This is a genomic window from Streptomyces sp. NPDC026575 (assembly GCF_055567415.1).
Window position 1 is genome coordinate 1 of the sequence record NZ_JBVHQM010000044.1, and the last position, 44,437, is coordinate 44,437.

38 protein-coding genes and 2 pseudogenes are annotated in these 44,437 nt (G+C 71.5%); 22 read left to right on the forward strand and 18 right to left on the reverse strand.

What is annotated here, in order from left to right; all coding sequences use genetic code 11:
- Together ACZ4NB_RS36600 and ACZ4NB_RS36605 are read left to right on the forward strand one after the other, a co-directional pair.
- The coding region (locus ACZ4NB_RS36600; RefSeq protein ID WP_467667368.1) for a L,D-transpeptidase at positions 1-413 on the forward strand (413 nt) is incomplete at its 5' end.
- A 498-nt stretch (positions 414-911) separates the two neighbouring features.
- Positions 912-1,862, forward strand: a complete 951-nt coding sequence (locus ACZ4NB_RS36605; protein WP_467667369.1) for a hypothetical protein — start codon at positions 912-914, stop codon at positions 1,860-1,862.
- A gap of 119 nt (positions 1,863-1,981) precedes the next feature.
- Here ACZ4NB_RS36605 and ACZ4NB_RS36610 read toward each other — a convergent pair whose 3' ends face one another.
- Together ACZ4NB_RS36610 and ACZ4NB_RS36615 are read right to left on the reverse strand one after the other, a co-directional pair.
- Positions 1,982-2,269 carry a hypothetical protein gene (locus tag ACZ4NB_RS36610; protein WP_467667370.1) on the reverse strand — a complete coding sequence of 96 codons (288 nt, stop codon included), beginning with the start codon at positions 2,267-2,269 and terminating at the stop codon, positions 1,982-1,984.
- On the reverse strand, positions 2,269-2,922 hold the full coding sequence (locus tag ACZ4NB_RS36615) for an HNH endonuclease family protein (protein WP_467667371.1): 654 nt from the start codon (positions 2,920-2,922) through the stop codon (positions 2,269-2,271). Before ACZ4NB_RS36615 ends, ACZ4NB_RS36610 begins: the two co-directional genes overlap by 1 nt.
- 497 nt (positions 2,923-3,419) lie before the next feature.
- Between ACZ4NB_RS36615 and ACZ4NB_RS36620 the strand changes: the two genes are divergently transcribed.
- Together ACZ4NB_RS36620 and ACZ4NB_RS36625 are read left to right on the forward strand one after the other, a co-directional pair.
- On the forward strand, positions 3,420-4,232 hold the full coding sequence (locus ACZ4NB_RS36620; protein ID WP_467667372.1) for a hypothetical protein: 813 nt from the start codon (positions 3,420-3,422) through the stop codon (positions 4,230-4,232).
- Entirely contained in the window at positions 4,229-4,897 is a 669-nt protein-coding gene (locus ACZ4NB_RS36625; RefSeq protein ID WP_467667373.1) for a class F sortase, read from the forward strand. Before ACZ4NB_RS36620 ends, ACZ4NB_RS36625 begins: the two co-directional genes overlap by 4 nt.
- A 149-nt stretch (positions 4,898-5,046) precedes the next feature.
- Here ACZ4NB_RS36625 and ACZ4NB_RS36630 read toward each other — a convergent pair whose 3' ends face one another.
- On the reverse strand, positions 5,047-5,442 hold the full coding sequence (locus tag ACZ4NB_RS36630) for a hypothetical protein (RefSeq protein ID WP_467667374.1): 396 nt from the start codon (positions 5,440-5,442) through the stop codon (positions 5,047-5,049).
- Between the two features lie 135 nt (positions 5,443-5,577).
- Here ACZ4NB_RS36630 and ACZ4NB_RS36635 point away from each other — a divergent pair, with 135 nt between their 5' ends.
- The 3 genes from ACZ4NB_RS36635 to ACZ4NB_RS36645 all read left to right on the forward strand — a co-directional run bounded on the left by ACZ4NB_RS36635 (position 5,578) and on the right by ACZ4NB_RS36645 (position 9,353).
- Positions 5,578-6,465 carry a DUF2268 domain-containing putative Zn-dependent protease gene (locus ACZ4NB_RS36635; RefSeq protein WP_467667375.1) on the forward strand — a complete coding sequence of 296 codons (888 nt, stop codon included), beginning with the start codon at positions 5,578-5,580 and terminating at the stop codon, positions 6,463-6,465.
- Positions 6,466-6,951: 486 nt separating this feature from the next.
- Positions 6,952-7,524 carry an RNA polymerase sigma factor gene (locus ACZ4NB_RS36640; RefSeq protein ID WP_467667376.1) on the forward strand — a complete coding sequence of 191 codons (573 nt, stop codon included), beginning with the start codon at positions 6,952-6,954 and terminating at the stop codon, positions 7,522-7,524.
- Positions 7,525-7,529: 5 nt separating this feature from the next.
- On the forward strand, positions 7,530-9,353 hold the full coding sequence (locus ACZ4NB_RS36645; RefSeq protein ID WP_467667377.1) for an IclR family transcriptional regulator domain-containing protein: 1,824 nt from the start codon (positions 7,530-7,532) through the stop codon (positions 9,351-9,353).
- 691 nt (positions 9,354-10,044) lie between these two features.
- Here ACZ4NB_RS36645 and ACZ4NB_RS36650 read toward each other — a convergent pair.
- Positions 10,045-10,695 (reverse strand): PhzF family phenazine biosynthesis protein, encoded by a 651-nt coding sequence (locus ACZ4NB_RS36650; RefSeq protein ID WP_467667378.1) that lies wholly within the window; start codon positions 10,693-10,695, stop codon positions 10,045-10,047.
- A gap of 117 nt (positions 10,696-10,812) precedes the next feature.
- Entirely contained in the window at positions 10,813-11,871 is a 1,059-nt protein-coding gene (locus ACZ4NB_RS36655) for a class I SAM-dependent methyltransferase (RefSeq protein WP_467667379.1), read from the reverse strand.
- Positions 11,872-12,345: 474 nt separating this feature from the next.
- Between ACZ4NB_RS36655 and ACZ4NB_RS36660 the strand changes: the two genes are divergently transcribed.
- Positions 12,346-12,648, forward strand: a complete 303-nt coding sequence (locus ACZ4NB_RS36660; RefSeq protein WP_467667380.1) for a hypothetical protein — start codon at positions 12,346-12,348, stop codon at positions 12,646-12,648.
- A gap of 95 nt (positions 12,649-12,743) precedes the next feature.
- Positions 12,744-13,019, forward strand: a complete 276-nt coding sequence (locus tag ACZ4NB_RS36665) for a hypothetical protein (protein WP_467667381.1) — start codon at positions 12,744-12,746, stop codon at positions 13,017-13,019.
- A 288-nt stretch (positions 13,020-13,307) separates the two neighbouring features.
- On the opposite strand, the gene ACZ4NB_RS36670 is transcribed toward ACZ4NB_RS36665, so the two are convergent.
- The 3 genes and pseudogenes from ACZ4NB_RS36670 to putP form a co-directional block, all read right to left on the reverse strand.
- Positions 13,308-14,681 carry a cryptochrome/photolyase family protein gene (locus ACZ4NB_RS36670; protein WP_467667402.1) on the reverse strand — a complete coding sequence of 458 codons (1,374 nt, stop codon included), beginning with the start codon at positions 14,679-14,681 and terminating at the stop codon, positions 13,308-13,310.
- A gap of 6 nt (positions 14,682-14,687) precedes the next feature.
- A pseudogene (locus ACZ4NB_RS36675) lies at positions 14,688-16,279 on the reverse strand (SDR family oxidoreductase); the annotation flags it as partial.
- 229 nt (positions 16,280-16,508) lie between these two features.
- Positions 16,509-18,011 (reverse strand): sodium/proline symporter PutP, encoded by a 1,503-nt coding sequence (putP, locus tag ACZ4NB_RS36680; RefSeq protein ID WP_467667382.1) that lies wholly within the window; start codon positions 18,009-18,011, stop codon positions 16,509-16,511.
- A 680-nt stretch (positions 18,012-18,691) separates the two neighbouring features.
- Here putP and ACZ4NB_RS36685 point away from each other — a divergent pair.
- Both ACZ4NB_RS36685 and ACZ4NB_RS36690 read left to right on the forward strand, forming a co-directional pair.
- Positions 18,692-20,074, forward strand: coding sequence for a family 2B encapsulin nanocompartment shell protein (locus tag ACZ4NB_RS36685; RefSeq protein WP_467667383.1), 1,383 nt, complete (start codon positions 18,692-18,694; stop codon positions 20,072-20,074).
- Between the two features lie 334 nt (positions 20,075-20,408).
- Entirely contained in the window at positions 20,409-21,572 is a 1,164-nt protein-coding gene (locus ACZ4NB_RS36690; protein ID WP_467667384.1) for a SufS family cysteine desulfurase, read from the forward strand.
- Between the two features lie 154 nt (positions 21,573-21,726).
- Here the strand turns inward: ACZ4NB_RS36690 and ACZ4NB_RS36695 are convergent, their stop codons facing one another.
- Positions 21,727-21,957 carry a hypothetical protein gene (locus tag ACZ4NB_RS36695; protein ID WP_467667385.1) on the reverse strand — a complete coding sequence of 77 codons (231 nt, stop codon included), beginning with the start codon at positions 21,955-21,957 and terminating at the stop codon, positions 21,727-21,729.
- Positions 21,958-22,478: 521 nt separating this feature from the next.
- Between ACZ4NB_RS36695 and ACZ4NB_RS36700 the strand changes: the two are divergent.
- Both ACZ4NB_RS36700 and ACZ4NB_RS36705 read left to right on the forward strand, forming a co-directional pair.
- Positions 22,479-23,039, forward strand: a pseudogene (locus ACZ4NB_RS36700) (DUF6817 domain-containing protein); the annotation flags it as partial.
- 21 nt (positions 23,040-23,060) lie between these two features.
- On the forward strand, positions 23,061-24,014 hold the full coding sequence (locus ACZ4NB_RS36705; RefSeq protein ID WP_467667403.1) for a ketopantoate reductase family protein: 954 nt from the start codon (positions 23,061-23,063) through the stop codon (positions 24,012-24,014).
- Here the strand turns inward: ACZ4NB_RS36705 and ACZ4NB_RS36710 are convergent.
- A complete protein-coding gene (locus tag ACZ4NB_RS36710) occupies positions 23,941-24,825 on the reverse strand; it encodes an SDR family oxidoreductase (protein WP_467667386.1) in 885 nt (294 codons plus the stop codon). The two genes, ACZ4NB_RS36705 and ACZ4NB_RS36710, sit on opposite strands and share 74 nt — an antisense overlap.
- Before the next feature lie 148 nt (positions 24,826-24,973).
- Here ACZ4NB_RS36710 and ACZ4NB_RS36715 point away from each other — a divergent pair, with 148 nt between their 5' ends.
- On the forward strand, positions 24,974-25,996 hold the full coding sequence (locus ACZ4NB_RS36715) for an Lrp/AsnC family transcriptional regulator (RefSeq protein ID WP_467667387.1): 1,023 nt from the start codon (positions 24,974-24,976) through the stop codon (positions 25,994-25,996).
- A gap of 230 nt (positions 25,997-26,226) precedes the next feature.
- Positions 26,227-26,886: a guanitoxin biosynthesis heme-dependent pre-guanitoxin N-hydroxylase GntA gene (gene gntA, locus ACZ4NB_RS36720; RefSeq protein ID WP_467667388.1), complete on the forward strand. Its 660-nt coding sequence runs from the start codon at positions 26,227-26,229 to the stop codon at positions 26,884-26,886.
- Between the two features lie 97 nt (positions 26,887-26,983).
- Here gntA and ACZ4NB_RS36725 read toward each other — a convergent pair whose 3' ends face one another.
- The 3 genes from ACZ4NB_RS36725 to ACZ4NB_RS36735 all read right to left on the reverse strand — a co-directional run bounded on the left by ACZ4NB_RS36725 (position 26,984) and on the right by ACZ4NB_RS36735 (position 30,931).
- Complete coding sequence (locus ACZ4NB_RS36725; protein ID WP_467667389.1) at positions 26,984-28,735, reverse strand: M28 family peptidase; 1,752 nt, start codon at positions 28,733-28,735, stop codon at positions 26,984-26,986.
- A gap of 325 nt (positions 28,736-29,060) precedes the next feature.
- On the reverse strand, positions 29,061-29,849 hold the full coding sequence (locus ACZ4NB_RS36730) for a DeoR/GlpR family DNA-binding transcription regulator (protein WP_467667390.1): 789 nt from the start codon (positions 29,847-29,849) through the stop codon (positions 29,061-29,063).
- Between the two features lie 41 nt (positions 29,850-29,890).
- Positions 29,891-30,931 carry an NAD(P)-dependent alcohol dehydrogenase gene (locus tag ACZ4NB_RS36735; protein WP_467667391.1) on the reverse strand — a complete coding sequence of 347 codons (1,041 nt, stop codon included), beginning with the start codon at positions 30,929-30,931 and terminating at the stop codon, positions 29,891-29,893.
- Between the two features lie 270 nt (positions 30,932-31,201).
- On the opposite strand from ACZ4NB_RS36735, the gene ACZ4NB_RS36740 reads away from it, so the two are divergent.
- On the forward strand, positions 31,202-31,936 hold the full coding sequence (locus ACZ4NB_RS36740) for a hypothetical protein (RefSeq protein ID WP_467667392.1): 735 nt from the start codon (positions 31,202-31,204) through the stop codon (positions 31,934-31,936).
- Positions 31,937-31,944: 8 nt separating this feature from the next.
- On the opposite strand, the gene ACZ4NB_RS36745 is transcribed toward ACZ4NB_RS36740, so the two are convergent.
- The 4 genes from ACZ4NB_RS36745 to ACZ4NB_RS36760 all read right to left on the reverse strand — a co-directional run bounded on the left by ACZ4NB_RS36745 (position 31,945) and on the right by ACZ4NB_RS36760 (position 36,471).
- Positions 31,945-32,553 (reverse strand): CAP domain-containing protein, encoded by a 609-nt coding sequence (locus ACZ4NB_RS36745; RefSeq protein ID WP_467667393.1) that lies wholly within the window; start codon positions 32,551-32,553, stop codon positions 31,945-31,947.
- 254 nt (positions 32,554-32,807) lie between these two features.
- The gene (locus ACZ4NB_RS36750) at positions 32,808-35,057 is read right to left on the reverse strand and encodes a HelD family protein (RefSeq protein WP_467667404.1); all 2,250 of its coding nucleotides are present in this window, start codon (positions 35,055-35,057) and stop codon (positions 32,808-32,810) included.
- Between the two features lie 205 nt (positions 35,058-35,262).
- The gene (gene cynS / locus ACZ4NB_RS36755) at positions 35,263-35,733 is read right to left on the reverse strand and encodes a cyanase (RefSeq protein ID WP_467667394.1); all 471 of its coding nucleotides are present in this window, start codon (positions 35,731-35,733) and stop codon (positions 35,263-35,265) included.
- A gap of 135 nt (positions 35,734-35,868) precedes the next feature.
- On the reverse strand, positions 35,869-36,471 hold the full coding sequence (locus tag ACZ4NB_RS36760) for a carbonic anhydrase (RefSeq protein ID WP_467667395.1): 603 nt from the start codon (positions 36,469-36,471) through the stop codon (positions 35,869-35,871).
- 136 nt (positions 36,472-36,607) lie between these two features.
- Here ACZ4NB_RS36760 and cynR point away from each other — a divergent pair, with 136 nt between their 5' ends.
- A complete protein-coding gene (gene cynR / locus ACZ4NB_RS36765) occupies positions 36,608-37,516 on the forward strand; it encodes a transcriptional regulator CynR (protein ID WP_467667396.1) in 909 nt (302 codons plus the stop codon).
- Between the two features lie 85 nt (positions 37,517-37,601).
- Here cynR and ACZ4NB_RS36770 read toward each other — a convergent pair whose 3' ends face one another.
- Positions 37,602-37,904, reverse strand: coding sequence for a hypothetical protein (locus ACZ4NB_RS36770; RefSeq protein ID WP_467667397.1), 303 nt, complete (start codon positions 37,902-37,904; stop codon positions 37,602-37,604).
- 222 nt (positions 37,905-38,126) lie between these two features.
- Here ACZ4NB_RS36770 and ACZ4NB_RS36775 point away from each other — a divergent pair, with 222 nt between their 5' ends.
- The 5 genes from ACZ4NB_RS36775 to ACZ4NB_RS36795 all read left to right on the forward strand — a co-directional run bounded on the left by ACZ4NB_RS36775 (position 38,127) and on the right by ACZ4NB_RS36795 (position 44,284).
- Positions 38,127-39,950, forward strand: a complete 1,824-nt coding sequence (locus ACZ4NB_RS36775) for a TIGR03767 family metallophosphoesterase (protein WP_467667398.1) — start codon at positions 38,127-38,129, stop codon at positions 39,948-39,950.
- A 145-nt stretch (positions 39,951-40,095) separates the two neighbouring features.
- The gene (locus ACZ4NB_RS36780) at positions 40,096-41,067 is read left to right on the forward strand and encodes an alpha/beta hydrolase (RefSeq protein ID WP_467667399.1); all 972 of its coding nucleotides are present in this window, start codon (positions 40,096-40,098) and stop codon (positions 41,065-41,067) included.
- Entirely contained in the window at positions 41,060-42,226 is a 1,167-nt protein-coding gene (locus ACZ4NB_RS36785; protein ID WP_467667405.1) for an acyltransferase family protein, read from the forward strand. The genes ACZ4NB_RS36780 and ACZ4NB_RS36785 overlap by 8 nt, the downstream gene beginning before the upstream one ends.
- Before the next feature lie 10 nt (positions 42,227-42,236).
- Positions 42,237-43,616 (forward strand): sensor histidine kinase, encoded by a 1,380-nt coding sequence (locus ACZ4NB_RS36790; protein ID WP_467667400.1) that lies wholly within the window; start codon positions 42,237-42,239, stop codon positions 43,614-43,616.
- Entirely contained in the window at positions 43,613-44,284 is a 672-nt protein-coding gene (locus tag ACZ4NB_RS36795) for a response regulator (RefSeq protein ID WP_467667401.1), read from the forward strand. The genes ACZ4NB_RS36790 and ACZ4NB_RS36795 overlap by 4 nt, the downstream gene beginning before the upstream one ends.
- The last annotated feature ends 153 nt before the right edge of the window (positions 44,285-44,437 follow it).

The following is a 44,437-nucleotide window of genomic DNA, read 5'->3' on the forward strand; positions in this document are numbered from 1 at the left end:
CCGGCGGCAGCCCCGACAACCCGACCTACAACGGCCAGATGGTCATCTCGGAGAAGTTCGTGCAGACCCGCATGGACGGCTCGACCGTCGGCTTCAGCAATCCCCACGACACCTACATCATCCCTGATGTGCCGCACGCGATGCGGCTGTCGACCTCCGGCACGTTCCTCCACGGCAATTACTGGAGCGACGCTTCGAAATTCGGCCGCTCGGGCGCCAGCCACGGCTGTATCGGCCTGCGTGACGTACAGGGCGGCGGGCGCGACACACCGGGCAAGTGGTTCTTCGACCAGTCGCTGGTCGGCGATGTCATCGTCGTGAAGAACTCGCCCGAGCAGACCGTCAAGCCGGACAACGGCCTCAATGGGTGGAACCTGTCGTGGAAGGAATGGCAGGCGGGCAGCGCGGTCTGACCGCGCCCACGGCGCACGGGCAGCTACCCGGATACGTGGATACCCGGACACCTGGATACCTGGAACCGGAAATCTAAGAAATGGTCTGAGAAGAGTTCACTGCCTTTCCCTAGCGGTAGGCCGGCGTGGTCTGCCGTTTCCCCGGCCACCGTCCGGCGGCCCTCAAGCAAGCGTGCGCGCCCCCGATGCTTGTCTTTCGAAGCCCCGCCGAAGATCGTCGAGCCCTCGTTCCACCCTTCCGAGAATTCCTCTGCACCCCCACGATCCCGGCAAAAGTTACCGGATAGTCGGCGGAACCCCCGCGGATCCACTGCCCTCTCAACATGTGACGAAGGGAGGGAAATCTTTGTAGTGCAACATCGGGCGGAGTCTTCAATACGGCGAAGCGGTGGGCCTCTTTCGGCGTTTCCACGCTTCGATGCTCAGGCACTTCCGTATTTCCGTCTTCCCGCCCGGCGCAGTGGTTCTGCAGGTCCAGATATCGAGGAGTTATACGCGATGAACCTTCCGAAGACTGGCAACCACCCGAGTGCTCCCGCCAGATGGATGCGGCGTTCCGCCGTCGTGGCCGGGGCGACCCTGATCGCCGGATCGCTGGTCGGCGGCCAGCTGCCGGCAGCGGCCGCCGACGGTGACGGCGGCTTCTACAAGTCCGAAGAGGACGTCATCAACCTGCTGTCGCAGACGGCGCCGCTGAACGCGAAGGAGGCCGTCAAGGGCTACCCGCAGGGACAGGACACCAAAGAGGTCAAGCTCGACGAGGTCCAGAAGGTCTACTCCCCCGAGGACGCGATCAAGGACGCCAAGGAGAAGCTGGGCAGCGGCTTCGACTTCACCCCCGGCGTGCAGGTCGTCGACAGCCCCGACGTCCGCAAGTCCAGCCAGGACAACGTGGAGCCGTGGACGGGCCTGACGGCCGAGCAGGGCTGCACCATGCCCAACGAGAAGAAGGGAGGCGACAGCCCGCCGTGCGGCTTCGTGGGCGTACTGGAGAAGAAGTACCCCACCATCCAGTCCACGGCGGAGGTGACCGGGAAGGCCAAGCTCACCTACAAGACCCAGGCCACCGTCGGGCAGGACAAGGCCGAGACCAAGGGCTGGTCCGTCGGCGGGAAGGTCAGCGCATCGCTGGTACCCCCCGGCGACAAGGGCGGTGTCTCGCCCGGCGGCGAAGTCAACTTCACCTACAGCGAGTCCACCACCACGACCAACAAGTGGACGAGCATGGCGGAGCAGGGGGTGGAGATCGACGTACCGGAAGGGTCGGTCGGCTGGCTCGACGGACGCGCCAACGGCGGTACGTACATCGGCTACATCATCGCCAAGGAACACCTGGCCTCCGGCGGCACGGAGAAGCAGAAGCTCGTCGCCATACCGGCCCGCGTCACGGTCCAGGCACCCGGCAAATCCACCCCGATGACCTGGGTCAAGCGCGACTCCAAGAAGTGACTCGCCCCCGAACAGGCCGTCCGGCCGGCTCGGACGTCATACCCACTTGCCGGCCGGGGGCCGCCCGCGCTGACGGTCCAGGGGCGGGATCGCCGCAGCCCGTCCGGTAGCCCGTCCCGTCACTGCCTGTCGGGTGCGGGGACGACGGCCCCGCCGCCATGGCGTACGGCCTGCACGACGGCGGTGTGCAGGGCCACCAGTCCGCCCGGCGCCACGGCGACCGGGCTGCCGGTGAGCGTGTACCACTCCTCGGCACCCGTGTACTGGATGTGCACCGCCACCCGGCCGCCGGGCTGGAGCACGGTGGCGATGGTGAGGTCACCGGTGATGACACCCACCTCGTCGGTCATCGCGCCACCGGGGCCGGCGGTCACCTCGTCGATATGCCGTTGCGGTCCGGTGGGCATCAGGCGCAGGTGTCGAGCATCGAGGCGAGCTTGTCGGCCTCCGGCGGTGTCACCGACAGCTGGTAGATGTGTTTGACGTCCGTCCAGGCGCGCGCGTAGGTGCACCAGTAGCCGCGGCTGGGCGGGGTCCACTGGTCGGGCGACTGGTCGCCCTTGCTCCTGTTGGAGGCGGCGGAGACGGCGATCAGCTGCGAGTGCGCCAGGTCGTTGGCGAACTGCTTGCGCCGGTCGGTCGTCCAGCCGTCGGCGCCCGACCGCCAGGCGTTGGCCAGGGGCACCATGTGGTCGATGTCGACCTGCGACGCCGCCGTCAGGGTCCGGTCGTCATAGAGGCTGTGCCAGGAACCGGAGACGGCCCGGCACTGGGCGTCCTGAGTGACGTTCTCGCCGTCACGCTTCAGCACGACCTCACGGGTGTCGCAGTTGTTTCCCTGCTGGCTCCAGTGCGGGAACTTCGCGCGCGAGTAACCGTTCATCGAATGCGGTGCCTCGATGGTCAGGTCCGCGAGTTCCGTGCGGACGACTTCCACCGAAGGCGGCTCGGGCATCTGGACGGGTACCGCGGCGGCCGGCGTGACGGCGACCGGGCCGAGCACGGCGCCCAGCGCAAGAGTGAGAACGGCAACTAACCACCGGGCGCGTGTATTGATCATGCGTCACAAGTACCGGACGCTCTCCTTCACCAGAGCGCCATCACCCGGTCGGTGGCGTGTCCCCCCCGGGCGCCGGCTCCAGCCGTCCGGGGACGGACTGGGGCCCGAGAACCCTGTGACCAGTGACATGCCAAGCGGTCGGTCGCCTTGCCGTCTCCGGACGCGGTCGAGGGCCCGGCTCTCGTATGCCACCGCGCAGGGGAAGCCGACACCTGAGCGGTGGAGCCGACGGGCGGCGGCCGTCGGAGACGGAGTCGTGATCCTCCGCATTGCACACGAGGAGCCCGGAGGTCAAGGGAAGTCGTCGTTTTTTAGGCATGTTGCCTCATCGACCGGTGCGCTGAACGCGGCGTCGGTGGCGCCTCGTACTACGGGCTACTTGTGCCCGGGAAACGCGAGGCGGTCAACTCAGGCCGCCTGACGTCGCGTTGCACGGGCGCTACGGACGAGACCACGGCGATCCCGACCGGGAGACCGCCGGAAGGGAACGAACGACCGTGACAACCCAGCGCACCGCTCGCCTCGCCGCCCTCCTCGCTCTGCCCGTCGCCCTGGCTCTCTCAGGTCTGACCGCCGCTCCGGCTCTCGCCGGGGACAAGGCGTACCAGATCAATCTCAAGCCCCTGAACAACTCGGGGAGCGAGGGCACGGTGTTGCTCAGCCTCGACGGCAACCAGCTGAGCGTGAAGATCGAGTCGGACGGGCTCGTCCCGGGCCAGCCGCATGCCCAACACCTCCACGGCTCCACCGACGGTCACGACTTCCAGTGCCCGGATGCGAGCGCCGACACGGACGGCGACGGGATCATCAACAACACCGAAGCCACGGTGCATTACGGCGATATCAACATCTCGCTCACCACCGACGGCGGCACCGGCCCGGACAGCGGACTCGCCGTCGACCGCATGCCCAAGGCGGACGCCCAAGGCCACCTCTCCTACGAGCGCACCATCCCCGTGTCCCAGGACGTGGTCGAGCACATCAAGGACCTCCATGTGGTCGAGCACGGCATCGACCCCAACGGCAACAAGCAGTACGACTTCGGCGCGGGCAAGAGCGAACTCGATCCCAAACTGCCCCAGGAAGCCACCGCCCCCACGAACTGCGGTGTCGTCGAGGGCGCCGCGGTCGGCTCCATCCCGGTGGGTGGCGTGGAGACGGGTGGCGGAACGGCCGAGAGCCATGACATCCCCAGGGCCTTGGTGGGCGCCGGCGGACTCGCCTTCGTGGCGGCGGCCGGAGCGATCGTCGTGGGCCGCAGGAAGCGCTCGACCGCTGCCGCCGAGCCGGCCCGACGGAGCGCCGCGTGAGGGGCTGGGGACGGCGCGGAGCCGTATCCTGCGCCGCGGCTGCGGCGTTGCTGCTGCTCGGCGGCTGTGCGGGTGGGGACCCCGCCTCGCCGGCGCCTCCCGCCGGGCAGCAGCGGCCCGCACAGGGCGGCCAGGCGGCCTCCGGAACGGAGAAGGGGGCGGGGACGGGAGCTGAGAGCGATCAAGGGGGTGAGCGGGAGACGGGGGGTGCGCGGAAGGCCGCTCCGCAGCGGATCTCCGTGCCGTCGCTCGACATCTCCTCCACCCTTGAGGCGTTGGGGAAGAAGAAGGACGGGTCGATGGAGACGCCCGTCGACCCCGACAAGGCGGGCTGGTACACGCCCGGCCCGGCTCCCGGAGAGAAGGGCCCGGCCGTGATCGCGGGTCATGTCAGCTGGAACGGCAAGCCGTCGGTGTTCCACCGCCTGTCGTCCCTGAAGGCCGGTGCGGCGATCGAGGTCGAGCGGGCGGACGGGAAGTCCGCGAAGTTCACCGTCAGCCGTGTCGCGCAGTACCCGAAGAACAAGTTCCCCACCATCGAGGTCTACAAGAACATCGACCGTCCGGGGCTGCGACTGATCACCTGCGGCGGTGATTACGACGCGTCGCAGCACTACTACCCGGACAACGTGGTGGTGTTCGCCGAGCTGAGCGAGGCGGAGTAGGACCGGAGCGCCGGGGGCAGCAAGGCCGTCGCCCCGGTGGCGGAGCCGGAGTCCGCGTCCTGTCGGGGCGCCGGACTCCGGCCGTCCGGCGGCCTGGCCGCGTTCCGCTCCTGGGCCGCCGGCCGGAGGGGGAGGTCGGGCGGTGAGCGTCAGCCGCTGAGCGTCACGCAGGGAAGGCCGACGCTCTCGCCACCGAGGAAGCCCTCCGCGCACAGCCGGGTACCCACTGGGAAGTGGCGTTGCGGGGTGGCCTGGTGGCGGTAGGTCCGGAACTTGGCGACGTCCTCGGCCTTGGTCCGGGCGCTCCACAAGTCGGTGCTGTCGTTGGTGACCCACACGCGTGCGGAAATCCGGTGCGGCTGGTTGGTGTTGGCGACCGACACCTCCACCCTGCCCAGATACGTCCCCGTGTCGTAGGTCTCGATGCAGACGGAGTGGTCGCACCACTTGCCGTCGGCGGTCGCGGGCGGCCCCGCGCTGAAGACGATGCCGACGGCCGCAGCCGTCGTCGCCGTAGCTGTGACGATCTTCCGAAGGGTAGTCATGCCTGCTCAACGACCACCCCTGGCCCCTGTTACGCGCCGTCAGCCGCCCTTGGAGCCCAGCGCGTCGATCGGCTCGCTTCCCCGTAGCCGATCGACTTGCTCCTCACCTAACGGGAGGTCCTACGGTCCCGTGTCATGAAGATTGTTGTTCATGACACGGCGTCCGCGATGCTCGATCTCCTGCAGCGACCGTTGGAGGAGCGGCCGGACGCCCTGCGAGAAATACTCAGCCCGCTCGAAGGTCCGATGTCCGTGATGGGGGCGGTGGACCTGGTCCAGATGCACCAGCAGGGCAGTGGCTTCCGGCTCGACCGTGAGGACCCTCGGTATCTGTCCGCGCTGCGCCGGATGCAGGACGCGGGGGTGTGGAACCGGGTCGAGGACTCCCTCGCCTCCGCGTGGCAGCGGATCAGCGGTGCGGTGCCCGGAATCCAGCACGCCGAGACCGTGCACGTCGTCCTGGTGCTCGGAGATCCCGACGACGACCATCTGACGGTCCGCAGCGCCGGCTATCTCGGCATGGGCGGGATCCCGGGTGCGATCCACCTGATGATGTGGCCCACCGATACGAGTCTGCGCAAGATCGGCCATGCCGCCGCGCACGAGCTCCATCACAACGTGCGCTATGCGAACGTGGTCTGGAACCCGGCGGCCGTCACAGTCGGGGAACAGGTCGTCGCCGAAGGGCTGGCCGAGGCGTTCGTACGGGAGTTGGCCGGTGAGCAGGCCATGGGCCCGTGGTCGCAGGAGCTGACCGGCGCCGAACTGGACCGCGCCTACGAGAAGGTCACCGCCGGCATCGATGTGGCCGGGATGCCGAACCTGCCAGCATACGTCTTCGGCGACGCCATCGCGCAGCGCATGGGGCAACAGCCGGTGGGCCTGCCGGACTTCGCCGGTTACGCCGCCGGGCTGCGGATCGTGGACGCGCACCTGGCGGCGTCCGGTCTGAGCGCCGCCCAGAGCACCGCCCTGTCGGCGCGCGAGATCCTCGTCAACGGGGGTGTGGCGACGAACGCGTGAGGCCCGTCAGGTTGTGCACCCGCGCCGGAGTTCACTCCTCCGAGTGAAGAGCGCGGTGGTGGAGGGAGAAGTGGTACCCAGGGCTCGTCAGAGGGGCGAGGACGCGCACGGCGTCCCAGGCCAATAGATGGAGACCACATACATGACGCCGTTCTTGGAGTGGACCGGGTATGTCTCGGCCGCCGTGAGCGCGGTGAACGCGCTGGGCACCCTGGTGCGCCTGCGCCGGAAGCGCGGCCCTGACGACGGGGGGACGCCTCGGTCCAGAACGGCCGGGCGTCCGGGCACCATCGAGTGGCGCTGCCGGTGTGCCGCCGGTCTTCCGAGCGCGGAGGCGTACGCGATCGGGGAGCAGGGGGCGTATCCGGTCGGGGAGCACCGGATGACGGTGCGGATCACGATCTGCGCTGATCCGGTGGGCGGCAGTAGGGCAGGCAGGGGGCCGGGCCCGTGGTAGGCGACGGCCTGTCCGGGGATGCTGTGGCGTTGGGCTCGGACGTCGGCCAGCGGCTGCTGGAGTACTACCCGGACTTCATGGCGGCCGAGCCGCAGAGGCTGCGGCACACCTATCCGGCGCTGTCGCTGGCCGCCTGCGAGGACATCGCGCAGGAGGCATTCCTGCGCGTGGGGTCCAAGGCGGCCGCCGGAGGGCTCGCGGCGGAGACGAACGTCGTGGCGTATCTGCGGCGTGCGGCCCGCAATCTCGCTGTCGACCGATCCCGCGAGCAACGTACGGGTCGGCGGCTGGTGTTGATGGGCGGCGATTCGCTGGCCGCCGTGCCGGAGCAGCGGGCGTTCGCGGAGGAGGACCCCCGGGTGCTCCTCCAGGATCTGGTGCTCCCCGCGATCGAGGGCATGCCCGAGAGCCTCCGGCGGCAGGTGGTGGACCTGCAGAGCCGGGGGCTGAGCGATCCGGAGATCGTCGCCAGGCTCGGCATACCCGCGGTCCGTCTCCACAATCTGCGGAACAAGGCGGTTGCACATCTAAGACGCACTCTCGCCGGGCATATTCGCGAAGGGCACCGAAAGAAGCAGCAGCACGGAAAGAAGGACAGGTGAGGGATGTGAGCAGGTACGACGACCACCGCGACGGGGCGGGGCGCCCGGAGCCAGTGGTCCCGTCCGCGCTCGCGGAACTGCTGGGCCGGCTCACCGGAGCACCCGACTTCTGGGACCGGCCCTGTGGCGACTTCGGCCCCCTGACCTCCGAGTACGCGCTGTCCGCCGAGAAGCGGGCGCACGCCAACTCGCTGTACCGGCTGGGGTCGAAGGCCCTGGCCCGGGAGGAGCTGGAGTCCGCCGCCGACTGGTTGGGCGCGGCTGCCGAGGCCGGTCACCCGGGGGCGTTGTTCCGGCTGGCCGCCCTGAGCGCGCGGGTGCGCGGTCGGGGACATGAGAGCGTACGGTTCCTCGTCGCGGAGGCCGCGCGGCATGGACATGGTGATGCCCGCGAGCTGTTGGCGGCTTCGGCACGCCACGCGGGCGCCGAGTCCCCGGCGCATTCCGCGCTCGAAGACCCGCAGTTCGTCGACGAAGTGCGCGCCGGACTCCGCTGCGGCCCGCTGGCCGGGCCTGCGACGCGCCGGGAAGGCGTGGGAGCGGGCGAACGCCCCATAGCCGCAGCCGTGGAGGGGTCGGAGGCGGCCTGCGCCAAGCTGGTCTGGGTGCCGGCGACCGGGTTGGGCCGACAGCACGGTGCCGAGCGGGCGCGGCCGGCGCCGCCGTGGCCGGCCGACGAGCCCACGGTGGCCGGACGGCCGCGCCACGCACCGGCATGCGGCACCACGGGCTCCGCCCACGGCCTGCTGCTGCCGCTGCCGTCTGAGCAGTCCGTGTGCGCACCGGACACCACCCTGCACGAAGACAGCGGGGCCTGCGGAGATGTCGGAGGCGGCGGGAACTGCGGGGACGGCGAGGACGGTGTCGGCATGAACGACGGCAGCGGTTCCCGGAACGACGGTAGGGAGAACGAGCCTTGGTGGTCGGCCCATGCCTTGCGTCCCGCGGTGCTGACGGAGATGGCCCGCCGCACTCCCGTACACATCGACACCCCTCAGCAGTGGCGGGCGGCGGCCCAGGCCCTGGACATCCTCTACCTCGTCGACGCCGCGGGCGGGATCACCACCAGGGCGCTGGCCACCCGGACCCGGCTCTCCCCCGCCGCGGTCGCCTGGCTGCTGCACTGGCTACGTGGTCAGCATCTGATCTCCACCACCGCCGGCGCGCACTTCCCGGGCCCCCTCATGGCCATGACCCGCCACCCTGAGCAGCGCGCACAGCTCCTCCAACGGACGCTCACCAGCCTGCGGGACCGCCTCGGTGCCGCGGTCTATGTCAGCGGCTATATGTCCGGAGACGTCAGGGTCCTCCAGTCCGCCTACGGGCCGGATGCGCCGGCGGTGACGGAGTACGTCGCCTTCCGCGACACCGCGCACGCCAGCGCCGTCGGCAAGAGCCTGCTGGCCCAGCTCGACTTCGACGGCCGGATGGACCATCTCGCCCGCTACCGGCCGATCAAGCTCACCGACCGCACCATCACCAATCCCAAGGCCCTCTTCGAAGCCCTCGACGGACACGGCCCCCATGCCGCCCAGTTCGACCTCCTGGAGTACTCCCACCACGAAGTCTGTGTGGCGTTCCCGCTCGGCATCCCCGGACGTGCCACATGTGTGGCCCTGTCCCTGCCCGCCGGACAGCGCCACCGGCTCCTGCCCACCGCCCATGCCCTCAGCGAGCGCTCCGCAGCACTCCTGCTGGCGCTGTTGCTGACCGAGGACCCGGTGACCGGCAGGCAGCCACGGACCACACGCGCATCGCCGGAACCCGGCCCTGGCCCCGCGCACTCCGAGGCCCGCGCCCTGCCGTTATTGGCCACCCACCACCGATGACAAGCCCACGGCCCGTACCGCTCCTTCCTCGTCGAAGCCTGGTGGCCGTCCGCCGCGCGATCCTTGCGCGGCGGACGGCCCGCCGGTACACCGACTTCGCCGGGCGCGGGCCCCCTCAGCAGGCCAGCAGCTCCTGCACCCGGTCGGCCTGCCGTTCGACGGTGCCGGGAGGGTTCCTGGGGCCAGCCAGTCCAGCCCGGCGTCCATGGCCGGCCGCACCGGGCCGCCGGCCTGGAGGCGAGCCGTCACCCCCCACTCACCGAGACGGCCGACGAGTTCCGCTTGGTGCCCTGGCCTCAGCGGGAGCGTGCGTACGACGTCTGCGGGCACGGCCTCGTACAGACGGGTCACCGCTTCGGCCAGGGCTGCGATCTTCTGGCCCTCGACAGCAGCGTCGCGCAGGGGAACACCAGGCAGTCGCGACATCACCACAACCGGCGCCGGAGCTGCGAGGTCGGCCTTGCGGGGCTCCGGAGCCAGCCCCGGAGCATAGGTGGCCAGCAAGGACAGCGCCCGCCACTCCCGCTCCGCGCGACCACCGTCCTTCCTCGGGAACCGCTTGATCACACGGTCGGCGGTCATCTCGATCGCGTGAGTGCCCCATCGGCTCGCGCTCATGGGCAGGAATTCTGCCAGGCGCGCCGCCGACCTCCGGGTGGCCGCTCGGGACGGCGCAACGCCCGGACACCGGCTACACCGGCTTCTCCCTCCTGACCCGGCCGCCCACTTCGATCAGGCCGTCCGACCGCGGGGCCGTCAGGATCTGCGAGCCGCGTCCCTGCGAGACGCGCAGGGGCCGGCCGAGGCGCGCGGTCAGCAGCAGTGCCGCCGCGCCGGTGGCCTCGTCCTCGTCGATGCCGTCGCCGCGACCGGGGAAGCCGCGGGCCCTGACCTCGCCGGCCGCCTCGTCCTGCCATGCCCACGCGTAGATCCACTCTCCGGGCTCCGGTACGGCCAGCGCGTCCACCTCCGCCGCGCAGGGGTATTGCCGCAGCAGGCGCGGTGGTGCCCACTCGGCTCGTGCCTCGACCCAGGTGAACTCCCCTTCGGACCGGGTCCGTACGACCCCTGCCGGCGTGACCAGAGCGGGCACGCCGAGCAGCCAGGCCGAGCCCACGCACGGGTACCCCGCGAAGGGGAGTCTCGACGTGGGCGTGTAGATGTCGATCACGCCGCCCTCGGGCTCGTCGATGAATACGGTCTCGCTGAAACCCACTCTCCGGGCGAAGGCCAGCCGTTCGGCCTCCGTAGGGACGGTGGTTCCGTCACGGACGACTCCGAGCGCGTTGCCGTATCGGCCGTCGGCACCACAGAAGACGCGCAGCACGTCACAAGCAGTCACCCACGCAGTGAATCACGCCCGTTCCGGTCGGCAGGTCGGCAGGTCGACTCATCGCTCCCTCGACTCGTCGGCTGGTCGGCTGGTCGGCTCGGTCGAGGGCGCTTGCCGCGGTGGTCGTCAGTTGCGGCAGGCGACCACGCGGTAGGCGTTCGACAGACGGGTGCGGCGGGCGAACGGTGCCAGGAGCGTGTCGAGGGCGAAGAGGGCGAGGAGCAAGGGGGTGGCGGTCAGAAATGCCAGGGCGCGGGTGAGACGGCTGATCCGTCCAGGTGCCGCGGGCAGCCAGGGGAGGTCCTCTCCCGGGAGTGCGTAGTTGAGCAGGTTGAGGGCGGCGGCGAGCAGGTCGGTGGGGACGTGGGGTTCGCGGCGGTCGACGGCCTTGATGGTGAAGTCGTGCTGTTCCAAGGCGCCGCGAAGGTTGCGCAGCGGGATGAGGTGCAGGTGTTGCGGCTGGAGCCAGGGGACCCACCAGCGGCCCAGTAGCCGCGCCGAGAGGCACTGGGGGTCGGGGACTTCGATCAGCAGATGGCCGCCGGGGCGCAGAGCGGTGTGAGCGGCGGCCAGTTCCCGGTGGGGGTCGATGGTGTGTTCCAGGTAGTGGTGCATGCTCACCACGTCGTAACGGGCGGCGAGTTGACCGGACAGGTCGGTGAACGAGCCCTGGTAGGCGTGGGTGATGCGGCCGGTACGGGCGGCGATCTCGACGCCTTCGCCTCGATCGAGTCCGTCGAATTGGGTGGTGGGGTGGATCGAGAGTGCCTCGGCGCAGAAGTGGCCGTGGCCCGTGCCCACGTCCAGCCAGCGGGAGGGGCGCACGAAGGGCACCAGCGCCCGGGCTCGGGACCGGTAGAGCCTGCGGCAGATGTGCGAGGACGCCAGCCGGTCCATGACCTGTTCGTTGAGGCCGTCATAGCAGTCGCGGTAGTAGAACTCCAGGCCCTGCGTGCTCAGCCGGGGGTTTTGGAAGATATGGCCGCAGCCGTGGCACTGCTCCAGTGTGAAGGACCCCGGTTTGCGCTGGATGAGGTCGGTGGTGTGCAGGCGCCGGCTGAGGTCGCGGCCGGCGCACCAGGGGCAGTCCTCTCGGCGGGGCTCGAAGAACCGTTCCAGCCCCTGCGCCAGGTCGTGCAGGTAGGGAGGCCGTTGAGCGGCGATGCGGGTGCCTTTCGAGGGCATCGGGGTTCTCTCTCCACCCGGCGGTACGGGGACGGCGTTCGTCGTGGGGCCTGGGTCGGCGGGAATCGGTAGGAGCCAAGGGAGTCGATGGGGCTTGGTGCGATTCGGTGGGGGTCGGTGGCATTCGGTTTGGGGCTCAGGCCGGCCAGGAGCAGTAGATTAACACTACTTTTGTCCGCTTTTGCGTAGCTGAATTTGCGTACGGGCAGAGAAGGCCGAGTGCGGCGTGGCCCCATACGTGCACGCATCCGGCACCGCGCGGGCGACTCCGCGGTTCCGGGCGAACCGCCGATGACGTCCGGGAAGCGGCCCGGCTACGGTGAAGCGGCCGGCTTGGGGCAGCGACGGGCAACGGGTCCCGATACGATCAAGACCTCCCCGTGGCGCATCGCGCCACCGTGGGCCACGGAGCCCCGGCCCACCCGTGCCGGCCCGTCAGAACCGCATCCGGATCCGCATAAGGACAACCCGCCCGTGAAGAAGAGCGTGATAGCCGGCGTCGGCGCCCTCGGCCTGCTGATGGCCGCCGGCATCTACGAGGTCAGTGCCGCCACCAGCGACCCGCTGACCCTCGCGGAATACTGGAAAATCAAGGCCGGCAGCAGCCAGAAAACCCTCCTGAAGTATGCCAACACATGCCAGCAGGAAACCGATGCCGAGCCCGCCCAGAACTACCCCGTCACCTGGACCTGCTACGGCGTCGACGGAATCAGCAGCGCGGTGTTCTTCTACTCCGAGGGCGAATTGTTCAGTAAGACCCAGACCGGGCTTCAATAGGTCGCGCTCCCCCGGCGGCCGGACGGTCCTCGCCTCCCCCTCGTAGTGTTCGTGGCCGATTGCCAGCACCCCGCGCGGCAGGGCACCCTTGCGTCATGTCAAACGTAAGGCTCGAAGCCTGGATCGGCGGAGAGTGGCTTGAAGTGGACGCCGTGAGCGTCAGCCTGACGGAATCCGCTCTCACTCTTTCCTTTGAGCGCCAGCGGTCCGAGGCCGGATACCGGAGCCTCATCTGGGAACCGCTGGAGAACTTCCTCCGGGAATACCGCAACGAGCCGCTCGTCGTGGTCCCGCAAGGACGCAACCTCCCGGTGATGTTCGGCCCCGGCGCCGCGGGGCCCTTCCGGCTCGCGGAGATGCCGGACGGCTGACCGATACATGACCGGCCGATACATCGGTTCCGCGCACCGCCGGCCGTCCTGGAGGAGGGCGTTCTCTTACGACAAGACCGCCGCCGGCTACCGCCGGAGCCCACCTCGCAGCCCTCTTCATCGCCTCGATCGACCCGCGTGCCGCGCTGCCGCTGCTCGACGTACGGGTGCCCGAGGTCTACCGGCGCCACGACGGTGTCAGCGCGACCGACTTCCGCGCCGATGTCCGCTTCCCCGAGGCCGCGCACCCTCTCGCGTTCGACGGACCAGGCGCGTCCGCGCATTCGGTCAGCGCCGGCCCCGGGCGTGTTGGAAGCGGGCGAGGCCGTCCGCGAGGTCGATGAGCGGCTCGGGGTAGTCCAGGCGGGCGCGTTCGGGCGCGGGGAGCCGCCAGGGTTCGTGGACCGCCCTGCCGGGCACGTCCCGCAGCTCGGGCACCCAGCGGTGTACGTACGCCCCCTGGGCGTCGAAGCGTTTGCCCTGGACCACGGGGTTGAGCACGCGGTGCGGTCGGGTGTCGGTGCCGGTTCCGGCGACCCACTGCCAGTTGAGCTGGTTGTTGACGATGTCGCCGTCCACCAGCAGGTCCAGGAAGTGCCGGGCGCCGATCCGCCAGTCCACGTACAGCGTCTTGGTGAGGAAGCCGGCCGCCAGGAGGCGGGCCCGGTTGTGCATCCAGCCCTCGTGGCGCAGCTGCCGCATCGCCGCGTCGACGACCGGATAGCCGGTGCGGCCCTCCTGCCACGCGGTGATCTCCTCGGCCGCCTCGTCCTGCGTCCGCCAGCGGTCGCCGCGGGTGCGGTAGTCGCTCACGGACGAGCCGGGCCGGGCCGCCAGTACCTGGTGGTGGAAGTCGCGCCAGCACAGTTGGCGCACGAACGCCTCCGCCCCGGGGCCGCCGTGCGCGCGGGCCCGCTGGACGAGTTCGACGGGCGAGAGGGCCCCGAAGTGGAGGTAGGGCGAGAGGCGGGAGGTCGTGTCGCCGGCGAGGTCGTCGTGCCGCTCCTCGTAGGCGCCCAGGCCGGATCGCTTCCAGTCCGAGAACCGCCGTCTGCCGGCGCGTTCCCCGCCTGCGGGCAGGCCGGGTGAGGTTCCGGACACCGTGTCGCGGGACGGCAGCGGCTCGGAGCGCACCTCGGCGGGGACGCGCACGGTGCGGGGCGCCGGGTGGGTGTCCCGCAGCCGTTCTCCGGACCAGCGGCGGAAGTAGGGGGTGAAGACGGCGTAGTGGTCGGAGCCGGCCGGGGTGACCGCCCCGGGGGCGAGGGCCGTGTTCACGGCATCGTGCACGTGCAGGTCCACCCCGCCCTCCTGGAGCTCCTTGCGCACCAGTTCCTCGCGACGGTGGGCGTAGCGGGTGACGCCGGCCGCCATGTGCACCTCGCCGGCTCCGCATGCGGCGGTGATCCGGCCCACCTCGCGCGCCACCGGCCCCGAGCGCAGCACGAGCCGGCCGCCGCGCTCACGGAGCCCGGCGTCGAGGTCGGCCAGGCAGTCGGCGAGGAAGGCCCGCCGGTTGGGCGCGTCGAAGCCCGCCGCGTGGATGCCCGGGTCGAGCACGAACAGCGGCACCACCTCGTCCGCCGCGCGCAGTGCGGCCCGCAGCGGGGGATGGTCGTGCAGCCGCAGGTCCGCGGTGAACAGGACGACCGCGACGGTCATGGCGCCTCTCCTGGTGTCGTGTCGGGGTGTTATGGGGCGCCTCGTCCGCCGCGGGCGTCTGCGCCGTCGTCCGCCGGCGCGGGTGTCCGGTGGGCGCTCATGCCCTTCGCGGCGGCCTGGGCGATGTTGCGGGCCATCCCGCCGAACACGACGGTGTGGAACGGCGAGACGCTCCACCAGTAGGCGTGCCCGGACAGTCCGCGGGGGTGGAAGACGGCGCGCTGCCGGTAGCGGGTACGGCCCTCGGCGTCGTTCTCCGCGTACATCTCCAGCCAGGCCAGGCCCGGCAGCCGCATCTCGGCGCGCAGCCGCAGCAGCCGGCCCGGTTCGATCTCCTCGACCCGCCAGAAGTCCAGCGAGTCGCCCACCCGCAGCCGCTCGGCGTCCCGCCGGCCGCGCCGCAGGCCCACCCCGCCGACGAAGCGGTCCAGCCACCCCCGTACCGCCCAGGCCAGGGGGAAGGAGTACCAGCCGTGGTCCCCGCCGATGCCTTCGATCACCCGCCACAGGGACTCGCGCGAGGCGGGAACGGTCAGCCGGCGTTCGTCCTCGTACAGGCTGCCGCCGGCCCAGTCCGGGTCGGTGGGCAGCGGATCGCTCGGCGCGCCGGGCACCGCGGCCGACGACCAGCGGGTGGCCACCTGGGCGTCGCGCACCCGGCGCAGTGCGAGCCTCAGCGCCTCGTCGTACGGCAGCGGCCGCCCTGGGCCGTCGGGGACGTAGCGGACGATGTCGTGCTCGTGGCAGACGACCTCATGGCGCAGCGACTCGGTGAGCGGTCGCGCGATGGATGCCGGTACCGGTGTCACGAGCCCGACCCAGTGGCTGGACAGCCCCGGGGTGAGCACCGGTACGGGCACGATCAGCCGACGGCGCAGTCCGGCGACCGCGGAGTACCGGCGCATCATGTCGCGGTAGGTGAGGACGTCCGGGCCGCCGATGTCGAAGGTGCGGTTGACGTGGTCCGGCATGCCCGCCGAGCCGACGAGGTACCGGAGCACGTCGCGGACCCCGATGGGTTGAATGCGGGTACGCACCCAGCGCGGGGTGACCATCACCGGAAGGCGCTCGGTCAGGTAGCGCAGCATCTCGAAGGACGCCGAGCCCGACCCGATGATCACCGCGGCGCGCAGCACCGTGGCGGGCACCGGGCCGTCGAGGAGGATGCGCCCCACCTCGGCCCGCGAGCGCAGGTGCCGGGACAGCTCCCGCGGGGGGACACCTTCGGGCGTCAGACCGCCCAGGTAGACGATCCGCCGCACGCCCGCCGCGTGTGCCTGCTCGGCGAAGATCCGGGCGGCCTTGCGGTCCCTCTCCTCGAAGTCGCGTCCGGTGCCCAGCGCGTGCACCAGGTAGTAGGCGACGTCGATGCCCCTCATGGCGCGGCCGACCGACGCCGGGTCGGTGACATCGCCCTCGACCGCCTCGGCGTCCGGCGCCCAGGGGTGGTCGCGCAGCTTGCCCGGGGTCCGGGCGAGGCAGCGCACCCGGTGGCCCGCCCGCAGCAGCTCCGGCACCAACCGTCCGCCGATGTAGCCGGTGGCACCGGTCACCAGGCAGTGCCGCCCGTTGGTGTCCTGCTTCGTGCCCGTGTCCACGGTCGGCTCCCTCGCGGCTCGTCCGGCGCGCGTCGTCGCGCACCGCGGTCCGATCACGCCGCGTCAGGGGACCGTACCTGCTGCACCGGGTCGACTACCCGCCGTTACGGGTCCGCACGGCCCCTGGCGTCCGGCGCCACCTCCAGCACAGCATCACCGCGCGGTGCCCGCAGCTCCGCGCGTCGAGCGGCTGCGGTCGCGGACGTCAGGGGGGAGCCTCTCCTCGGCCTCAGCCGACCGGGACCGAGGACGCCGCGCGCTTGTCCATGGGGCCGGACCAGACCCGTCGCGCAGGGCGGCCGACGAACTTCCCGAACAGCAGCGCCGCCGCCGTGGCCGCCAGCACCCCCGGCACCATCTCGTACACGCCCGACCGCAGCGGCCCGAGGAGGGGATCGATGTGCTTCCACAGCACCACGGTGACCGCCCCGGTGACCATGCCGGCCATCGCCCCCGCCCGCGTCATCCGCGGCCAGTACAGCGACAGCAGGATCACCGGGCCGAAGGCGGAGCCGAAGCCCGCCCAGGCGTACGCGACGATGTCCAGCACGGCGCCCCCGCTGAGCGCGATGACGTACGCCACCACCGCGACGGCCACCACCGCCACACGGGACGCCAGGACCATCGACGCGTCCGAGGCCCGCCGTTTGACGAAGGCCCGGTAGAAGTCCTCGGTCAGGGCCATCGCCGAGACCAGCAGCTGACTGTCCGCGGTGGACTTGATCGCGGCCAGTACGGCCACCAGCAGAACGCCGGCGATCCACGGATTGACCAACTGGGCGCACAGCGCGATGAACACGGTCTCGGGGTTCTCCAGCGGGTGGTCCAGCGCGGCGACACCCACCAGCCCCACCACCGAAGCGCCCGCCAGCGAGACGACCACCCAGCCCACGCCGATGCGGCGGGCCAGCGGAATCTCCCGGGTGCTGCGGATGCTCATGAAGCGGGCCAGAATGTGCGGTTGACCGAAATACCCCAGCCCCCAGGCGAGCAGCGAAATCACCGCCACCGCGCCGAGCGGCTGCCCCTGTGCCCAGTGCACGCCGTCGAAACCGGCCTTGGCCCCCACGTCCAGCAGAGCCGGACTCTTGCGGGTGAGCGCCTCGTGCATCGCGCCGAAGCCCCCCAGCAGCCCGATGCCGATCGTCGGGAGCGCCACGGCGGCACAGAACATCAGCGTGGCCTGCACCGAGTGCGTCACACTGACCGCGCGGAAGCCGCCCAGGACGGTGTAGACGACGATCACCACGGCGAAGACGGTGAGCGCGAACTCGAAACCGCCTCCGAAGATGCCCTCGAACAACACGCCCCCGGCCAGCAGGCCACTGGCGACGTAGACGGTGAAGAACACGACGGTGACGGTCGCCGACACCACCCGCAGCATTCTGCTGCCGTCCTCGAACCGCTCCTCGAAATACGCCGAGAGCGTCTTCGCATCGCCGGCCAGCTCCGTATACGTACGCAGACGCGGTGCGACCAGGCGCCAGTTCAGATACGTGCCGACGGCGAGGCCGACGGCAATCCATGAGGCGCCGATTCCGGCCGCGTACACCGCTCCCGGCAACCCCAGGAACAGCCAGCCGGACATGTCACTGGCTCCCGCGGAGAGGGCCGCGAGGGGCGCACTCAACCGGCGCCCGCCCAATGCGAAATCGGAGAACGTCAACGTGTCCTGATAGGTCGCGATACCCACGGCCACCATGGCCAACAGGAAGATCCCGAATGTGATCATGACCGGTACGATCAGGGATGTCACCACTGCTCCCTCGGCGCAAGCACTGCCTCATGGTCCTGGAGCCAAGGGGGCGGATCCCACGGAGAATCCCCGGAACAGGCTCCGGCGCCAGCCGACACTACGGACCCTCCACCCGCCACGACACCCCTTTCACACAAGTCCCCGACAAACACAGGCCCGTTCCCCGTACAGGGGGCCGCTCTCCGACCCCGCTCGACGCCGTCTTGGGACCGCACCCGGCGTTTCCCCGGCGGATCATCCGCTCCCCCACTCCCCCGCTCCCCTCGGCCTCCGTGTGCCCCGGCTCTCCCCGCATACCTCACCAGAACCTGGCGGATCGTCATAGGCCAGCGCCATAAGTCACCCTTTAGGAAACGCAAAGTAGTGTTATGAGGGTGAATCTGGTCGTATGCGGGGCGCCTTGTGACGTCGAGTGACATGCCTCGACGTCGATGGAATGACCAATTCCGCTCTGCCGGGGCGTGGCACGGACGGCTCGACGCCCCGCAGTCGCTCATGCGTACGGAGCTGCGCATTCAGTTCAGCGGGCGTTTCAGGCCGCATCCCGGCGGACGGTCGGTTGCGGGCCGGCGGAGCCCGACAACACGATCGGAGCGTCCCTGCGTGCCGTCGGCCCCGCGCCGGCCGTTCGGCATGTCTGTCTGCGAGGAGGTCCTGTGAACGACCAGATGAGTCTCAGCCCGAATGCGGCACGGCAGCTCGCGACCACCACCAAGACCGCACCGCAGATGCGCGGCATCACGCCGCGCTATCTGCTGCGCGCCCTGCCCTGGGTCGACGTCGAAGCGGGTGTCTTCCGCGTCAACCGCCGCCGTACGTACGTCCTCGGAGACGACCGCATCAGCACCCACACCGACGGCGGCTCGCCCCGCGTCATCCCCGGGGACCTGCGGGAACTGCCCTACCTCCGGGAGGCCGACGACGCACTGCTGGCCGAACTGGCGGGCGCCTTCACGGAAGTCCCCTTCGAGGCCGGGCAGTTGCTGGCGCAGGACGGCGACGCGCACGACCGGCTGTGGGTGATCGCCCAGGGCCGCGCCGAGAAGCGGGTGAGCGGCCGCTACGGCGAGGATGCCCTGCTCGAAGTGGTCGGCGACGGCCAGTTCTTCGACCTCGATGCCTGGACCCGCTCCGAGCCCCTGCCGTACCGCGTCAAGGCGCTCACCCCCGGCGTGGCGCTGTGCGTCGAGCGCAGCGCGCTCGCCGGGCTGTGCGACCGCGATGCGACGGTGCGCGGCGCGCTGGACGCCTACCTCGCCGCGGACGGCGTACTGCCGGGCGCCGAGGTGCCGGTCGACCTCAAGGCCGGCCACGACGGCGAACCGGACCTCCCCGGGACGTTCGTCGACTACGAGGACACGCCCCGCGAGTACCACATGACCCTCGCCCAGACGGTGCTGCGGGTGCACACCAGGGTCTCCGACCTCTACAACGGGCCGATCGACCAGACCCGGGCCCAGTCCAACCTCACGGTCCACGCGCTGCGCGAGCGGCAGGAGGCCTCGCTGCTCAACCACCCGGAGTTCGGCCTGTTCAACAACGTGGCCCCGGGGCAGCGGGTGCAGGCGCGCACCGGCTCGCCGACCCCCGACGACCTCGACGAGCTGCTGACCCGCGTCTGGAAGCAGCCCGGCTACTTCCTCGCGCACCCCAGGGCCATCGCCGCGTTCGGCCGGGAGTGTACGCGCCGGGGCGTGCCCCCGATCATCGACAACCGCTTCGGCAGCCCGCTGCTGACGTGGCGCGGGGTCCCCCTGCTGCCCTCCGACAAGGTGCGGTTCTCCGGCGGTGCGGGCATCGGCACCACCGAGATCCTGCTGATGCGGGTGGGCGAGGCCGAGCAGGGCGTGGTGGGTCTGCGCCCGGCGAAGGTCGAGGACGAGGTGGAGCCCGGCCTGTCGATGCGGAACATGGGCGTCGACCAGAAGGGCATCACGTCGTACCTGATGACGGCGTACTTCAACACCGCGGTGCTGGTGGAGGATGCGCTCGCCGTGCTCCAGAACGTCGAGGTCTCCAACTACCATGACTACTCCTGACGTTACGCGGGGTCGGTGGCTCGACACGGTCCCGCAGGCGACCACGGATCCGGCTGCGGCGCTTCCTCCGGTCACGGCCCCCGCCACCGCACCGACGTCGACCGCGGCCGCGGCCGCCACGACGGCTCCGGCTTCCGCTCCGGCCGCGCAACCGGTCGGGCATCCGGTCACGCAACCGGTCGCCGGAGGATCTCCGTCCGCCGCCTCCCCACCCGGCCTCCCGCAACCCTCACAACCCGCCGGTCTCCCTGGTCAACCCGCCGGACTTCCCGGTCAACCCGTCCCGTTCTCCGCAGAGTCGGCGCGGCGGGACTTCCCGATCCTGCACCGGACCGTGAACGGGCACCCGCTGGTCTGGCTGGACAACGGAGCCACCACGCAGAAGCCGCGCCAGGTGATCGAGACGCTGGCCGGCTTCTACGGATCCGCCAACTCCAACATCCACCGCGGTGCCCACACCATGGCCCGGGAGGCCACCGAGGCGTACGAGGCGGGCCGGGCGGCGGTCGCCGACTTCCTCGGCGCACCGTCACCGGACGACATCGTCTTCGTACGCGGCACCACCGAGGCGATCAACCTCGTCGCCCAGAGCTGGGGGCGGGCCAACCTCGGCCCCGGGGACGACATCCTCGTCCCGGTGCTGGAGCATCACTCCAACATCGTCCCCTGGCAGTTGGTCGCCAAGGAGACCCGGGCCCGGGTGGTACCCGTACCACTGCAACCGGACGGGCAGATCGACCTCACCGCGTACGCCGATCTGCTGTCGATGCGCACCCAGCTCGTCGCGATCAGCCATGCGTCGAATGTGCTCGGCACCGTCCCGCCGGTCCGCGAGATGACCGCGCTCGCGCACCGCTACGGGGCCAAGGTGCTGGTGGACGGGGCGCAGGCGGTGGCGCACTTCCCCGTCGATGTGCAGGACCTGGACGCCGACTTCTATGTGTTCTCCGGGCACAAGTTGTTCGCGCCCACGGGGATCGGCGCCCTGTACGCCAAGCCCGAGATCCTGCGGAGCATGGCGCCGTGGCAGGGCGGCGGCAACATGATCGAGTCGGTCAGCTTCGCCCGTACGTCCTATGCGCCGGTGCCCCACCTCCTGGAGGCCGGTACCGGGCATATCTCCGGCGTGGTCGGTCTGCTGTCCGCGCTCAACTGGCTGACGTCCTTCGACCGGGACGCCATCGCCGCCTACGAGACCTCGCTCATGGCGCACGCGCAGCAGGCGTTGTCCACGGTTCCGGGGCTTGAGCTGCTGGGTTCCGCGCCCGAGCGGATCGCCGTACTCACCTTCACCCTCGCCGGCCACGATCCGTCACAGATCGCCGACTGGCTGGACCGCGACGGCATCGCCATCCGGGCCGGCCACCACTGCGCCCAGCCCGCGCTGGCCCACTACGGCGTGGAGAGCGCGGCCCGTGCCTCCCTCGCGCTGTACAACACACCCGAGGAGGTGGACAAGCTGGTGGCGTCCCTGCACCGGCTGCAGCAGGCCGCCTGACGCCGGGTCCGCCCGACGCCGCCGACCGGACCGCGGTCGGCGGCGTCGGCGTGGATCGCCCGCGGTCCGGCGCTCCGGCACACGGCAGGGGACCGGCCCGTGCGGGCAGGTCCCCTGCGATAGGAGGTGTTCGGGCGTCTCTCGGCCCGGATGGTCAGCGGATGATGATGACGCCGAATCCGTAGCCATAACCGTGGTCGTAGCAGTCCCAGCCGCCCCAGCCCCAGTCGTCGTCGCAGCCCCATCCGTGGGTGGCGGCGTGGGTGGGTGCGGCTGCCGGAGCGGCGGCGGGAGCCGCGCTGGCGGCGCCGGCCCCGGCAAGCACGAGGAAGGGCACTGCACACAGTGCCGCGGCTATGCGGTGGGTCCTGGTCTTCGCGCGCATGATCGTCCCCTCTCGGGGTTGGTGCGTTGCCGATACGTCGGCATGTCGATGTGGAGTTCTCCTGGCCTCACCACCGTGCGCCGGGAACGCGCGAGGCCCTGACGCACCGTACGGAGGCGACTTAGCAGGACTCCGAACCTGCTTCGCGGACATCGTTGCAACCTCAATCAGATGTCACTTTCGAGCGTAGGCACCGGGCCCTGAGAGGTCAAAACATGCGCTCTCCGCAGAGAGCCGGGTCCTTGAGAGCCATGCGAAATCCAAGCTATTACTTGGAAAGTGGCAAGAGAATCCGAGGATTGACTTGGATTTACGGCATCCTCGATGATCACCGCAGGGCCAAGGGCGGCAACCGCGCCCCCTTCCCGCGCCAGGCCGGACGGCAGGCGCGGGCCGGGGCGGGTGCCGACCCGTCAAGCACCGAAAGGAGCCCGCAGCCCATGTTCTCCGTACCTCCTGACGCCCATGGTTCAGGCGTCGATCCTGATCTCGGCTCAGACCTCGCTTCAGATGCTCCGGACATCGGTTCCGTGACCGCCCGCGTCACCGACCTGCTGCGCGAGTGGGGCGCCGACACGCTTGAGCATCCCGGTGGGACGCTGCTGGCTCACCTCCACCGGGTGCAGGAGCAGCTCGCCGAGTGGGGCGCCCGGCCGGCCCTGCGACTCGCCGGCCTGTGCCATGCCTGCTACGGCACCGATGGCTTCGCCACCCACCTGCTGCCGCTCGACCGCCGCGCGGAACTGGCCGCGGTCATCGGCGCCGAGGCCGAGGCACTGGTGTACTTCTACGCCGGCTGCGACCGCGGCGCCTCGTATCCCACCCTCGCGGAGCCCGACGCCACCTTCCGGGACCGTTTCACCGGTCGCACCCGCACACCGTCCCTCGCGCTGCGGCGGGACTTCGCCGAGCTCACGGCCGCCAACGAACTCGATATCGCCCGCGTCGATCCCGGGTTCCGGGAGACCTCGGGCGCCGGTCTGCTCACCCTGTTCGGCCGGCTTCGACCGCTGTTGAGCACCTCCGCGTGGCGGGACTGCCGGACGGTGCTCGCCGAGCCGTCGGGCCGTCCCGCGACCGAGCCCGCCGCCCGCCCCTGGAGCGTGGCGGTGCTCGGCCCGGGAGGAGTCGGCGGTCTCCTGGCGGGCGTGCTGTCCCGTGCCGGCCACCGGGTGATCTGTGTGGCCGGGGAGGCGACGGCGCGGGTGCTGCGGCGGGACGGCATCACGGTGCGCAGCGCGCAGTTCGGCGCCTTCACCGCGCGGGTCGAGGCGGACACCGAACTGCGCGAGCCGGTCGATCTGTGCCTGGTCGCCGTCAAGCACACCGCTCTCGCCGCGGCGCTGGAGCGGATCCCGCCCGACGTCGTCGGTGACGGCTGGGTGGTTCCGCTGCTCAACGGCATCGAGCACCCGGACGTGCTGCGCGGCCGCTACGGCGCGCGGCGTGTCGTGCCGGGCGTCATCCGCGTCGCCTCGACCCGTACCGCGCCGGGAATCATCGAGCACGGCAGCCCGTTCACCGAGATCGATCTGGCCGGAGCGCCCGAGCGCCTCGGACCGCTGACGGCGGTGCTGGAGGAGGCGGGAGTGCGTACGCGCGTAGTGGACGACGAGACCGCGGCGCTCTGGGCCAAGCTGGCGTTCCTGGCTCCTTTCGCGCTGCTCACCACCCATTACGGTCTGCCGATCGGTGAGGTGCGGACCGAGCGGCGCGAGGAGCTGACCGCCCTGGTCGCGGAGGCCGCCGCGGTGAGCGGGGCCTGTGGTGCGCCGACCGATCCCGCGAAGACCCTGGAGCTGTACGACGCGTTCCCGGGCGAGAGCCGGTCGTCGATGCAACGGGACGCGGAGGCGGGCCGTCCGCTGGAGCTCGATGCGATCGGGGGTGCGCTGCTGCGGGCGGCCGACCGGCACAGCGTGCCCGTGCCGGTCGCCTCCCGGTTGGTGGCCGCGTTGCGGGTCGGCACGGACACCGAGGTGCTCACCGGCGCGGACGGAACGCGGCGGCGTGGTCGAGGGTCCACTGGTGCAGGGTCCGCGCCGGTGCGCCGGTGATCTCCTCGACGGTGCCGGTGGTGACGGGGCGGGGCCGGTCGAGCATCTCGGCGTAGCCGTTCAGCAGGACCTCCACGAAGGAGTCGGGGATCGCCGCATCGGCCAGCAGCTGCTGCCGAGCGGCTTCCCGCGACAGTTCCTGCCATCTCAAGGGCCGGCCGAGTGCCTCGCCGATGACGCGGACCTGCTCGGCCTGGGTCAGGACGTCCGGGCCGGTCAGCGGGTATACGGCGGCGTCGTGGCCGTCGCCGGTCAGGGCGCGCACCGCGACGGCGGCGATGTCCGCCTCGTGCAGGGGCGCCATGGCCACGGCCCCGAAGGCGCCGCGTACCGCATCGCCGGTGCGGATCTGGTCGGCCCACCACAGCGCGTTGGCGGCGAAGGTGCTGGGCCGCAGGTGGGTCCAGCGCAGACCGGAGTGTTCGATCAGCTGCTCCACCGCCCGGTGGGAACGTCCCACCGGGTGCGGCTGCTGGTCCCATTCGAGCCCGCTGCGGACGGCGCCGGAGGACAGCAGGACCACGCGGCGTGTGTGCCGCCGGAGGGCGTCCACGACGGCGGCGGCCGGCTCGGCGCTGTGGAAGGGCCACATGAGGAAGACCGCGTCCGCCCCTTCCAGGGCCGACTCCAGCGCGCCGGAGTCGGCGAGGTCGCCCTGGTGCACTTCGGCCTGGTGCGGAAGCCGGGCCGCCTCGGGGGTGCGGGTCAGTGCCCGCACCTCGCCCACGTGGGCCGCCAGGAGCTGGGAGACCACCTGTCGGCCCACGTTTCCGGTCGCTCCCGTGACGAGGATCGTGCTGTTGGCGTTCATCGAAGCCTCCGTGCGTGGTGGGGTGCGGCGGGCTGTGCCGAGGTCTGCCGGTGTCCGGCCGACCGCGTCCACGATCACCGGGCAGGGCGCGGGAGGGCCATCCAGCAGCGTCACTGCGCAGGAAGTCGTCACGAGCTAGCGTGAGACGATGAATTCCGTCATAACCAACGCCTCCGGCGCCGATGCCGTTGCCGGTGCCGGTGCCGGTGCCATGGATGACGTCGACCGCGGTCTGGTCCATGCGCTCCAGATCGACGGACGGGCACCGTTCCGCACCGTCGCCGAGGTTCTCGGTGTCTCGGAGAACACGGTCGCCCGCCGCTATCGCAGACTGCGGTCGGCCGGCGTCCTCCGGGTCGTCGGCGTCGTCGACGGCGGGCCGCTCGGCCACACGTCGTGGACCCTCCGGATCCAGTGCACCCCGGATGCCGCCGGTGCCATCGCCGGCGCTCTGGCCGCCCGGTCCGACACGTCGTATGTGTATCTGCTCTCCGGAGGGACGGAGATCTCCTGCCACGTCCAGACGCCGTCCGCCGCCGAGCGCGATGCCCTGCTGCTGCAGCAGCTCCCCAGAACCAGCCGGGTCACCGCGGTCTCCGCACACCTGCTGCTGCGCGCCACCGCTCTGCCGAAGGACTGGGCCGGCTCCGCCCGGCTCTCGACGGAGCAGGTCGACCGTCTGCGGCCCGCCCCGCCGTCCCCGGGCGAGGGGCCGGTGGTCCTCGACGATCAGGACCGGGCGATGCTGGAGGTCCTCCGGCGCGACGGCAGGGCCGGCTACACCGAGCTCGCGGCCGCCGTGGGCGGAGCCGACTCCACGGCGAAGCGCCGCCTGGACGCGCTGCGGCGCGCCGGCGTCCTCACCTGCGCCGTCGACATCGCGCCGGCCGCTCTGGGGTTCCCCACCGAGGCCCGGCTGTGGATGTCCGTACGGCCCTCCGGGCTGAGCGACACCGCGCATGAGCTGGCCGCGCATCCCGAGGTCTCCTTCGCCGCCATGACCACCGGCCCGAGCAATCTCGTCGCCGCGGTCAACTGCCGCAGCGCCGATGATCTGTGCCGGTACCTGACCGAGCGCGTGGCCGCGCTGGATGCCGTCCGGTCCCTGGAGACCGCGCCGGTGATCCGCACCCTGAAGCGCACGGGGAGCGGCCTGCCCGCCGCGCGCTGACGGCGCCTGTCGGGCGGAATCAGGCCGTGCGGCCCGCCGGGGCGGCATCGCGGCCGACGGGACCCGGCCGGCCTCGGCTCCGTTCCCGTCGCCGCTGGTGAGGGCGGCGGACCAGGTGCCCTGCTGTCATGTCTTGACGAACTGGCGGGGTTCGATCTTCACTTCCAGAGTCCCCAGCACGGCCAGGGCCCCCACCACGGGCGAGGCCCCCCTCACCGAAGGTCACGAACATGACGGTTGACGCCTCCGCCGCCACTGAAGTCGGGCAGTTCCTGCTCGGCGATGCCTTTCCCTGCCTGGCCGGCCGTTCGGCGTGGCGGCAGGGCGGTATCACCCATCATCACTACACCTGGCTCGGGGGCGACGGGGCCGCCCGGCAGATGACGGAGGACCTGCACGCCTATGTGAAGTCGGTGGACTGGGACGCCAAGCCCTTCACCAGCTTCGTCGCCACCTTCTCGGGCCCGCTGAACGTGCCGGACACCGAGTTCGAGGACCTGATGTGGCAGCAGCTGCAGGCGGTCCACGATCATGACAGCCTGACCCACTCCTGGGCCGACGGCTACGACCGCGACCCGTCGTCCGGCGCCTTCGCCTACAGCGTGGCCGGGCACCCGTTCTTCGTCATCGGGCTGCACGAGACGCACAGCCGCATCGGCCGCCGACCGCCGTTCCCGATGCTCGCCTTCAACTCCCACGCCCAGTTCGACCGGATCAAGGCCGCCGGCCTGTGGGACCGGCTCCAGGAGAAGATACGCAAGCAGGACATAGAGCTGCAGGGCGACATCAATCCGAACCTCGTGGAGTACGAGCAGCTCTCCGAGGCCCGGCGCTACTCGGGCCGTCGCAAGCCGGCCGACTGGAAGTGCCCCTTCACCGCACGGGCCTGAGGCGGAGACGTGGGACGGGCCGGGTGGCGCAGGTCGTCCGTGCGCCGGAGGGACGAGGTGCCGGCGGGCCGGTCCCGCCCCTCCGGGCAGCGGGAGGTCAGCCGGTGTGCAGGGCCGCGTCGTCGAGGACGAAGCTGGTCTGGAGGCTGGCGTCCTCGGTGGCGGTGAAGGTCAGCGTGATCTGCTGTCCGACGTAGCGGCTCAGGTCCAGGGTGCGCTGGGTGTAGCCGCTGGCCGCGTCGGTGTTGGACAGGGTCGTCAGGGTGGTGTCGCCCACCTTGACCTTGAAGGTGTCGTAGGCGACGTTGCCGGTCTCATCGGTGTCGATGTGCAGCCAGTAGGTCAGTGTCGCTCGGCTGCATCCGGCGGGAACGGTCACCGGCTGGCTGAGGGTGTCGGCGGCGGTGCGGCCGTAGCCGCCGAGCCAGGCGAACCGGCTGCCGCTGTGGGCGGACTGGCCCGAGTGGGCGCCGATCGCGCCGGTGTCGCCCGTCCAGGGGGTGGTGCCGTTCTCGAATCCGCCGTTGCCGAGGAGCTGCCGGCTGGTGCAGCTGCCGGTCCCCTTGACCGTCAGGGCGAAGGTCGTTGCGTGCGTGACGGATCCGGTGCCCGTGAGGGTGAGGGAGTAGGTGCCGGGGGCCGCGGTCGCGGACGCGGCGACGGTCAGGGTGGAGCTGTCGCCGGACGTCACCGAGGCGGGGCTGAAGGAGACGGTCACGCCCGCCGGGGCGCCCGAGGCCGACAGCTGCACCGTCTGGGCGGAGCCCCTGGTGGTCGCCGTCGAGATCGTGCTGGTCACCGATGAGCCCGGGTCGACGCTTCCCGAGGACGGGGCGGCGGCCAGGGAGAAGTCGTTCGCCGGGGTGGTGTCGCTGACGGCGAGCTTCCACAGGGTGTAGGCGATGCCGTCCGCGCTGCGGTTCAGCCCGGTGCTGTTGATGTTGTTGGTGGTGTCGCAGGACTGGTGGTAGCAGGAGTCGTAGGAGCGGTTGGCGGTGCCGCCCCACTTGGCCGCCTGGGCGGAGGTCTTCCGTGCGCCGGCGCCCATCGCGTATCCGGAGGTCGGGATGCCCGCCTGTTCGAAGGAGTAGTCGTCGGAGCGGCCGGCGCCCTCGGTGTTCTCCTCCGGCTGCAGGCCGAGGGAGTCCCAGTACGCCTTCATCGGCGCGGCGGCGGCGGAGTTGACGTGGTTGATGAAGTAGCCGCCGTTGGTCGAGGCGACCATGTCGAAGTTGTAGTACGCCTTGATCTTCGAACGCTCGGTACTGGAGAGGGAGTTGACGTAGAAGTCGGAGCCGTTGAGGCCCTGCTCCTCGTCCGTCCACCAGCCGAAGCGGACGCGGGCGGCCATGGCGGGGTTCTGCTCGGCGAGGGTGAGTGCGGTCTCCAGGAGCACGGCCGAGCCGGAGCCGTTGTCGTTGATGCCCGGTCCGGCGCCGACGCTGTCGAGGTGGGAGCCGAACATGTACACATTGCCGGCGTCGCCCTTGGGCCATTCGGCGATCAGGTTGGGTCCGGCTCCGGTGGCGCAGCCGGAGGTGCAGGGCTGCTCGGTGACGGTGTAACCGGCCGCCTGGAGCTTGTTCTTGACGTAGGCGACGGAGTCCCGGTAGCCCTGTCCGCTGGACTTGCGGTTGCCGCCGTTGCGGGTGGCGATGTTGTTCAGCTCGGTGAGGTGCGCCTGGACCTTGGCCACATCGATGTCGGGGGCGGCCTGGGCCAGGCTGCTGCCGGTGGCGGGCCGGGGCGTCTGCGGTGTGGCCGCGGCCGTGGGGGCCGCGGCGAGGATGGCTGCTGCGAGGGTGGCGGCGAGGGATATGCCGGCCACCGAGAGTCTTCGTAACACCATGGCTCCTTGAGGGGGTAGCGCGTTCTACCGACGGAGGATCTGGTGGGACACCGGGGCGGGGCAGCGTCGTGTCGTCGTCCGGCCGGTTTCCGACGGGTGGGGGCAGTGCACGGCAGGAGGACGGTATGTCGAGGACGGCATGTCCATGACCCGGGCGGCCGTACCATCACATCAGGACGGGCCCGGCGTCAACGCATGTTCCTGCGCAGGGCGTTGATTGTCGGAAAATGGCAGGCGCCGCCCGATATCCGGGCACTCGCCGGGGGTACGGCGGCGTACGGCCCACATCGACGAGGCGCGTCGCCCCGACGCGCCTGCCGCGGCGTCAGGCGTCGACCACGTCGACCCGCACGCCCAGGCGGCGCAGTTCGGCCAGTTCGCCGGGCGGCGTGGCGTGGTCGGTGACGACCCGGTCGTAGCGGGTGATGTCGCCGTAGGCGTGGGTGGCGGTCTTGCCGAACTTGGTGTGGTCCGCCAGGAGCAGCGACCGCTGCGCGCAGTCCAGCATGGCTTCCTTGATCTCCGCGTAGTCGCGCACCGGGTGGAAGAGCCGGCCGCCCAGGACGGACACGGCCGACATCACCGCGAGGTCGGCGCGGATGCGGCCCAGGGCGCGCAGTACGTCCGGGCCGACGCAGGAGCCGAACTCCCCGCGGTAGCGGCCGCCGAGGAGGGTCACGTCGGCGCCCGGCGTCTCGTCGAACAGCCGGGCCACGCCGAGGGAGTTGGTGACCACGGCGACCGCTTCGGTACGGGCGATCCGGGCCGCGAGCGGGAAGACCGTGGTCGAGTCGTCCAGGACGACGGTGCCGCCCGGGCGGATCTCGTCGGCGACGGCGGCGCAGAGCGCCTCCTTCACGGGGCGGTTCACGGCGATGCGGAAGCGGGTCGCGGTCTCCATGGTGAGCGTCGGGAACGGCGCGGCCCGGCCGCGTTCCTTGCGCAGCAGCCGGCGTTCGGCGAGCTGGTCCAGATCGCGGTGCATGGTCGCGAGGCTGACCCCGAAGTGCCGGGCCAGATCGTCGATGCGCACCTCTCCGTGCTCGACGACATGGGCCAGTACGTCCTGCCGCCGCCGGTCGACCTCGGCCAGCGACGACCGTGTGGAAGCCATCGGGGCCGCCCCTTTTCCGATCGGGCAGCGGCGGCCGCGGCCTACCGCTGCGGGTAGATGACGGCCTTGACGGCGGTCTCGTCGTGGGTGGCGACGGTCAGTGCGCTCTCAGCCTGCGCAAGACCGTAACCGTGCGAGACCAGGGAGTCGAGCCGGACCGCCCCCGACTCCACCAGCGCCGTCGCGGCGGGCCAGGTGTGTGCGTAGCGGAAGGTGCCGGTCAGTTCCAGTTCGTGGTTCTGCACCCGGCTCAGGGGCAGCGGGATCTCGTCCCCGCCCATCCCGACGAGGACGACGCGTCCGGCCCGGGCCACGGTGCGGATCGCCTCACCGCTCACCGCGGGAACCCCGGAGCACTCCAGCAGGACGGTGGGGGCGTGGTCCGCCTCGCGCAGCGGTGTGCGGGAGACGTCGAGGACGGTGGCGCCGGTGGCCCGGGCGAGTTCGAGGCGGTGCGGGAGGACGTCGGTGACGAGCACGTCCCGTGCGCCGAAGGCCCGTGCCGTCTGGGCGGCGACCAGTCCGATGGGCCCCGCACCGGTGATCAGCACACGGTCGCCGGGGGCGACGCGGCCCTTGCGGCAGGCCCAGACCGCCACGGAGAGCGGCTCCAGCAGGGCGGCCTCCTCGATGGTCAGGGAGTCGGGGACCTCGTGGGCGAAGTCCTGGTGCACGGCGAGGTATTCGCAGAAGGCGCCGTCGACCGGCGGTGTGGCCAGAAAGCGCATGTCGGGGCAGAGGTTGTAGCGGCCCGGACGGCATTCTCCGCAGCTGCCGCAGGGCGTGCCGGGCTCGATGGAGACGCGCCGGCCGATCCGCCGGGTGTCGGCTCCCGGGCCGCAGGCGACCACCGTGCCGGCCGCTTCATGGCCCAGGACGAGCGGCTCCCGTACGACGAAGTCGCCGATCCGCCCGTGCCGGTAGTAGTGCACGTCCGAGCCGCAGGTGCCGACCGCCTCGACGCGGACCAGTACCTCGCCCGGCCCGGGGACGGGAACGGGGCGCTCTTCGATGTCGAGGCGCTCGGGTCCGTGCAGTACGGCGGCACGCATGGTGGCGGGAAGCGTGGAGGTGACGGTCATGGCGGGCTCATGGCTCCCTGGTGCTGAGGCGGCGCGGGCACAGCACGCTAACGCGTTCCGCTAGCAAGACACCCTCTATTTTGCACAAAATACGAGAAGAGTTGTCCGCAGTTCGCCGCGCGCCGCCACCTCGCCGCTCCGCCGCCCCACCTCGTCCCCTCCCTTCGCTCGCCGCCCGCCACGGCCGTGCCCGGCGGAAGGCGCCGGGAGACTTCATCATGAGTACGGATGCGCACGTGGAGTGACCTCCCGCTCACGAAAGGGATCCGCATGCACCCTCGCCGCCTCGTCACGGCCGCCGTCCTGGCGCTCGCGATCGCCGTTCCCGCGGCCGCTCCCGCTCCGGCACGCCCCTCGCCCGCCACCCCGCCACCGGACGCACCGGCCGCTCCCGCCCGGCCCGCCGGCCACACCGAGGTGCCGGTCCAGAGCGGCTCGGCCGTCGTGCGCGTGCCCGCCGCCCTGCTCGCCGCGCTCGCGACCGACGGTGTGACGATCGCCGAGTTCGGCGCGGAGGGCGAGGTCCGCGCAGGAGACGAGGTCGGGCCGGGCGCCCCCGCCGGCCACACCGACGGCGGTACACGGCTGCGCCTCAAGGACGGCGCGGTCACCAACAGCGGCGGCAAGGTCGGCGGCGAACTGCACTTCGCCGGTTCCGGTATGGCGCTGAGCAACGGCAGGACCCACAAGACCGTCAAGGTCACCGACTTCGAAGCGGACCTCTCCCAGGGCACCTTCAGGGCCCGCGTCGCCGACGGCGAGCACGCCGCCACCACGATCACCCTGGGCACCTTCACCCGGCCCGACATCCGCTCGTCCCTCGACACCAGGACCGCGGTCCTGAGCCTGGACGCCGCCGTAGCGACCACGGCGGGCGCCGCCGACCGCCTCGACGCGGCCCTCGGCACCCGCCGCTTCTCCCGCGGCGGAGCACTTCTCCAGGCCCACGTCGTCGCCTCACTCGACCCGTCCGTGGATCTCGCCACGGCCCTCAACTTGGGCTAGGTGCTGCCCTAGGGGGCGGCGAGGTCCTGCGTCCACCACGGCCCGCCGGTGCCGAAGCGGATGCCGACGCCGATGTCCGCCAGATCGCACTGCAGGATGTTGCGGCGGTGGCCGGGGCTGTCCATCCAGGCGCTCATGACGGCGGAGGGCGTCGCCCGGCCGACGGAGATGTTCTCGCCGTACGAGGACCAGGCGTAGCCGGCGCGGGTGATCCGCTCCCCCGGGTCGGCTCCGTCGGGGTTGGTGTGGTCGAAGAAGTGACGGGTGGCCATGTCGTCCGAGTGGCGCTGCGCGGCTCGCTGCAGCACGGCGTTCCAGCGTACGGGCGCGCACCCGTGGCCGGCGCGCTCCGCGTTCACCAGCCGTACGACCTGGCGCACGTACTCGGACGGGTCCTGCACTGCCGGATCGGGGTCGGCCGAGGCGCCAACGGGCGTGTCCCCTGCGGGATGCGCCGGACCGACGCGGGCGGCGTCCGCGGTCCGCGGCGGGGCGTCGAGGGCCGTCGCCACATCGAGGCCCGCGGCGCCCAGGGCCACGCCGACGGCGGTGGCGATCGCGGCCTTCAGGGTGCGGTGCTCGGGACGGCGCCGGGGCTTCCGGTGCTTTCCGGGCATGCCGAACCTCCAATCTGCCCCTCTGCGCGAAGGGCTGGCACGGAGCGGCCGGGGCGGCCTGCCCACGGGGCCTTGGGGGCGGTGGGCGGGTCATGCCTTGCCAGGGACGGTGTCGTCCATGCCCCGGCTCGGGAGTCCGCCGGGGCATTGCCGGGGCGCGCGCGGCCCGTGCCCGCCACGCCCGGCCCTCTCACGCCCCGTCCGCCGCCCTTCCCCCCTCCCGTCTGCGCCCGCTCCCCACCGTCGACCGGCACTCAGAGCGGCGCCGTCGCCCTGTCCTTTGGGCGAAGGGTTTCCAGGCCCGCCGGCAGCGGCCGGGTATGGATCACGCCCAGCCGTTGGGTCGCCCGGGTGAGCGCGACGTACAGATCGCTGGCCCCGAACTCCTCCGGTGCCGCCACGATCACCGTGTCGAACTCCAGGCCCTTGGCCTGCCTGGGGTCGATCAGCACCACCGGGCTGGTCAGATCCGGCGAGGGACCGGCGGAGGCGGCCGGGAGGGCGGTGAGCAGCGCCGCATGGTGCGTGCGCGGGGCGATCACCGCGAGACGGCCGGACGCGTCGCGGGTCTCGCGCCGGACCGCCTCGGCCACCGCGCCGGCCAGATCGTCGGTGCGGTGCGCCCACGGCGGTCGGCCCGTGGAGCGGATCGACCGCGGTGGTGCGAAGTCCGGGTCGACGGCCCGGGGCACCCGCGCGGCGAGCTCCATGATCTCGGTCGGCGTACGGTAGTTGACACCGAGTCTGACGTGCTGCCAGCGCTCGCCGACGTACGGCGCGAGGATCGTCTCCCAAGTGCCGCAGCCGCCCGGCTCCGCGGTCTGCGCCGGGTCGCCGACCAGGGTCATCGAGCGGGTCGGACAGCGGCGCATCAGCAGCCGCCACGCCATCGCGGACAGCTCCTGCGCCTCGTCCACGATGATGTGGCCGAAGGCCCAGGTGCGGTCGGCGGCGGCGCGTTCGGCGGCGCTGCGGTGGTCGGTCTCCTCCTGGCGGTCGGCGAGGCGTTCGGCGTCGATCAGGTCGTGCGCCGCCAGCACCTCGGAGTCCTCGTCGTCGCGGTCCTCGAACTCCTGGGTGCGGGAGCCGTAGGAGAGTTCGAGCACGCCCTGTGCGTAGGCGATCCGTTCCTGGCGCTCGGCCTCGGCCGCGGCACGGGCCGCGGAGTCGTCCTCGCCGAGGAGCTCGGCGGCCTCGTCCAGCAGCGGGACGTCGGCGGGGGTCCACTCGCCCTCGCCGGCCGCGCGGCGGATCGCTCGGGCGTCCGCGTCGGGGAGGTGGACGGGGTCGGCGAGGAAGTCGCCGACCAGCTGCTGCGGCGTGAGCGTGGGCCACAACTCCTCGATGGCGCGGTGCACTTCGGGGCTGACGGCGATGGCCTTGCCGAGCTGGGCGATGTCGTCGGGGCCGAGCAGGTTCGGGCCGCCGTAGGGGTCCGCGCCGATCCGGTCGACCAACTGGGCGGTGAGCGCGTCGATGACGCGGAAGGCGAAGTGGGGGCGGGCGAGGTTGTGCGGCAGCCCGGTCTCGCGCGCCCGGCGCCGCGCCTCGTACGCCAGGTCGGCGTCCAGCCGCAGTTCGCCGTCGTCGTGCTCGATGACGATCGCGGGGTCGGGCAGGGACTGCCGGTCGCGTACGAAGCGTGCCAGCGCGTCGGCCATGGCCGCGCCGCCCTTGATCTCGGCCGCCCTGGCGGTGTCGGTGCCGGTCGCGCGCACGCCGGGGAAGAGCTCGCCGAGGGTGGCGAGCAGGACGCCGGTCTCGCCGAGCGCGGGCAGCACCTCCTCGATGTAGCTGAGGAACGCCGGGTTGGGCCCGACGATCAGCACGGCGCGGCGGGCGAGCAGCTCCCGGTGCGCGTAGAGCAGATAGGCCGCGCGGTGCAGCGCGACGACGGTCTTGCCGGTGCCGGGGCCGCCCTCCACGACGAGGACGCCGTGGTGCGGGGCGCGGATGATGCGGTCCTGCTCGGCCTGGATGGTCTGCACGATGTCGTGCATCCGTCCGGTGCGCGCCGCGTCCAGCGCGGCCAGCAGCACGGCGTCCGCGTCGGCGCCCTCGTGCCCGGTGCGTTCGGCGTCGGTCAGGTCCAGGATCTCGTCGTGCAGGGCGGTGACCCGCCGGCCCTCGGTGGTGATGTGCCGTCTGCGGCGCAGTCCCATCGGGGTGTGGCCGGTGGCGAGGTAGAACGGGCGGGCGACTTCGGCCCGCCAGTCGATGACGAGCGGGGTGCGGTCGGCGTCGTCCCGCCGGATGCCGATCCGGCCGATGTGGTGGTCGCTGCCGTCGCGGAACACCAGCCGGCCGAAGCACAGGCCGTTCTCCCCGGCTTCGAAGGCGGCCAGCAGTCCGGCCTGCTCGGCCACCATGACATCGCGCTCCAGCCGCGCCTGGGCGTTGTTCCCCTCCCGCGGCAGGGTTTCACGCACCGCCGCCGCGGCGCCGTCCCGCATTTCGGCGAGTCGCCCATGGAGCAGATCGGTGAATTCCTGCTCGCACCGCAATTCCTCGTTTGACAATTGAACTCCGCTCGGATACAGTTCGGAATGAACATTGGGAATGTGTCTCCAGTTGAGCCGCGGCCGAGTTGAGACACAGAAGCCCTCAATATACGCAGAGAAATACCCCGGACGTCAATTCGGTCCGGGGTATTTCTGTATTGCCGCTGAGGAAGTCCTCCGGCGGGACGCAGAACGCGCCCGGCCGGACTCAGAAGGGCTTGGTCGGCAGGTACTTGCCGTCCAGCGTGATCACCGCGCGCTCGCCGCCTTCGGGGTCGGCGACCTTCTTCACGTCCAGTGTGAAGTTGATCGCGCTGATGATGCCGTCGCCGAACTGCTCGTGGACCAGCGCCTTGAGGGTGGTGCCGTAGACCTGGAGCATCTCGTAGAAGCGGTAGACGGTCGGGTCGGTCGGGATACCGCCGGGGAGGGAACCGCGGGTCGGGATGGTCTGCAGCAGCAGCGCGGCGTCCGCGTCCAGATCCAGGAGTTCGGCCACCGCGTGTGCGGCGGGCTCCGGGAGGGCGTGCTGGCCGAGGACGGCGGCGGTGACGAAGGCGACGGACAGGCCGGCGGCGTCGGCGATCCGCTGCCAGGACAGGTCCTTGCGCAGCTTGGCCTCCACGGCTGCGGCGGCCAGGGCCTGACGGGCGGCGGGGTCGAACTGAGCGTGCATCATGGGGAGGGGGTCCTTTCGGGTTCGGACTTACGGGATCGGGCTTGCGGGTTCGGACTTACGGGTGGGGACCTTCAGGAGGGCGCCGTTCGCCGGTGCATACGAGGGAACGGCGGGTGTGCGGGCCGCCGGGTCCGCTCAGTTCGCAGGGACGGGCCGGCGCCCGGCGGTGTCGACTTCCTCGACGGTGCCGGTGGGGATGTCGTAGACCCAGCCGCTGAGGGTGAGCGTGTGCTGCGCCAGGGCGCGGGCGACCGACGGATGGGTGGCGAGGTTCGCCAGTTGTGCGCGCACGTTCTCGCGCACGAGGGCGGCCACCTCCCCTTCGGCGGCCGAGGCCGAGGCACGGGCACGGGCCGCGTCCGCGTGGCGCAGCCAGTCCGCGACGGCCGGCACGGCGGTCAGGTCGTGGCGCTCGGCGAGGGCGGTCATCGCGCCGCAGGAGGAGTGCCCGCACACCACGATGCCGCGTACGCCCAGGACGGCGACGGCGTACTCGATGCCGGCCGCGACCGCGTCCGGGCCGGGCGTGTGCGCGGGGACGAGGTTGCCGGCGGTGCGGATGACGAACAGCTCGCCCGGCTCGCTCTGGGTGATCAGCTCGGGAACCACGCGGGCGTCGGAGCAGCCGATGAACAGCGTCGTCGGCCGGTGGGTGGTCGCCAGACGCGCGAACAGTTCCGCCTTGGCCGGGTGGACGTTCCGCTGGAATCGCGCGACGCCCTCGGTGAGGTCCTGCACGGATGAATCCCTTCGGTGACTGTCGACCCGCTGCGGGCCGACCTCATTCACCCTGCACGACCTGCCCCTATAGCGTCCAAGACGCAATATCCATGACTTCTATCGATGCCATCTATAGGGGTCCTATAGTGGGCGTATGGCTGCCCTGGAACTGCGTCATCTGCGCTATCTGCTCGCCGTCGCCGAGCACGGCAGTTTCACCCGCGCGGCGGAGGACCTGCATATCTCCCAGCCCACCCTGTCCCAGCAGGTCAAGCAGCTGGAGCGCACCGTGGGCGTGCAGCTGCTGGACCGCACGGGGCGCACCGTGCGGCTCACCGACGCCGGCGAGGTCTACGTCGACCACGCCCGGCGGGCCCTACGGGACCTGGCGGCCGCCGAGCGGGCGGTGCTGGACGTGGCCGACCTGTCCCGTGGCCATCTGCGGCTGGCGGCCACGCCGACCTTCACCGCCTACCTCATCGGCCCCCTGGTCGCCGGGCTCCACAGCCGCCACCCGGGGATCACCCTGGACGTCAAGGAGATGACCCAGGACCGCATCGCCTCCCGGCTGCTGGCCGACGAACTCGACCTCGGTATCGCCTTCCACGGCGCCCATCCGCCCGGCATCACCGCGACCCCGCTGTTCACCGAAACCCTCGGTCTGGTCGTCGGCGCCGGCCCGCCCGCCGCCGACCGGGCCGCGCCGCTGTCGCCGCGCGATCTCGGCGAGCGCCGCCTCGCGCTGCTCAGCGGCGACTTCGCCACCCGCGGCCATATCGACAGCTACTTCGCCGCCCATGGCGTGCGACCGCGGATCGCCGTCGAGTCGAACTCCATCCAGGCGCTGACCGAGATCGTCCAGCGCACTTCCCTGGCCACGGTCCTGCCCGACGCCGTCACCCACGACCACCCGCGCCTCTCCCCGCTGCGCCTCTCCCCCGCCCTGCCGGCCCGCACCGTCAGCCTCCTGCGCCGCGAGAACGCCTACCAGAGCGCCGCCGCCCGCGCCTTCGCGCGGCTCACCCGGGAACTGGTCCACTCCCGTGGTTACCCGCCCGCCTGAGCGGAAGTCACCGGCGGGCACCCAAGGGCCCGCATCGCCGTCGAGGGAGCACCCGCCGGCGGTGCCGGCCCGCCGACGGCTGTCGTCAGGACAGCTCGTAGGAGAGCGTGTAGTGGGCACCGTCCTCTCGGAACTTCATCTCGCCGACGCCGAGAAGCGGAATCTGCTCGCCGAGCAGGTCGTCATCGTCGAGCCTGTCGCTCTCGTACATGCGGACCGTGGCGACGTCACCCGAGAAGGGGAAGGACTTGTTGATGTGGCGCTTGTCGCCCTTCTCGATGCTGGTCGAGTAGACCCGCACACCGTTGAGGGTGAGGTAGATGTCGTCCGCCCCGTTCCAGTCCTCCTGCTCGACGCACTCAAGCGTGTAGAACTTCACGACGCTCATGGGTTTCCCCCTAAATGGTCGGTGGTGTGCATCTGCGAACCGATCTTGCCCGCCGGGGATCAACAGCCGCTAAACGGGCCAGACCGACGGGCGATGGGTGTTCCGCGTTCCGGGCCCGTTCAACTGCCGGCCACGAGCCTCCCGCAGAGTTCGGAATAAGAGATTCCGAATCTTGGTGACACCGCTGTGGCCGGGTACGCCCGCCACCGCACGGAGGGCCCCATGGCCGGCATTGACATCACCACCGACCGTCGTCGATTCCTCTTCACCTCTGGTGCCGCCGTCGCCGCGACCGGCGCCGCCTTCGCACTCCCCCACATGAGCCGCGGTACCGCGGGCGCGGCCGCCGTACCGGCACAGCGCGGCGGCCCCGGACCGTCGTCGGCCCGCCCGCTCTCCGGACGCGCGGCACCGTATGGGACCACGACCCTGGAGACGACCGCCCGGCTCGCCGGCGGTGCCGGCTACCGGCGCATCGCCCCCGGCCCCGGCTGGCCCCTCGTCGTGCGAAACGAACTCGCCGCCGCCAAAGCCGCACGCCGGGACCGGCGCACCGCCCTGGCCTGCTTCGTCCAGCTCACCGATCTCCATGTGGCCGACGTCCAGAGCCCGTTGCGGACCGAGTTCCTGCGCGCCGGGTCCCCGGGATCGTGGCGGGGGCAGGAGGCGCTGAACGTGGCGGGCGCGGTGTCGCTGGTGGAGCAGGTGAACGCGCTGGGCGGCGGCCCCCACACCGGTCGGCCGCCGGCCTTCGCGATGTCCACGGGCGACAACATCGACAACCACTCCATGGTGGAGCTGGAGTGGTTCCTCACCGTGATGAGCGGGGGCCGGATCACCCCCAACACCGGCGATCCGGCGGCGTACGAAGGCGTCCAGAACTCCGGTCTCCCGCTGTACTGGCATCCCGACGACGGCCTGCGCGACCAGGACAAGCGGCGCGGAATGCCGCGGATACCCGGCTTCCTCGACGCCGCGATCCGCCCGGTCACCAGCCCCGGTCTGCGCATTCCCTGGTACTCGACGCCCGGCAACCACGACGACCTCCCGGGCGGTTGCCTGGCCCCGCAGGACCCTCAGCTCGCCGAGTACATCACCGGGGCCCGCAAGCTGTTCTCCGTGCCGGACTCCGACGTGGCCGCCTTCGCCAAGGTGCTGGAGACCGGCGACGACCCCAAGAGCACCGTGCTCAAGGACATCCTGCGCAGCAACGCCGCCAAGGCGCGGACGGTGACCGCCGACGACCGCCGGCGCCTGGCCACACCGCACGAGTACCTGCGCGCGCATCTGAACCCGGCCTTCGCCGGAGCGGGGCCGGTCGGGCACGGCTACACCGAGAACCACCTGGACGGCGAGCGGATGTACTACTCCTTCCCCATCGCGGACGGAGTCGTGGGCATCAGCATCGACACCACCTACCGCAGCGGCCACTACGAAGGGTCCCTGGGAACCGAGCAACTGCGCTGGCTGGAGCGGACGTTGGCGGCGCACAGCGCGCGCTATCACGACGCGGACGGCCGGGTGGTGCGCAACCCCGGCGGTGACGACGCACATATCCTCGTCTTCAGCCACCACCACAGTCCGAGCATGACGCGGCGCCCCGACGCGGCCCGTACGGACGAGACCCGGCACGACGGCGCGGAGGTCATCGCCCTGCTGAGCCGCTTTCCGAACGTGGTGGCCTGGATCAACGGGCACAGCCACGTCAACCGCATCACCCCGCACGCCCACGCCACCCCGGCCCGCTCCTTCTGGGAGGTCAACACCGCCTCCCACATCGACTACCCTCAGCACGCCCGGCTCCTCGAACTGGTCGACAACCACGACGGAACGCTGTCGCTGTTCACCACGCTCATCGAGTCGGCCGCGCCGTACCGCACGGACTTCGACGACCTCTCCGCCGTCGGGCTGGCGTCCCTCTACCGGGAGCTGTCCTACAACGCGCCCGGCCTCGCCGCCCGTATGCCGGCGCCCGGCGATGTCCACGAAGTGATGGCGGGCAGGGCCGCGGACCGCAACACCGAGCTTCTGCTGCGCCGGGCATAGGGGGGGTAGGGGTCGGACCCCTACCCCCCCTACCTGAGAGCCAGGCGGTAAGTGCACTCCCTGGCGGGACGTGGACCAAGCGGTGTGATCCATAGCTTCGGTACCGGAAGCACCACCGGCTTCCGGTACGGAAGGATCACCGCTCATGGCGTCCCGTCCGCGCGGCCAGCGTCTGCTGCGCACCCTGCTCGCCGCTCTTGTCGCCGCCTCGGTGGCCGTGCCCGTCTCGGGTGCGGCGCGCCCCGCGGCCGTCCCGGCGCCCGCCCCGGTCGACCTCGGCCCGCTGCGGGCCGCCACACCGGGCGCGCTCGCCGCGCGGTACGCCGTCAACCGCGACGGCATCCGCGCAGCGGAGCGGACGGCCGCCGACCACGGTGACCGGCGGCGGGCCGCCGCGCTGCGCGCCATGGCGGCTCCGGCCCGGCAGTTCCTGTCCTTCGACGGCCGCGACGGGGGCCGCACCACCGAGGTCTTCGGCGACCTGGCGCGGGCCGAGCGGATCGCCGTACTGGTGCCGGGGTCCGACACCAGCCTCGACACCTACGAGCGCTTCCGGGCCGGTGCGCGGGCGCTCCACCACGCGCTGGACGACCGCACCGCCGTCATCGCCTGGCTGGGCTACGCGACGCCGGGCACGCTGAGCACCGAGGTGCTGACCCCCGCGCTCGCGGCGGATGCCGCACCGCAACTCGTCAGATTCGTCGGCGAGTTGAACCAGGCACGGCCGAACGCGCGGGTCTCCGTTCTGTGCCACTCCTATGGTTCGGTGGTCTGCGGGCGGGCCGCTTCGGGGCTCTCCGTGGCGGACATCGTGCTCTACGGCAGCCCCGGCGCCGGCTCCGACGGTGTCGCCGCACTGCACACCCGGGCGACGGTCTGGGCCGGCCGCGGCACCGGCGACTGGATCGCCGATGTGCCGCACGGGCAGCTCCCGCTCCCCTTCGCCACGCTCGGACTGGGCGAGGATCCGCTCTCCCCGGCCTTCGGCGCCCGGGTCTTCGCGGCGGGTTCCGGCGGCCACAGCGACTACCTCCGCCCGGGAACCCTGTCGCTGGAGAATCTCGCGCGGATCGCCTCCGGGCGCCTCCCGGCCGAGGAGCAGCGCCGTGCTGCGTGACCTCGTCCGGCGGATCGACTCCGCGACCCCGGCCGGCCGCGACCGCACCATCGACGCGCTCCGCGCGCTGGCCATCCTCGGTGTGGTGCTCGGGCACTGGCTGGTGACCGCCCTGGTCGTCGACAGCGGCACCGTGCACGGCGCCAGCCCGTTGCGGCAGCTGCCGCAACTCGCCCCGGTTTCCTGGGCGTTGCAGACCCTGGCGGTCTTCTTCCTGGTGGGCGGGCAGGCGGCGGCGCAGAGTTACGCCGCGGCCCGGGGCCGGGGCGGAACCTACCGGGGGTGGCTCGGCGCACGGATGGCGCGGTTGTTCCGGCCGGTTGCCGCGGTGCTGGTGGTCTGGAGTGTGGCGGCGGTGGTGATGCTGGCCTCGGGGGCCGGTGTGGAGACCGTGCGGACGCTGGCCAAGCTGGTGCTGTCCCCGCTCTGGTTCCTGCTGGTCTTCGCGGTGCTGACGGCGGTGACACCGCTGGTGGCCAGGCTGCATCCGCTGTGGGCGCTCGCCGTCGTGCTGCATGTCGATCTGGTCCGGTTCGGCCTGGGCGGGCCCGCCTGGCTCGGCTGGCTCAATGTGCTGGCCGGGTGGCTGGTCCCGTACTGCCTGGGGGTGTCCTGGGCGCACGGCGGGCTGCGGGAACGCCGGACCGGCTGGGCGCTGCTGGCCGGGGGCGCCGCCGTCACGGCCGGGCTCGTGCTGTGGGGCGGCTATCCGGCCGCCATGGTCGGGGTGCCGGGCGCCGGGATCTCCAATCTCAACCCGCCCACCCTCGCGGCCGTCTGCTTCGGACTCGCGCAGTGCGGGGTGGCGCTGCTGGTGCGCGATCGGCTGCGCCGGGTGCTGCGACGCCCTGCGGTGTGGGCCGCGGTGGCGCTGCTGAACCTCTCGGCGATGACGGTGTTCCTGTGGCATCAGACCGCGATGATGGCGGTGACGGCGGTGGGTCTGCTGGCCGGCCGGCCGCTGCCCGGTCTGCACACCGCGCCCGACGGCGTCGGCTGGGTGCTCGCCCGGCTGGGCTGGCTGCCGGTGTTCGCGGTGGCGCTGCTGGTGTGCTGGGCCGCGTTCCGTACGTACGAGCAGGGGCGGCGCGCGAGCCGTGGCGGCAGCCGGGTCGTGCGGGAGCGGCGCTCCGTTCCGGTGACGACGGAGCGAGGCTAGAGTGGATCTTGTGAACGAGGGGGCCGGGGAAGGCGGGGGACGGCGGCTGCGGGCCGCCGCGGGGACGGCGTTGCGTACGCTGCGCGCGGATCTGTGGACCGCGGCGCGGGACCCGTTGCCGCGCATGCGCTGGCTCGGACGGCTGCCGCATGCCCATGTGGTGTTGTTCGCGGTGGCGATGTTCCTGCTCAACACCAGCGACTACCAGGAGTTGCTCGGCGGGGACCGGCACCCGGACGAGACCTTCCCGACGCGGGTACTGCTGCTCCTGGTGCTCCAGACGGCAACCGCCGTACTCGCGTTGACCCGCCCGGTCCTCGCCTGGTGGCTGTCGACGCTCACGCTCTTCCTGACCGCACAGACCGTGGAGTCCGTCGTCGACCACGACAGTCTGTGGCCCTGGAGCGTCGCGGGGGTGGCACTGCACACCCTCGTGCTGCTGCTCCTCGCGCTGCGGGTCCGCCCCCGCGTCGCGGCCGAGGCGCTGGTGGTCACGCTCCTGGCGGGGATGGTCAACATGGCCCTCACCACCACCGCCCCCGCCCCGGCATCGGGCGGGCACAACGACGACCTCACCCGCGGCGCGGTGAGCTTCGCGACCGCGGTGGTGGTCGGCGCCTCGCTGCGCCTCAGCCGGGTGGCCCGTACCCGGCTCGTCGAGCAGGAGGAGCTCACCGCCGAGGAACGGGCCCGCCGCACCCTGCTGGAGGAGCGCGGCCGGATCGCCCGCGAGCTGCACGACGTGGTCGCCCACCATATGTCGGTGATCTCCATCCAGGCGCAGGTCGCCCCACATCTGGTCGACAACCCCTCGGACGCGTTGAAGGAGAACCTCGCAGGCATACGGGACAACGCCGTCGAGGCGCTGACCGAACTGCGGCGCGTGCTGGGCGTACTGCGCTCGGAGGAGGCGCCGTCGCAGGAGGTGCGGCACGCCCCGCAGCCCACGCTGGACCGGCTGGACGAGCTGCTCGGCAAGGTGCGCGCCGCCGGGGTCGCCGTCACCGCCGAGACCTCCGGAGAGCCGCGCCCGCTGGCACCGGGCGTCGAGCTGTCGGCGTTCCGCATCGTGCAGGAGGCGCTCAGCAATGCGATGCGGCACGCGCCGGGCGCGAGGGTGCGGGTGACGGTCGGGTACCACGCCGACGGGCTCGCGCTCCGGATCGCCAATACCGCGGCGGACGGCCCCGCCCCGCCCTCCCCCGGCTCCGGGCACGGACTGCTGGGGATGCGGGAGCGCACCGCCATGCTCGGCGGCGAACTGGCCGCCGGCCGCACCCCGGACGGCGGCTACGAGGTGACCGCGCTGCTGCCCGACCACGCCCGGCACCCCTCGGGTACCTCCGGCTCCCCTGACTGCCCTGACTCCCCTGTTGAGGACACCCGATGACGACCATCCGCGTGCTGATCGCCGACGACCAGGTGATGGTCCGTCAGGGCTTCACGGTGCTGCTCAACGCCGAGCCCGGCATCGAGGTCGTCGGTCAGGCCGTGGACGGCCTGGACGCCGTCGCCAAGGTCGGCGAACTCGCCCCGGACGTCGTCCTGATGGACGTCCGGATGCCCCGGCTCGGCGGGATCGAGGCGACCCGCCAGATCACCGAACCGGCCGGCGCCACCGTCAAGGTGCTGGTCCTGACCACCTTCGACCTCGACGAGTATGTGTACGAGGCGCTGCGCGCGGGCGCCTCCGGCTTCCTGCTGAAGGACGCCTCGGCAGCCGAACTCGCCCAGGCGGTACGGGTGGTGGCCGCCGGTGAAGCGCTGCTCGCCCCGAACATCACCAAGCGGCTGATCGCCGAGTTCTCCCGGGTCACCAGGACCCCGCGCACCCCGCTCAAGGACCGCATCGGCGATCTGACGGGGCGTGAGACCGAAGTGCTGTCGCTGATCGCGCAGGGCCTGTCGAACGGGGAGATAGCCGAGCGGCTGGTGGTGGCGGAGCAGACGGTGAAGAGCCATGTGGGCCGGATCCTGGTCAAGCTGGGGCTGCGCGACCGGACGCAGGCGGCCGTGTTCGCGTACGAGACGGGGGTGGTGCGGCCGTCGGGCTACTGAGCCGGCGGTCGCACGGCGGCATGCGGCGGCTGCCCGGTGCGCTGTTCCCCCCCGGGGAGCCTCCGCCCTCCTTGTTCCGGAAGAACCCCTCCGGGGCGGGGGTTTCTCCCCCCGCGACCCCCCCTGCAAACGCGAGGATCCCGCGGGCGTCCC

Coding starts and splice junctions, on each gene's coding strand:
- ACZ4NB_RS36770 (WP_467667397.1), bottom strand. CDS start 37,904: ATGAGCGTCGTGAAGTTCTACACGCTTGAGTGCGTCGAGCAGGAGGAC.
- ACZ4NB_RS36735 (WP_467667391.1), bottom strand. CDS start 30,931: ATGACCGTCACCTCCACGCTTCCCGCCACCATGCGTGCCGCCGTACTG.
- ACZ4NB_RS36740 (WP_467667392.1), top strand. CDS start 31,202: ATGCACCCTCGCCGCCTCGTCACGGCCGCCGTCCTGGCGCTCGCGATC.
- ACZ4NB_RS36715 (WP_467667387.1), top strand. CDS start 24,974: ATGAATTCCGTCATAACCAACGCCTCCGGCGCCGATGCCGTTGCCGGT.
- cynR (WP_467667396.1), top strand. CDS start 36,608: ATGGCTGCCCTGGAACTGCGTCATCTGCGCTATCTGCTCGCCGTCGCC.
- ACZ4NB_RS36695 (WP_467667385.1), bottom strand. CDS start 21,957: ATGCGCGCGAAGACCAGGACCCACCGCATAGCCGCGGCACTGTGTGCA.
- ACZ4NB_RS36710 (WP_467667386.1), bottom strand. CDS start 24,825: ATGAACGCCAACAGCACGATCCTCGTCACGGGAGCGACCGGAAACGTG.
- ACZ4NB_RS36745 (WP_467667393.1), bottom strand. CDS start 32,553: ATGCCCGGAAAGCACCGGAAGCCCCGGCGCCGTCCCGAGCACCGCACC.
- ACZ4NB_RS36780 (WP_467667399.1), top strand. CDS start 40,096: ATGGCGTCCCGTCCGCGCGGCCAGCGTCTGCTGCGCACCCTGCTCGCC.
- ACZ4NB_RS36630 (WP_467667374.1), bottom strand. CDS start 5,442: ATGACTACCCTTCGGAAGATCGTCACAGCTACGGCGACGACGGCTGCG.
- ACZ4NB_RS36605 (WP_467667369.1), top strand. CDS start 912: ATGAACCTTCCGAAGACTGGCAACCACCCGAGTGCTCCCGCCAGATGG.
- ACZ4NB_RS36670 (WP_467667402.1), bottom strand. CDS start 14,681: ATGACCGTCGCGGTCGTCCTGTTCACCGCGGACCTGCGGCTGCACGAC.
- putP (WP_467667382.1), bottom strand. CDS start 18,011: ATGATCACATTCGGGATCTTCCTGTTGGCCATGGTGGCCGTGGGTATC.
- ACZ4NB_RS36610 (WP_467667370.1), bottom strand. CDS start 2,269: ATGCCCACCGGACCGCAACGGCATATCGACGAGGTGACCGCCGGCCCC.
- gntA (WP_467667388.1), top strand. CDS start 26,227: ATGACGGTTGACGCCTCCGCCGCCACTGAAGTCGGGCAGTTCCTGCTC.
- ACZ4NB_RS36655 (WP_467667379.1), bottom strand. CDS start 11,871: ATGCCCTCGAAAGGCACCCGCATCGCCGCTCAACGGCCTCCCTACCTG.
- ACZ4NB_RS36795 (WP_467667401.1), top strand. CDS start 43,613: ATGACGACCATCCGCGTGCTGATCGCCGACGACCAGGTGATGGTCCGT.
- ACZ4NB_RS36615 (WP_467667371.1), bottom strand. CDS start 2,922: ATGATCAATACACGCGCCCGGTGGTTAGTTGCCGTTCTCACTCTTGCG.
- ACZ4NB_RS36775 (WP_467667398.1), top strand. CDS start 38,127: ATGGCCGGCATTGACATCACCACCGACCGTCGTCGATTCCTCTTCACC.
- ACZ4NB_RS36730 (WP_467667390.1), bottom strand. CDS start 29,849: ATGGCTTCCACACGGTCGTCGCTGGCCGAGGTCGACCGGCGGCGGCAG.
- ACZ4NB_RS36635 (WP_467667375.1), top strand. CDS start 5,578: ATGAAGATTGTTGTTCATGACACGGCGTCCGCGATGCTCGATCTCCTG.
- ACZ4NB_RS36665 (WP_467667381.1), top strand. CDS start 12,744: ATGTCAAACGTAAGGCTCGAAGCCTGGATCGGCGGAGAGTGGCTTGAA.
- cynS (WP_467667394.1), bottom strand. CDS start 35,733: ATGATGCACGCTCAGTTCGACCCCGCCGCCCGTCAGGCCCTGGCCGCC.
- ACZ4NB_RS36725 (WP_467667389.1), bottom strand. CDS start 28,735: ATGGTGTTACGAAGACTCTCGGTGGCCGGCATATCCCTCGCCGCCACC.